43 protein-coding genes and 2 pseudogenes are annotated in these 56,048 nt (G+C 65.0%); 18 read left to right on the forward strand and 27 right to left on the reverse strand.

Annotated features, from left to right (window positions below):
• Positions 1-34 precede the first annotated feature (34 nt).
• On the reverse strand, positions 35-556 hold the full coding sequence (locus N415_RS25655) for an FxsA family protein (RefSeq protein WP_068187788.1): 522 nt from the start codon (positions 554-556) through the stop codon (positions 35-37).
• A 73-nt stretch (positions 557-629) separates the two neighbouring features.
• Between N415_RS25655 and N415_RS25660 the strand changes: the two genes are divergently transcribed.
• Entirely contained in the window at positions 630-1,328 is a 699-nt protein-coding gene (locus tag N415_RS25660; protein WP_068187789.1) for a dienelactone hydrolase family protein, read from the forward strand.
• An 11-nt stretch (positions 1,329-1,339) separates the two neighbouring features.
• Here the strand turns inward: N415_RS25660 and N415_RS25665 are convergent, their stop codons facing one another.
• The 7 genes from N415_RS25665 to N415_RS25690 all read right to left on the reverse strand — a co-directional run bounded on the left by N415_RS25665 (position 1,340) and on the right by N415_RS25690 (position 10,202).
• Complete coding sequence (locus N415_RS25665) at positions 1,340-2,194, reverse strand: type 1 glutamine amidotransferase domain-containing protein (RefSeq protein WP_068187790.1); 855 nt, start codon at positions 2,192-2,194, stop codon at positions 1,340-1,342.
• Between the two features lie 5 nt (positions 2,195-2,199).
• Positions 2,200-2,595: a PPOX class F420-dependent oxidoreductase gene (locus tag N415_RS25670; protein WP_068131504.1), complete on the reverse strand. Its 396-nt coding sequence runs from the start codon at positions 2,593-2,595 to the stop codon at positions 2,200-2,202.
• Between the two features lie 108 nt (positions 2,596-2,703).
• A complete protein-coding gene (gene cobN / locus N415_RS25675) occupies positions 2,704-6,279 on the reverse strand; it encodes a cobaltochelatase subunit CobN (protein ID WP_068187791.1) in 3,576 nt (1,191 codons plus the stop codon).
• Positions 6,272-6,952, reverse strand: a complete 681-nt coding sequence (locus N415_RS25680) for an alpha/beta fold hydrolase (protein ID WP_068187793.1) — start codon at positions 6,950-6,952, stop codon at positions 6,272-6,274. Before N415_RS25680 ends, cobN begins: the two co-directional genes overlap by 8 nt.
• Before the next feature lie 440 nt (positions 6,953-7,392).
• Entirely contained in the window at positions 7,393-7,998 is a 606-nt protein-coding gene (locus tag N415_RS25685; RefSeq protein ID WP_068187795.1) for a TetR/AcrR family transcriptional regulator, read from the reverse strand.
• 150 nt (positions 7,999-8,148) lie between these two features.
• Positions 8,149-8,814, reverse strand: coding sequence for a CGNR zinc finger domain-containing protein (locus N415_RS31035; RefSeq protein WP_239645701.1), 666 nt, complete (start codon positions 8,812-8,814; stop codon positions 8,149-8,151).
• Between the two features lie 464 nt (positions 8,815-9,278).
• Positions 9,279-10,202 carry an alpha/beta hydrolase gene (locus tag N415_RS25690; RefSeq protein ID WP_068187797.1) on the reverse strand — a complete coding sequence of 308 codons (924 nt, stop codon included), beginning with the start codon at positions 10,200-10,202 and terminating at the stop codon, positions 9,279-9,281.
• Between the two features lie 178 nt (positions 10,203-10,380).
• Between N415_RS25690 and N415_RS25695 the strand changes: the two genes are divergently transcribed.
• Positions 10,381-11,298, forward strand: a complete 918-nt coding sequence (locus N415_RS25695; RefSeq protein ID WP_255342547.1) for an alpha/beta hydrolase — start codon at positions 10,381-10,383, stop codon at positions 11,296-11,298.
• Positions 11,299-11,619: 321 nt separating this feature from the next.
• On the opposite strand, the gene N415_RS25700 is transcribed toward N415_RS25695, so the two are convergent.
• Entirely contained in the window at positions 11,620-12,516 is an 897-nt protein-coding gene (locus N415_RS25700; RefSeq protein WP_068187798.1) for a LysR family transcriptional regulator, read from the reverse strand.
• A gap of 70 nt (positions 12,517-12,586) precedes the next feature.
• On the opposite strand from N415_RS25700, the gene N415_RS25705 reads away from it, so the two are divergent.
• The 10 genes from N415_RS25705 (at position 12,587) to N415_RS25750 (ending at position 23,598) form a co-directional block, all read left to right on the forward strand.
• Entirely contained in the window at positions 12,587-13,303 is a 717-nt protein-coding gene (locus tag N415_RS25705; protein WP_068187802.1) for an SDR family oxidoreductase, read from the forward strand.
• A gap of 397 nt (positions 13,304-13,700) precedes the next feature.
• Positions 13,701-15,257 (forward strand): GMC family oxidoreductase N-terminal domain-containing protein, encoded by a 1,557-nt coding sequence (locus N415_RS25710; protein ID WP_068187853.1) that lies wholly within the window; start codon positions 13,701-13,703, stop codon positions 15,255-15,257.
• 227 nt (positions 15,258-15,484) lie between these two features.
• On the forward strand, positions 15,485-16,315 hold the full coding sequence (locus N415_RS31040) for a class I SAM-dependent methyltransferase (protein WP_161630352.1): 831 nt from the start codon (positions 15,485-15,487) through the stop codon (positions 16,313-16,315).
• A gap of 48 nt (positions 16,316-16,363) precedes the next feature.
• Positions 16,364-17,155 carry an alpha/beta fold hydrolase gene (locus tag N415_RS25725; RefSeq protein WP_068187806.1) on the forward strand — a complete coding sequence of 264 codons (792 nt, stop codon included), beginning with the start codon at positions 16,364-16,366 and terminating at the stop codon, positions 17,153-17,155.
• Positions 17,156-17,194: 39 nt separating this feature from the next.
• Positions 17,195-18,778, forward strand: coding sequence for an AMP-binding protein (locus tag N415_RS25730; RefSeq protein ID WP_068187808.1), 1,584 nt, complete (start codon positions 17,195-17,197; stop codon positions 18,776-18,778).
• Positions 18,779-19,155: 377 nt separating this feature from the next.
• Complete coding sequence (locus N415_RS32955) at positions 19,156-19,596, forward strand: hypothetical protein (RefSeq protein WP_239645703.1); 441 nt, start codon at positions 19,156-19,158, stop codon at positions 19,594-19,596.
• A 349-nt stretch (positions 19,597-19,945) separates the two neighbouring features.
• Positions 19,946-20,188, forward strand: coding sequence for an adenylate/guanylate cyclase domain-containing protein (locus tag N415_RS32960; RefSeq protein WP_239645704.1), 243 nt, complete (start codon positions 19,946-19,948; stop codon positions 20,186-20,188).
• 194 nt (positions 20,189-20,382) lie between these two features.
• Entirely contained in the window at positions 20,383-21,492 is a 1,110-nt protein-coding gene (gene cobG / locus N415_RS25740) for a precorrin-3B synthase (RefSeq protein ID WP_068187810.1), read from the forward strand.
• A gap of 4 nt (positions 21,493-21,496) precedes the next feature.
• On the forward strand, positions 21,497-22,123 hold the full coding sequence (locus N415_RS25745) for a precorrin-8X methylmutase (protein ID WP_068187812.1): 627 nt from the start codon (positions 21,497-21,499) through the stop codon (positions 22,121-22,123).
• Complete coding sequence (locus N415_RS25750; protein ID WP_068187813.1) at positions 22,120-23,598, forward strand: precorrin-2 C(20)-methyltransferase; 1,479 nt, start codon at positions 22,120-22,122, stop codon at positions 23,596-23,598. The genes N415_RS25745 and N415_RS25750 overlap by 4 nt, the downstream gene beginning before the upstream one ends.
• Positions 23,599-23,750: 152 nt before the next feature.
• On the opposite strand, the gene N415_RS25755 is transcribed toward N415_RS25750, so the two are convergent.
• The 6 genes from N415_RS25755 to N415_RS25780 form a co-directional block, all read right to left on the reverse strand.
• Positions 23,751-24,968, reverse strand: coding sequence for a class I SAM-dependent methyltransferase (locus N415_RS25755; RefSeq protein WP_068187814.1), 1,218 nt, complete (start codon positions 24,966-24,968; stop codon positions 23,751-23,753).
• Positions 24,969-25,495: 527 nt separating this feature from the next.
• Positions 25,496-27,484: a glycosyltransferase 61 family protein gene (locus tag N415_RS25760; RefSeq protein WP_068187816.1), complete on the reverse strand. Its 1,989-nt coding sequence runs from the start codon at positions 27,482-27,484 to the stop codon at positions 25,496-25,498.
• Positions 27,485-27,760: 276 nt separating this feature from the next.
• The gene (locus tag N415_RS25765) at positions 27,761-28,528 is read right to left on the reverse strand and encodes a TylF/MycF/NovP-related O-methyltransferase (protein WP_239645705.1); all 768 of its coding nucleotides are present in this window, start codon (positions 28,526-28,528) and stop codon (positions 27,761-27,763) included.
• Positions 28,529-28,561: 33 nt separating this feature from the next.
• Entirely contained in the window at positions 28,562-29,977 is a 1,416-nt protein-coding gene (locus tag N415_RS31045; protein WP_081665515.1) for a glycosyltransferase, read from the reverse strand.
• Between the two features lie 33 nt (positions 29,978-30,010).
• The gene (locus tag N415_RS25775) at positions 30,011-31,720 is read right to left on the reverse strand and encodes a hypothetical protein (RefSeq protein ID WP_152531574.1); all 1,710 of its coding nucleotides are present in this window, start codon (positions 31,718-31,720) and stop codon (positions 30,011-30,013) included.
• 439 nt (positions 31,721-32,159) lie between these two features.
• Positions 32,160-33,011 carry a sulfotransferase gene (locus N415_RS25780; protein WP_081665516.1) on the reverse strand — a complete coding sequence of 284 codons (852 nt, stop codon included), beginning with the start codon at positions 33,009-33,011 and terminating at the stop codon, positions 32,160-32,162.
• A gap of 85 nt (positions 33,012-33,096) precedes the next feature.
• On the opposite strand from N415_RS25780, the gene N415_RS25785 reads away from it, so the two are divergent.
• The 3 genes from N415_RS25785 to N415_RS25795 are packed head-to-tail and all read left to right on the forward strand — an operon-like array spanning position 33,097 to position 35,564.
• A complete protein-coding gene (locus tag N415_RS25785; protein ID WP_239645706.1) occupies positions 33,097-33,447 on the forward strand; it encodes an NAD-dependent epimerase/dehydratase family protein in 351 nt (116 codons plus the stop codon).
• 53 nt (positions 33,448-33,500) lie between these two features.
• Complete coding sequence (locus tag N415_RS25790; RefSeq protein ID WP_068187824.1) at positions 33,501-34,745, forward strand: GSCFA domain-containing protein; 1,245 nt, start codon at positions 33,501-33,503, stop codon at positions 34,743-34,745.
• A gap of 48 nt (positions 34,746-34,793) precedes the next feature.
• A complete protein-coding gene (locus tag N415_RS25795; RefSeq protein ID WP_152531575.1) occupies positions 34,794-35,564 on the forward strand; it encodes a hypothetical protein in 771 nt (256 codons plus the stop codon).
• A 373-nt stretch (positions 35,565-35,937) separates the two neighbouring features.
• On the opposite strand, the gene N415_RS25800 is transcribed toward N415_RS25795, so the two are convergent.
• The 4 genes and pseudogenes from N415_RS25800 to N415_RS25815 form a co-directional block, all read right to left on the reverse strand.
• Positions 35,938-38,007 carry a hypothetical protein gene (locus N415_RS25800; protein WP_152531576.1) on the reverse strand — a complete coding sequence of 690 codons (2,070 nt, stop codon included), beginning with the start codon at positions 38,005-38,007 and terminating at the stop codon, positions 35,938-35,940.
• A 238-nt stretch (positions 38,008-38,245) separates the two neighbouring features.
• Positions 38,246-40,477, reverse strand: coding sequence for a glycosyltransferase (locus N415_RS25805; RefSeq protein ID WP_239645707.1), 2,232 nt, complete (start codon positions 40,475-40,477; stop codon positions 38,246-38,248).
• A 402-nt stretch (positions 40,478-40,879) separates the two neighbouring features.
• Positions 40,880-41,851 (reverse strand): annotated as a pseudogene (locus N415_RS31050) (PE family protein); the annotation flags it as partial.
• A gap of 461 nt (positions 41,852-42,312) precedes the next feature.
• Entirely contained in the window at positions 42,313-43,827 is a 1,515-nt protein-coding gene (locus N415_RS25815; protein ID WP_068187833.1) for a PPE domain-containing protein, read from the reverse strand.
• Between the two features lie 157 nt (positions 43,828-43,984).
• On the opposite strand from N415_RS25815, the pseudogene N415_RS32965 reads away from it, so the two are divergent.
• Positions 43,985-44,602, forward strand: a pseudogene (locus N415_RS32965) (DUF2275 domain-containing protein); the annotation flags it as partial.
• 165 nt (positions 44,603-44,767) lie between these two features.
• Positions 44,768-45,322: an RNA polymerase sigma factor SigC gene (gene sigC, locus N415_RS32970; RefSeq protein WP_239645708.1), complete on the forward strand. Its 555-nt coding sequence runs from the start codon at positions 44,768-44,770 to the stop codon at positions 45,320-45,322.
• On the opposite strand, the gene N415_RS25825 is transcribed toward sigC, so the two are convergent.
• The 4 genes from N415_RS25825 to N415_RS25840 are packed head-to-tail and all read right to left on the reverse strand — an operon-like array spanning position 45,319 to position 48,708.
• Positions 45,319-46,044: a cobalt-precorrin-6A reductase gene (locus N415_RS25825; protein WP_068187834.1), complete on the reverse strand. Its 726-nt coding sequence runs from the start codon at positions 46,042-46,044 to the stop codon at positions 45,319-45,321. The two genes, sigC and N415_RS25825, sit on opposite strands and share 4 nt — an antisense overlap.
• The gene (gene cobM, locus N415_RS25830; protein ID WP_068187862.1) at positions 46,044-46,799 is read right to left on the reverse strand and encodes a precorrin-4 C(11)-methyltransferase; all 756 of its coding nucleotides are present in this window, start codon (positions 46,797-46,799) and stop codon (positions 46,044-46,046) included. Before cobM ends, N415_RS25825 begins: the two co-directional genes overlap by 1 nt.
• Complete coding sequence (locus N415_RS25835) at positions 46,796-47,962, reverse strand: bifunctional cobalt-precorrin-7 (C(5))-methyltransferase/cobalt-precorrin-6B (C(15))-methyltransferase (RefSeq protein WP_068187864.1); 1,167 nt, start codon at positions 47,960-47,962, stop codon at positions 46,796-46,798. Before N415_RS25835 ends, cobM begins: the two co-directional genes overlap by 4 nt.
• Positions 47,959-48,708, reverse strand: a complete 750-nt coding sequence (locus N415_RS25840) for an SDR family NAD(P)-dependent oxidoreductase (RefSeq protein WP_068187836.1) — start codon at positions 48,706-48,708, stop codon at positions 47,959-47,961. Before N415_RS25840 ends, N415_RS25835 begins: the two co-directional genes overlap by 4 nt.
• Before the next feature lie 35 nt (positions 48,709-48,743).
• Here N415_RS25840 and N415_RS25845 point away from each other — a divergent pair, with 35 nt between their 5' ends.
• A complete protein-coding gene (locus N415_RS25845; protein ID WP_066913250.1) occupies positions 48,744-49,154 on the forward strand; it encodes a F420-dependent biliverdin reductase in 411 nt (136 codons plus the stop codon).
• A gap of 10 nt (positions 49,155-49,164) precedes the next feature.
• Here the strand turns inward: N415_RS25845 and N415_RS31695 are convergent, their stop codons facing one another.
• From N415_RS31695 to N415_RS25870, 4 genes are all read right to left on the reverse strand, one after another.
• Entirely contained in the window at positions 49,165-49,740 is a 576-nt protein-coding gene (locus N415_RS31695; RefSeq protein ID WP_152531577.1) for a hypothetical protein, read from the reverse strand.
• Positions 49,741-49,768: 28 nt separating this feature from the next.
• Complete coding sequence (locus N415_RS31055; protein ID WP_081665518.1) at positions 49,769-52,642, reverse strand: TNT domain-containing protein; 2,874 nt, start codon at positions 52,640-52,642, stop codon at positions 49,769-49,771.
• Positions 52,643-52,705: 63 nt separating this feature from the next.
• On the reverse strand, positions 52,706-54,952 hold the full coding sequence (locus tag N415_RS25865) for an alpha/beta hydrolase-fold protein (protein WP_068187865.1): 2,247 nt from the start codon (positions 54,950-54,952) through the stop codon (positions 52,706-52,708).
• A 35-nt stretch (positions 54,953-54,987) separates the two neighbouring features.
• The coding region (locus N415_RS25870) for a Xaa-Pro peptidase family protein (protein WP_068187848.1) at positions 54,988-56,048 on the reverse strand (1,061 nt) is incomplete at its 5' end.

Here is a 56,048-nt window from a genome sequence, read left to right on the forward strand (position 1 = left end):
CGCCGCGCAGCGGCGGGCTGAGGAGCCGGGCAAATTAATCCCACGCGGGGTTTCCGGGATATCCACCGCGCGTCTCGCTGGGCAGGGCCGGCGCGCGGAAGTCCCGCACGTCAACGACCTCGCCGTCGATGTAGTCGCGTTGGGTATCGCGGGCGTCGGTTCCGAAAAGCGTCGCGTCGGTGATCAGCGGCACCGTCCGCCGCAGGCGACGCATGCCCAGCGCGGTCAGTCCCGGCCCGGCGACCTTCCGTATCGGCGGCACCAGCAACAGCAGGCCGACGGCGGTGGTGACCAGGCCGGGGACCAGGACCAAGGCGATGGCCAGCGTGACCAGCGCCCCGTCGCTCGCCGCGGTGCGCGGCTCGGTCAGCCCGCGCCGCAATTGCCCGATTTGGCGGATGAGCTGTGATCCCGCCATCGGGGCCAGCACGACCCACCCGAGCATGAACGTGCCCAGCAGCGCCAGCAGCGTCCAGCCCCACCCGACCGACGAGACCAGCGCGATGACCGCCGCGAGCTCGACGACGGCGTAGATCAGAAACAGCCGCGACATCATGTGAGGCCAACGTCCACGGCCCACCGGGGAGTTCCCCTGGTGGCGCCCGACACGGCTGCAGTTAGATGACGCTATGGCAACGATTCAGATCGACACCCCGGACGGATCGATTGATGCGCTGTTGAACCTTCCCCCGGGCGACGGCCCGTGGCCAGGGGTGGTGGTGATCCACGACGCCTTCGGCTACGGCCGGGACAAGCAGGCGACCAACGAGCGCATCGCCCAGGCCGGCTACCTGGCCCTGACGCCGAACCTGTACTCACGGGGCGGCCGCGTCCGCTGCATCACCAGGGTCATGCGGGACCTGCAGACGAAGCGGGGTCGGGCCGTCGACGACATCCTGGCGGCCCGCGATCATCTCAAGGCGATGCCCGAGTGTTCCGGGCCCGTCGGCATCGCGGGCTTCTGCATGGGCGGGCAATTCGCGATCGTCATGTCGCCCAAGGGTTTTGGCGCCTCCGCACCGTTCTACGGCACTCCCCTACGCCGCGACCTCGACAAGACCCTCGACGGGGCCTGCCCGATCGTGGCGAGTTTCGGCAGCCGTGACCCGCTGGGCCGGGGCGCCGCGGACAAGTTCCGCGAGGTGACCGCCGCGAAGCAGATAACCACCGATATCAAAGACTATCCCGGCGTCGGGCACAGCTTTGCGAACACGCTGCCCGCCCAGCCGCTGCTTCGCATCGCGGGTTTCGGCTACGACCAGGCTGCCACCGACGACGCGTGGAGCCGCGTCTTCGCCTTCTTCGGCGAGCACCTGAAGGCGGGCTGAAACACGTTGGGTCACTTCAGCTTCTGCGACAGCATAGTCGCGAACGTGTGCGTGTCCCCGGGCCAGCGCGCCGACACGTAGCGGCCGTCGTCGACGACGAACGCGGCCCGCGGATCGGTGGCGGTGTCACGCACCACGCCCGATGACTTCAGCCACCGGTGCGGCGTTCCGCTGCCGACGTCTTGGAAGTCCGACGGATCCTCAAGCGCGCGAGTGACTTCCGACTGCACGGACATGTACCCGACGGGCTGACCGGGCTCCTCGGTGTAGGTCCGGTAGTAGTCGCGATCCGACAATCGAGTCAGCCGAGTGAGCCGCCAGGCCAGGCCTTCCATCGCCCACGTCAGCGCGGTGGTCTTGCGTCCGTAGAGCACCGAGCGCCCCGTGGCGGGATCGATGCTGCGGGCGGCGAGCAGGACGCCGTGACAGATCGCGGCGACGATCAGCCCTCGCGCGAACGCGTTCACGACGAGCCGCTGCAAGATGTCGCTGTCGATGTAACTACGCATTCCCCGGGCGCGATGGCCGCCGGGCAGCAGCAGCGCGTCGATGCCGTCGAGGCCCGCTTGTGACCAGGTGACCGGACGCTGGAATTCCGCCGAGCGCAGCATGTCCCGGTACGCCTCGCGGCCGTCCTTGTTGGCCCGCAGCATCAGCCCGACGACCGGGAGGCTGCCCAGTACCGGCAGCGCGGACCAGATGTCCAACCCGCGGCCGGTGACCATAATGTCGTCGGCGACGCCGGGCGCGCCGCTTTCGGTGGCGAACACCACCCGGTGGCCGTTGTCGGTGAGGACCCGCCAGCTGACGGCGACCTCGGTGGGGTCGAAGTCGCGGTCCGGGATCGGGATGAGGACGGTCCCCATTTGCCTTAGCTCGGCGCCACTTTCAGCTCGAGGCCGACGTTGTTGTCCATGCCGCCGCGCAGCTTGCTGAAGAAGTTGAAGACCTTGCCGACGATGCCGTACCGCTTGCCGATGGCGTCGTAGACCGCGGCGGTCTGCGACTTGTCGAGGATCGCCGCAGTGCCCTCGACCGCCTCGCTGGTCGGCCGGCCCTGCATGGTGCAGGTGGCCAGCGTGACCCGCGGGGTGTTGCGGATCCGCTTGACCTTCCACGACTTTTCCTGGGTGATGACCAGCAGCCGGTCGCCGCGCTGCTCGTCCAAAGCCGCCCAGATCGGCACCGGCTTCGGTCGACCGTCCTTGGTGAAGGTGGTCAGCAGGAGGTATTGCGCCTTGGCGAGATCGGCGAAAGTGGGCGTCACGGGTGTCAACTTACCGCGCGAGCAGACGCAGAGTCGCACGCGAACAGCGCTTTTTGTGCGATTCTGCGTCTGGTGGCCGGGCAGGGCCCGGCGAACACCGCTGGAGGATCAGCCCTCCAGGTCGCCCTCGGTTTCCAGCAGCGCCTGGCGCAGCCCGTCGAGGGTTTCCGGCTGTGGCTGCGCCCACATGCCGCGGCCTGCGGCCTCGAGCAGCCGCTCGGCCATGCCGTGCAGCGCCCACGGGTTGGATTCGGCCATGAACTTGCGGTTCTCGGGGTCCAGCACGTAGCGCTCGGTCAGTTGCTCGTACATCCAGTCGGCCATGACGCCCGCGGTGGCGTCGTAGCCGAACAAGTAGTCCACCGTCGCCGCCATCTCGAACGCGCCCTTATAACCGTGCCGGCGCATCGCCGCCATCCAGCGCGGATTGACCACGCGGGCGCGGAAGACCCGGGTGGTCTCCTCCGACAGGGTCCGGGTGCGGATCGCGTCGGGCCGGGTGTTGTCGCCGATGTAGGCGGCGGGCGCCTGCCCGGTCAGCGCGCGCACCGTGGCGACCATGCCGCCGTGGTACTGGAAGTAGTCGTCGGAGTCGGCGATGTCGTGCTCGCGGGTATCGGTGTTCTTGGCGGCCACCGCGATGCGCCGGTACTGGCGGTTCATGTCGTCGGTTGCGGGGCGACCATCGAGGCCGCGCCCGTAGGCGAACCCGCCCCACGCGGTGTACACCTGCGCGAGGTCGGCGTCGTCGCGCCAGTTGCGGCTGTCGATCAGCTGGAGCAGCCCGGCGCCGTAGGTTCCCGGCTTGGAGCCGAAAATCCTTGTGGTGGAGCGGCGTTGGTCACCGTGCTGTGCGAGGTCGGCCTGGGCGTGGGCGCGCACGTAGTTGTCCGCGGCGGGCTCGTCGAGCTCGGCGACCAATTGCACCGCGTCGTCGAGCATGGTGACGACGTGCGGGAAGGCGTCCCGGAAGAACCCCGAGATCCGCACGGTCACGTCGATGCGGGGTCGGCCCAGCTCGGTTAGCGGAATCGGGGTCAGGCCCACGACGCGCCGCGACGCGTCGTCCCACACCGGTCGAACGCCAAGCAGCGCAAGGACTTCGGCGATGTCGTCGCCGGCGGTGCGCATCGCCGACGTGCCCCACACCGACAGGCCGACGGATTGGGGCCATTGCCCGTGGTCGGTCCGGTACCGGGCCAGCAGCGAATCCGCCAGCGCCACGCCAGCTTCCCACGCCAGCCGGGAAGGCACCGCTTTCGGGTCGACCGAGTAAAAGTTGCGTCCGGTCGGCAGCACGTTGACGAGGCCGCGCAGCGGCGACCCCGACGGGCCGGAGGGAATGAACCTGCCGTCCAACGCCCTGAGCACCTGGTCGATTTCGGATGACGTGCCGGCCAGCCGGGGCACCACCTCGGTGGCCGCGAACCGTAGCACCGCCGCGACGTCGGCGTCGTCGGTCAGGCGCTCGGCGGCGGCTGGATCCCAGCCGCTGGCCTGCAGCGCCGCGACCAATTCCCGCGCGGCGGCCTCGGTTCGGTCGACCGTGACGCGCTCGTCCGTGCCGTCCTCGGCCAGGCCGAGCGCCTGCCGCAAGCCGGGAATGGCATGCTCGCCGCCGAACAGCTGGCGCGCCCGCAGGATGGCCAGCACCAGGTCGAGTTCGGGCTCCCCCGTCGGCTTTTGGCCCAGCACGTGCAGCCCGTCGCGGATCTGGACATCTTTGATCTCGCACAGCCAGCCGTCGATGTGCAGGATCATTTCATCGAACGAGTCCTCTTCCGGTCGCTCGGTCAATCCCAGATCATGATCCATCTTGGCGGCCCGGATCAGCGTCCAGATCTGCTGGCGGATGGCGGGCAGCTTGCCGGGATCCAGGGCCGCGACGTTGGCGTGCTCGTCGAGCAGCTGCTCCAAACGCGCTATGTCGCCGTAGGTTTCGGCGCGCGCCATCGGCGGGATGAGGTGGTCGACGAGCACGGCGTGCGCCCGCCGTTTGGCCTGGGTGCCCTCGCCGGGGTCGTTGACGAGGAACGGGTAGATCAGCGGCAGGTTGCCCAGCGCGGCGTCGGATCCGCAGGCCGCCGACATGCCGAGGGTCTTGCCCGGCAGCCACTCCAGGTTGCCGTGCTTGCCCAGGTGGACTATCGCGTCGGCGTGAAATCCGGTGTCCAGCCAGCGGTACGCGGCCAGGTAGTGGTGGCTGGGCGGCAGGTCCGGGTCGTGGTAGATGGCGACCGGGTTTTCGCCAAAGCCGCGGGGCGGCTGGACCATCAGGACGAGGTTGTCCGCTTGGATGGCGGCGATGACGATCTCGCCGTCGGGGTCTGCTGTGCGGTCGACGAAGAGGTCGCCGGGCGGTGGGCCCCAGTGCTCGACCACGGCGTCTGCGAGCTCGGCGGGCAGCGTCGCGAACCACGCGCCATAGTCCTTGGCGGACACCCGAATCGGGTTGCCGGCGAGCTGCCCTTCGGTGAGCCAGTCGGGGTCCTGTCCCCCGCGTTCGATCAGCGCGTGGATCAGGGCGTCGCCGTCGTTGGCCTCGACCCCGGGCAGCTCGCCCACCTGATACCCGCGTTCGCGCATCGCGCGCAGCAGCGCGACCGCGCTGGCCGGGGTGTCGAGCCCGACCGCGTTGCCGATGCGGGCATGCTTGGTCGGGTACGCCGAAAACACCAGGGCCACCCGCTTATCGGCCACCGGGACGTGCCGCAGCCGCGCGTGCCGGATGGCCAGGCCCGCGACGCGCGCGCATCGTTCCGGATCGGCGACGTACGAGATCAGCCCGTCGTCGTCGATCTCCTTGAACGAGAAGGGGACGGTGATGATGCGCCCGTCGAACTCGGGCACCGCAACCTGGCTGGCGACGTCGAGCGGGCTCAGGCCGTCGTCATTGTCGCGCCATTGGTCGCGCGGACTGGTCAGGCACAAGCCCTGCAGGATCGGGATGTCCAGCGCGGCAAGGTGTTCGACGTTCCAGCTGTCATCGGAACCACCAGCCGCCGCCTCGGCGGGCCTCAGCCCCCCAGCCGCCAGCACGGTGACCACCATTGCGTCGGCGTCGCCCAGCCGTTGCAGCAGTTCGGGTTCGGCGGTGCGCAGCGAGGCGCAGTAGACGGGCAGCGCCCGGCCGCCGGCCTCTTCGATGGCCCGGCACAGCGATTCGATGTAGGCGGTGTTACCGGCCAGCTGCTGCGCGCGATAGTAGAGCACCGCGATGGTGGGGCCGTCGCCGTTGGCGGCGTCCGGGCGCGGCAGCTCTCCCCACGTCGGCGTCACCACCGGCGGGGTGAACCCGAAGCCGGTCATCAGCACCGTGTCGGAGAGGAAGGCATGTAACTGGCGCAGGTTCTCCACGCCGCCGTGGGCCAAATAGATGTGCGCCTGCACCGCGATGCCGGCCGCCAACGTGGACAGGCCAGTCAGCTCGGCGTCGGCGGCCTGCTCGCCGCTGACCAACACCGTCGGCACACCGCTGGCGATCACCGCATCGATGCCGCTCTGCCAGGCGCGGTAGCCGCCGAGGATGCGGACCACCGTGATCGCGGCGCCGGAGAGCAGGTCGGGCAGCTCCGCTTCATCCAGGCGGGACGGGTTGGCCCATCGATAGTTTTTCCCGCTGGCGCGCGCGCTGATCAGGTCCGTGTCGGACGTCGAGAGCAGCAGGATGGTCGGCTCAGCCACCCCTCATTCGTACCGGGAACGTCGCCGCGATCCTGGCGGCGACCTCCTCGGCGACCCCTCGCGCCGCTTCGCTCTTGCCCGGCTCGTAGCGATCCGCGTCGGCGTCGTAGTCGGCGCCGGCGATCGTTCCGTGGTCGGCAACCAGCTCCACCAGGTCCACCGGCCATCCGACTGCTCGCAGGCTGGCGGCGAACTCCCTGCTGGCGGTCACCGGAACGACGTCGTCGGCCAAACCGTGCAGCAACGTGAACGGCGTGCCCGCGCGGGCCGTCGAGAGTTCTTCGGTCGGGCGCCGGCCGAAAATCGGGTCGGGGACCATGAAAGCGCCCGCCAGGCAGACGGTATGCGCCAATGGGACCTCGCCGCTGACGGTCACCGCCGCCGCCGCGACACCACCCATCGACCACCCGACGAGCACGATGCCGTCGGGATCGGCGGCACGGCTGCGGGTGAAGTCGAGCGAGCCCAACAGGTCCGCGCGGCCGCCGTCCTCGGCGTGGGAATTCCAGTCAGGCGCCACCACTGCGGCGCCGTGGCCGGCGAGCATGCCGGCTAGCGGCCGGACAGCGGCGCGCGCGTCCGTCTGCATGCCGTGCCATAGCAGAACAGTCGGTTGCGTCGGGTCGCCGAAGACATCGGCCGAACGTCCCGGGGCGTACTCCACGGTCTCCATCGCAGGGGTGTGCCCACGTTACGGAGAATCCATGCGCGCCGAGGGTGTACCGAGCGCGAAAAATGCCGCAAACCGGCAGTGAATGCGCGTTCGGCGCGAGGCGCCGTTGCCGTGAACGGTGCTCAAGCGATCACCCAGGCTCGAGATCCTCTGCACAGCCTGGACACTGTGGTGCTGACGCGCCAGTTGTTGGACGATGCCGGCATGCTGCGACCGCCGGGTCTGCTCGGCCTCGACGCGATTCGGCGGCCGCGCAGCGAGCGGGTGACACGTTGCGCGCGGTGGCCGCTTATGACCGCCGGATGCTTTCTGCGGCAGCGAATTTGGGACTGGTCACGGCATCGCCGCGCTAAGGGCGCTCACGGCGCCATGGAAATCGCGGTGTCGTGTTCGGGCGCAAGGCGCGCTCGCTGTGATCGAATTACTGCATTACCCGGCGATCAGCCGGTCGCCCCCGCTCGCGCGCGGCGCTTGCCAGGTGAGATGATCCTGTCCGCGGTCTCGCTCGCAGCGTTGAGCACCTCTGCCTGCGCTGCGGGGTCGGCCATCGCGCGCGAGATCGACACCGCCCCCACCATCAGCGCGACGACGCTCCACGCCCGGCGCTCCCGATCGGTGCCATCGAGCACGTCGGCCACCCGCCTCGCCAACGCGCTGATCTTGCGTTCGTATACCTCCCGAGTGGACCCCGCCGCCCGCGCCACGTCGGCGCTTAACGTTGGCATCACACATCCGTCGCCCGGGTTCTCCACGTGGTAGGCACTGAGGTACTCGGTAAGAAAGCTCTTCAGCTTCGACCGGCGCTCGGTCTTGCTGCCGGACTCCGTGTCGGAAACGAATGGCTCACCGACGGCGGCCTCGATGATCGCTTCGAGCATCGCCTCCTTATTGGCGAAGTTCGAATAGAACGCTCCTGACGTCACGTCCGCCGCGGCGGCGAGCCCGTCCACCCCGATCCCGTTGAAGCCAGCGACCTTCATCGTCCGGGTGCCAGCCCGCAGCAGCTCGGCGCGGGCCTTGACCTTCTGGTCTGCGGGGTATCTCATGACCAGAACACCATAACATAACTATCGATATATTACGGTCCTGGTGGCGGGGTCATCACGCGCTCACCGAAGGTTTTCCAGGTCGATGTCATATCCCACAATTCGGCCCTCCGCGACGCCGGCGCCTAATTTCTTGTTATTCGCGCTTCGTCACGCCCAAGTCATTTCGTCCGGTGGTCTTTGTGGCGCCGCGCGCTGACGTTCGCGGCGCCGCGCCCGAGATGCTCGCAGGTTTGCCGCGTTCCCACACGTCTTCACGTTGCACCACCTCCCGCTGTTGTTCTTCGAGCGGTCGTAGAACGTCCTCCGGCAGAGGGGTTCTCGGCATTGCTTAATCCGTTTCCACCGATCGTCTCGCTGACTGAGGTAGATCTCGCTGAAGAGGGCAGATGCCAGCCAACGCCAGCCGCTTCCGGTTGGGTCGATGCGCAGCACACCCGAATCGGACAACGCGAACGCTCCGTCAACAGAGCTGACACACCGCACCTGTCGCCTATCCGGTGAACTTTTGTTGACCAGTTTCGCGATCGCGTCGCGCAAGTCTCGCAGTTGCGCCAGATCCGCTGCATTCAGTGACGGCGGCTGAGCGTCGGCATCTCGCGGCTTCACCCACTTGGACACCGCATCGGCGCACCATTCTGCTGCCAGGTCGACGTCGGTCAACAGATCGGTGCAGTACCCAGGGACGGCGGCGGTGTTGAGGAATTCCTGAACCAACAGCAGGCCGCCGGGCGCGACCCCGAATCCGCCCTGGGGCTCAAACCGTTGTGAAGGCATCGTTGCCGGCCGCAACGCCGCTGGGGTAACCCCGCTCATATTCGCTGCCAAGGTTCGATGGCCACTGACTTACGTCGATCGCGCTGGGGAAGTCATCGCTGCCGCCGGCCTCCGCGATGACGTTGTGAACGTACGGCTCCAACTCTATATCCATGAGGCTCTCCTGATCATCGTTCGGGCATCTGATCGATATCTACGAGATGCGCCGAAGATTCTGCAGATCAACATAATTCAAGGACATTGCGGTCACTCCTCATCGCTGACGAACGCTCCATATCGATGCCGTTCCAGCCGCGGCGCGAGGCCACGAATCGTGGATGACCGCAACGTTTCTACGGGTACCTCCGATGCCTGACGGAAACTAGGGGCACTACTCACCATTCCCGCCTCGCCTCGGGATGCGTTGTCGCCACTTCCGTGCCATCACTTCTTCGGTTGATCGGCACCTGGATGCGGCCGCACACCCGGCGGCCGTGGCTGCTCAGCCGAGCGCAGGCATGCTGCTAGGCCACCGCCGTTTCAAGGCCTAGCGTCAAGCGCAGCCAGCGGCCCATTTCGGCGATTGCCCGGTCCACCTCGTCAACGCGACCGGCTCCCATGATGAAAGAATGCTGGCCCTGCTCGATCCGGCGGACAATGACATCGTTCCCCGCCTCCCTTGCCTTTTGGGCGAAAGCGACGGCGTCCGAGGCGAGGAGTTCGTACTCACCGTAATACACCGCGGTGGGAGGCAATCCGGACAGGTCGGCTCCCAGCAGGTGTACCCGCGGGTCGGTGAAATTGACGTCGGTTCCGTCCAGCCAGCACGACCGGAACAGCTCGAGCAATCCCCGCGTGAGCAGCTTGTCCCGCTCCGAGTTAATTTTGATGGAATCCCCAGACAGCGTGACGTCAGTCCACGGTGAGATGGCCAAAACGGCGCCGGGCAGTGCCTCGCCGCGATCTCGCAGACGCAGGGCAAGTTCGACTGCTAGATAGCCGCCGATCGAATGGCCGACGCTGGCTATCTTGTCGGGGCGGTAGCCTTGGTCGAGCAGCCAGCGGTAGGCGCTTTGCACGTCGTCGACTTGCGCTGGGTACTTGTATTCCGGAGAACGCCGGTAATTCAGTACCAGCGAGCGCGCGCCGGCCGCCTTCGCGAGGTGCCCCGCTGCCTTGCGGTCGGAATGCATCGACATCAGCACGCTGCCACCCATATGCGAGTGCAGCAGCACCGATTCGGAGTCAGCGTCCACGGGGATGCACCACAAGGCCTCAACCCCTCCGGCGTCCGCCTCGGCATAAGTCACCCCTTCGGGTTCCTTCGTTGCCGCATGGATGTTTTCGGTGACATCGCGGATCGTTTCAAGCTCAAAGTTGGCGTTCGAAGATCTCCTCCCGATCTCCGCCAAGAACTCTGCGAAATCGACCGCCTGCTCGCTTGCCATCCCACTGCCTTTCGTCGCGGATCATAGAATCACGATCACTATATAACGATCGCTATCCGATGGCCAGCTTGTCGGCCATACCCGCGAGGTATGGTCGATTGCCAGATTCGGTATTGGACGGCATCCGACACATCGTGAAACGCTTTGGCTGCAAGCCATTTCGAGGGGTGGTGTAGAAGTGCTGCGTGAGGACGTCACGATCGATGCCGAAGGAGCCACTCTCCACGCGTGGTGGTACCCCGGGCGGCGAGACCGCCGAGCGGGCACAGCAAATCCTTGTGTGGTCATGGCGCACGGATGGACATCAACAAAGAAGATGCACCTCGACAAGTTCGCCGAGGTGTTCGCGGCGGCCGGGCTGGGCGTGCTGGTCTTCGACCATCGGGGCTGGGGCGATTCGGGGACGGCGCCCGGCAAGCCACGTCACGAAGTCGACGCCTGGGAGCAGATCCGCGATTACCAGCATGCGATCACTTTTGCGCAGAACCTCTCCGAGGTCGATCCCGACCGTATCGGCGTCTGGGGAACGAGCTTCTCGGCGGCACACGCGTTCGTTGTCGCCGCGATCGACCGGCGAGTGCAAGCCGTTTGCGGCCAGGCGCCGTTCATCAGCGGCCGGACTACCTATGCCAACCTGGTCCGAGTGAACAATCAGGTGGTGGGCCCGGAGCGGTTCACCGTGGACCGGCGTGCTCGCGCTCGCGGCGGTCCGCCGCAAATGGTGGCAGTCATCGGGACGGATCCGAACACGCTGGTGGGCCTGCCCACCTCGGACGCCTACGCGTTTTTCACCGAGGCGCGCGCGACGCTGGATCCGCAATGGCCCAACGAGGTCTCGTTGCGTAGCCTTGACAACTTCTACGGGTACGAACCGGCGCGGTATCTGCCCGACATCGCACCAACCCCGCTGCTCATGATCGTCGCGCGCGAGGACGGCTTGACGGGCGGGAAACTGGCGGCGGCCGCATATCAGACCGCGGCCGAACCGAAAAAGATTGTCTTCGTGCCGGGGGGCCACTTCGCGGCATACACCGGCGACGGGTTCGCGCTGGCGGCCGGGGCCGCGCGGGACTGGTTCGCCACGCACCTCGGCTAGGGAAGTCGCCTCAAACAGCCCAATGTCGTTCAGAGGCGCTGCGATCCCGAGCTCTTGTCATTCCGATGGCGAATACGTTGATGACCTCCGGGTCGACCGGCCCGTCATTGTTATCACTGGCTCCTGGCCGAGGGCGACTCCTTCAGGGGCTGTGCGCAACCCATACGGCCAGTGCGCCGGCAAGCCCGGTGAACTTCGCCGATGCCGGTTGCACGGCCCGACTCCACGCTCGGCAATCCCAGCCCGCGCGCCACCTCCGGTCATTTGCGTCGCTTGCCGGGCGAAATAAGCCTGTCTGCGGTCTTATTCACCCACGATCCCTTACGCTTGCGAGGTCGGATCGATCGTCTGTCTGGCACAGGCGAGCGCGGCTGTGATGAAATCGTCGCGCGCCGCATCCGTGACTGTGGCGTCCCACGCCAGCACCACCCGGCTAGGAGCGAGGCCGTCGGCTGGCACCACCCGAAGGTCAGGCCGCACGTAGGACATGGCCGTCGACCGGGGCAGCACTGCGAAACCGGCACCGGTGGCAACTAATTCGAGCTTCTGCGCGACTCCGGTGACCGACGACTGCACTGCCGCGCGGCGCAATTCCGGGCTGGCGATGGCATACCACTCCGGCACCGACGCCGGATTCTGCAGCAACCGCCGCGGCGCCAGGTCGTGCAGCGATACCGACCGCCGCTCAGCCAGCGGGTCACTGGCGGGCAGCACTACGTCGCGCGGCTCTTCAAGGAGCGGCGCTGTCGCCAGGCCAGACAGGTCGAATGGCGAGCGGGCGTAGACCACCTGCACGTCGCCGCGGCGGATCACCTCGGCCTGCTCGTTCCAGTTCACGGGCACGATTACCGTGCGCCGGAGCGGATCGCCCGCCTCGAACGCCCTCGCGGCGGCGGTAGCCAACAGCCCGGGTAGTACGCCGACCGTGACCACGACGGCAGGGGCTTCGGCTTGCGCCAGCCGCTGCCGCAGCGCCTGCACTTCCGCGAGCAAGAAGCGGCCGTCGTCGAGGAGGCGCAACCCAGCGGGGGTCAGCGTAGTCCCGCGGGTGCCCCGATTGAGCAGCGTGGTTCCCAGCTCGTGCTCGAGCGCGCGAATTTGACGGGACAGCACGGGTTGGGCAATGTGCAGGCGTGCCGCGGCGCGGCCGAAGTTGAGTTCCTCCGCCACGGCGACGAAGTAGCGGAGCTTGCGCATGTCCAAATCCAATGTGGCCATACCTAAAGGGTATCGCTGCCGGACCAAATGGGTGTTGGACGAGCGAAGCCCCGGCCCCGACCCTGTATGTATGAGTCTCTGCAACCAACGTGTCCTGATCATCGGGGGAACGTCCGGCATCGGCCTGGCCGTGGCTGCGGCGGTCGCCGAGCGCGGCGCCACGCCCGTCGTCGCCTCGCGCCGGATGTCGAGCGTCGACCGCGCGCTGGGCGCGCTGCCCGCTGGCGCGGTCGGCGCCACGGTTGACCTCGGCGACCCAGCGTCCATTGAGCGGCTTGCCGAACTGGCGGGCCCGGTCAACCATCTGGTCTACACGGCGGGCGAGCCGCTAGAGATGGTGTCACTGGCCGCACTGACACCTGACGTTATCGCCGGCTTCTACCAAACTCGCTTCATCGGCGCGTGCAACGCGGTTCGGGTGATCGGTCCGCTCCTGCCCGCGGACGGCTCGATTACGTTGACCAGCGGATCGGCCGCCGAGCAGCCGGAATTCGGCGCTTTGCCGGTAAGTCTGTGCGGCGCGATGAATGCGCTAACCGCCGCTCTGGCGGTCGAGCTGGCGCCGGTGCGGGTGAATGCTGTGGCCCCGGGCGTGGTTCGCTCACCGCTGTGGGACACCATGGGCGAGGAGGACCGCGACGCGCTGTTCGCCGCTGCGGCAGAACGGATCCCGCTGAGCAGGATCGCCGAGGCTGACGAGGTGGCACGGGCCTACCTGTACTGCATCGAGCAGACGTACTCCACCGGAGCGATCCTCAAGGTCGACGGCGGCAGCGTCCTCGTCTAGTCGTCGTCGTCCAACCACCCGCAAATGTGAAAGCGACGAACCAAACGGGCCGGCTGCGAGACCAAGCAGGTTTTGTAGCGCGTCGTTGACCGCTTGTTACAACGGGATTGAGCTCGCGCCAGGCCCGAAAACAGCCCCGGGACGATGTCGTCGCCGCAGCAGGCGCAGACAGCCCGGTGCGCGGCCGCGTGTCCACATCTTGCCTGCCATGGAAATTCGGCGTCGACACCAACAATGTGGAGCATAGCGGCGGGTGCTTCCCGGAATGCATCAGCGCGGCTTCGGCCACGACCACTGGTTGTCCTGTCGTGTTTCTGTGAGTTTGGTTCCAGTTGAACCCTTTTCGTGGCCGGCGCGTTAATGTATAGCGATCGTTATTTCAATTGAGGAGGTTGTGGTGGCAGGCGTGTTGGAGCAGCGGTACGACTTTGTCGTGTGTGGTGCCGGGACGTCGGGGTCGGTGGTTGCGCGTCGACTCGCCGAGATTCCGCATGTGTCGGTGTTGCTGCTGGAGGCCGGCGGTACCGATGAGGTTGACAGTGTGAGGCAGGCCGACCAGTGGCCGCTCAACCTGGGCAGTGAACGTGATTGGGGATTCGCTGCCGAGCCTGACGACCGGCTCCATGGGCGGGTGCTGCCGTTTTCGATGGGCAAGGGGCTGGGCGGGGGGTCGAGCATCAACTTGATGATTTGGGCGCGTGGACACCGCAGCGACTGGGATTATTTTGCCGCAGAATCCGGGGAGAGGTCATGGGGCTACGAGCGGGTGCTCGATCTGTACCGGAGTATTGAAGACTGGCACGGGACCGGGGAATCATCTCACCGTGGCCGTGACGGTCTTGTCTTCATTCAACCGGTTGCCGATGTGCACCCGTTGGCCCCGGCGGTTTTAGAGGCCGCCAAGCTGCTCGGAATTCCGACCTACCAGAGTCCCAACGGGCGACTGATGGAAGAGTTCCGTGGCGCCGCGATCACTGACATGGGTATCCGCGGCGGACAGCGTGTCTCGATCTTCCGCAGCTATGTTGGACCCTACCTAGACAAGCCCAACCTGACGGTGCTGACCGGTGCCTTGGTGAAACGCGTGATGTTTGAGGGCACTCGGGCGACCGGTGTGGAAATCGACTACGCCGGGTCGACACATCGGGTGGCTGCTGGCGCCGAAGTCGTGCTGTCGCTGGGCGCCATTCACACACCGAAGGTGTTGATGCAGTCCGGTATCGGCGACACGACCGAACTGCGTCGCATCGGCATCCCCATCGTCCAGCACCTACCCGGGGTCGGCCGAAACTTCCAAGACCACTTCGGATTCGACTGCGTATGGGAGCTCCCCGAAGCCATCCCCGGTGACACTCAAGTGCAAGCCGCCCTGTTCTGGGACTCCGGACTAACCGCAGACATAAACGGACCCGATTTGTTCGCCTGCCTGGGCCCATTCCCCAAAGCCACTCCCGAAAACGCCGCCAAACACGGCCTGCCCGAGAATGCATGGACACTGTTCGGAGCACCAACGCACCCCAGGAGCCGCGGTCAGCTGCGGCTCACGGGACCCCGCCCAACCGACCCGATCCAGATCCACGCCAACGCCCTAGCTGACCCCGAGGACCTCAAAATCGCCATCGCCTGCGTGGAAACGCTGCGCGAAATCGGCAACAGCGCCAAACTACGCCCCTTCGTCACCCGAGAAGCCATGCCCGGCAACAGCTCAGCGGACGAACTGGAAACCTATCTGCGCGACGCCGTCATCACCTACTGGCACCCATCAGGCACAGCCAAAATGGGTCGCGACGCCATGTCGGTAGTCGACGGCCAACTCAAAGTCTACGGCGTAAGCAACCTGCGCATCGCCGACGCGTCCATCATGCCGCGCATTACCACCGCCAACACCATGGCGCCCTGCGTCATCATCGGCGAACAAGCAGCTCACTTCATCCGCAACCAACACGAAATCTAACAACAATCACTCCAACCAACGCCGTATCGGTACTAGCTTGAAAGCTTTGCGAGGCAACGATTTCTCGCTATGGATGGGTCCACACTTTGTGAGTCCAGTGACGCTTCACTTGCGGACGTAAGTGCGAATGTTTGTGAAATGACGATCGATCTTCGATCAACGGCGTGTTGAACAGCCGTACGAGCGCGGAGGCAGTGGAGCCCCGCATGCCCAGAAAGGAACCCTCGATGACCAGTGAGCCGGCACCAGAGCGGGACTACATACTAGGACACTCCCGTCCCGAAATCGACCGTCTGATAACGCAAGCCGAGATGTTGCGACCCATCACCGAACGTCTGCTGATGCGCGCAGGTATCGAGCCAGGTATGCGCGTGCTTGACATCGGTTGTGGGCCAGGCGATGTCTCGCAGCTGACCGCTGATCTGGTGGGCCCAACCGGATATGTGATCGGTATCGATCGCAGTGAAGATGCAATCGATACCGCACGGGAGCGGTTCCGCGCTCGGCGCCACACCAATGCTGAGTTCATCCAATCCGACATCCAATCTTATAACAGCCCAGCGGGCTTCGACGCTGCTGTATGTCGGTACGTTTTGATTCATCAAAAGGAACCCAGTGATTTCCTGCGAATGGCTCGTAGGCTCATCCGGACCGGCGGTGTCATAGCGCTTCACGAGATGGACGCATCGCGCGGCGTTCGATCCAATCCACGGCTCCCCGCACTGCATGAGGTTTACGACGCGGTGCACCACACGCTCACACGGGGGGGCGCGCCGTTTGACGTCGGCGGACGGTTGGTACGCGTCTTCCGCGAGGCGGGGCTACCTGCGCCATCGATGTTCACGGAGACACTCGTCGAGAGCGCGGTGGACTCACAGCTGCTGCCGTGGATTGTGGGCCTGGCGCGCGAAGTGCTTCCGCACATGGTGGCGGCGGGCGTGATGACCGCTGAGCAACTCGCGATCGACACATTGCTGGATCGCTTGCGGTACCAGGCGGACTCGTCAGATTGTCAGCTCGAGTTCGTTCCCCAGATGTGTGCCTGGGTTCGAGTGTGACGACTCTCTTCCATAGCGACCGCACGACGCGAAGAGATCAGGAAGAAGATGCTGGAATTGCTTGACACCGGAAGGCGTAGTCAAAAGCGCCCGCACTCAGTCGTATTCGTACACGGAGCTTGGCATGCCGGCTGGTGCTGGCAGGACAATTTCGTTGCCTTCTTTGTCGACCGGGGGTTTCGCGTGTTGGCGCCCAGCCTGCGCGGGCACGGCCAGAGCCCGTCGAGCAAGTCGCTGCGCTGGTGCTCGATCGCCGACTACGTCAACGATGTTCGCCAGGTCGTCGGCGCGCTCCCAGAGCCACCCATCCTCGTCGGACACTCCATCGGCGGCTTTGTCGTGCAGAAGTATCTCGAAAAGCACGACGCAGCAGCTGCCGTACTGATGGCTTCAACCCCACCGCGGGGCGGACAGCTGGGTTCCGTAATGCGAATGATACGTCGCCACCCCTGGCGCTCAACGAAGTTCGCCCTGACGGCCAACCCGCTGGACCTAGTAGGGACTTCCGCTGGCGCGCGGGAATTGTTTTTCGGGGAGGGCGCGCCAGATAGCCTTATCGACAGCTTTACGCGGCGCATCCAACCCGACAGCACACGGGCAATGATGTTCGACACGGTGGTTGGCAGTCTTGTCAAAACCAAGAATGTCCGCTCGCCGATGTTGGTCGTCGGCGGAGAGCACGACCAATTCTATCGGCCCAAACACGTGCGTCGTACCGCCGCGGCCTACGGAACCAAACCCGTCCTCATTCCCGGCGTGGGACACGAAATGATGCTCGAGCCTCAGTGGAGGGCGGTCGCCGGAATTATTGAAGCCTGGCTGACACGTATAGGGCTCTAAGAAACCGAACTCAAGTAACCGCAACCAGATTGGAGTACAGTGAGCTTCGCCAGCCCCTTCCCAGATGTCCGTATTCCCAACGTCCCCGTCTTCGACTACTTATTCGATGGCATCACCGACGCCGACCGGGCGCGCGTCGCGCTCGTCGAGGCGACGACCGGTGCCACGGCACACTACGGGGAGCTGGTCGATCAAATCCAAGCATTCGCCGCGAATCTCGTCGCCCGCGGAGTTGGCGTCGGTGACGTCGTTGGCTTACTTTCGCCCAACAGCACAGCGTTCGCGGTCGCGTTTCACGGCATCCTGCGAGCAGGCGCGACCGCAACCACGTTCAACGTTTTGTCGACGGTGGATGAAGTTGCCCGGCAGCTGCGCGATTCACATGCTCGGATGATGCTGACCGTCGCCGAGCACCGCGAGAAGGCCGAAACCGCAGCCGAGCAAATAGGACTCGCACGGAGCGATGTGCTGATACTCGGAGACGCAGACATCAGATCCCAACCGGCAGCTCACTGCGCCGGCACCAGGAGCTTCGATCCGGCCGACCACTTGGCGGTCCTCCCCTACAGCTCCGGCACTACCGGTCTGCCAAAGGGGGTGATGCTGACGCACCGCAACCTGGTAGCCAATGCCGCCCAGGTTCAACCCCTCAACATCGTCGGTCCCGACGACGTCGTTCTGGCCGTGCTGCCGTTCTTTCATATCTATGGCTTGTCGGTGCTGCTGACGGCTTCACTGGTGCCGCGCGCCAAGCTGGTCGTTATGCCTTCGTTCGACCTGGCCGCGTTCTTGGGCGCCATTCAGGATCACCGGTGCACCAAGGCATTCATCGTGCCACCGGTGGCCGTCGCGCTGGCTAAACACCCAATGGTGGATTCCTACGACCTGTCTTCGCTGGAAGTCATCATGTGTGGTGCCGCGCCGCTCGACGCGGAACTCGCGCGCGCGGTAGGCGCGCGACTCGGTGTAGCGGTGTGGCAGGGCTTCGGAATGACGGAACTGAGCGGCGTCGGCCACAGCATGCCGGTCGACGGAGGCCGAGACTCGATAGGCGTTGTCGCGCCGTTGCACTCCTGCGGGTGGACTCTCCCGAACGCGGTCAGCAAGCTCGTTGCGCCGCAGACCGGTGTCGAGATCGTGATCCCCGACCAGGGCGTCAGCGCAACCGGCGAGCTGTGGTTCAAAGGCCCGAATGTGATGCTCGGCTACCTCGGCAACGATGGGGCGACTGCCAACACCATCGACGACGACGGATTTCTGCATACAGGGGACCTAGCTTGCGTCGACGCCGCCGGGTGTGTCTATATCGTCGACCGCCTCAAGGAACTCATCAAATACAAGGGCTACCAGGTGGCACCCGCTGAACTCGAGGCACTGTTGCTGACCCACCCCGAGATAGCGGATGCCGCGGTGGTTCCCGCCATCGAACCCGAGTCCGGCGAGGAGATCCCCAAAGCCTTTGTCGTCACCCAACCCTCCGCTTTGTTGACCGCCGCCGAGGTGATGGAGTTCGTGGCTAGCAGCGTCGCGCCATACAAAAAGATTCGTGCGGTCGAATTCACCACCCTCATCCCGAAATCGGCATCCGGAAAGATTCTCCGCAAGAATCTGAGGGACCGCTGACGTCCCGCTCACGTATCAGCCCGCATCCCGCCACCCGCTGGTGATGCCCATCCGGAAGCGACATGCAGACATGACACGAAAGCCCGAGACTGCCTACGCCCGAAGTGGTGATCTGCACGTCGCCTACCAGATTGTCGGCGACCGCGGGCCTGATCTGCTCTTCATCCCCACGGCGGCCTATCCGATTGACCTGCTCTGGGACGAGCCTTCGGTAGCTGCGTACCTTCGCCGGTTGGCTTCGTTCAGCCGGTTGATCATCACCGATCTTCTGGGGGTCCGCAGTTCCGATGCCATGCCGACCACAGACCTGCCCGCTGCACTCCTGGACCGACGGTCTCATCGCGGTCCTCGATGCGGCCGAAAGTCACAGCACATCCGTGTTCGCGACCGCCGAATCCGCCCTTCCTGCAATGCTGTTGGCCGCAAACCATCCGAGGAGAATCCGCTCGTTGATCCTGTGGAGCCCCTTCGCCCGTTTCAGCCGGGCAGGTGATTATCCGTGCGGTATGCCCGAGTCCACCCTTGGCAAGTACGTCAGCGCTGCTGCCGCGGCTTTTGGGACCGGTGCCCTCGCAGATGTGTTAGCGCCAACATGGATTGACGACGGGCCGAGGCGTCGATGGTGGTCACGAAGCGAGCGACTTGCCGGTGGGCCGGGTTACTTCAGCCGCATCTATGAACTCTACATGCGGAGCGACATACGACCGGAACTCGAAGGAATTCAACCAAAACGCTTGTGCTGCATCGCAAAGGCGATCGCCACGTTCGGATCGATCATGGACGGTATCTCGCTGAGCGAATCGCCAATGCGCATCTGACGGTCCTGGACGGGGACGACCATATATGGTTCGCAGGCGATACCGACGCTGCGCTCGCAGAAATCGAAGCATTCGTCACCGCGAATAAGACGGTGCTCATCAGCGATAGCGTACTGCTAACAGTGCTGTTCACCGACATCGTCGACTCGACGACGTTGCAGCAGAACCCGGCAACGAAGCATGGAGCGCGGTACTGCGCGAACACAACCGCATCATCGAGACTCATGTCAAAATTGCCAGGGCATCAGTCATCAACTTGACGGGCGACGGCGTTTTCGCAACATTCGACGCGCCGGCACGGGCGATCTCGTGTGTCCGAGCACTTCGAGAAGCGCTGCGAGAAGTTCGATTGACCATACGCGCCGGCCTGCATACCGGTGAGGCGGCGATGGCGGGACTCGATGTGCATGGCATCGCGGTGCACATCGCGGCGCGGATCATGGCGCTCGCCGAACCGGGAGAGATCTTGGTTTCCGAGGCCATCCCGCCCCTGGTGCTTGGCTCGGGCATCAAATTCAATGACCACGGGCGTCACAAACTGAAAGGCATTCCCGGCTGGTGGAAGGTACTTGCTGTGCACGACGGCCGCTGACCGCGCATCGACGCTGGCCACCCTTCCCCAGTCGGTTCCCTGAGCGGCGAACCAACCGACGAGCAGGCCGACCAGCTTGTCGGGTTATGCGTCGGTGAAAATGGCGCGTCCCTGTGTTGCCCTTGTCTGAGATTGCTTCGTGACGTACGTCGAACCGCATCACATCGGCCCCTACCGCGCCGTACCGTAGGCGAATGGTCCGCGCACGTGAAACCGACGCCTGCCCGGGTGCGCTGCAGGTGCATCAGGCGGCCGACGGCGCGCTGGTGCGGGTGCGCTTGCCCGGTGGCCGGATCAGCGCCGAGCAGTTGGCGACGCTGGCGGACCTCGCGGGTCGGCGCGGTTCGGGAACGCTCGAGCTGACCGCAAGGGGCAACGTGCAGCTGCGCGCGGTCAGCGACGTGGCGGCCGTCGCCGAGGCGCTCGCGCAAGCCGGCTTGCTGCCGTCGCCGACGCATGAGCGGGCGCGCAACATCGTCGCGTCGCCACTGACCGGCCGGGTGGGCGGGCTCGCCGACGTCAGTGGGTGGGTGAGCGAGCTGGACGCGGCGATCTGCGCCGAGCCCGGGCTCGCCGAGCTGGGCGGCCGGTTCTGGTTCAGCGTCGATGACGGCCGCGGCGACGTGTCCGGGCTGGGCGCTGACGCCGGCGTGCATGCCCTCGACGACGGCGTCGCGCTTGTGTTGGCGGGGCGGGATACCGGCGTCCGGCTGGCCGTCGCCGAAGTGGCGCAGTCACTGGTCGCGCTCGCGGTGCGGTTCCTTGAGTTACGCGGGAAGGCTTGGCGCGTCGGCGAATTGGCTGACGTTGCGGGGCTATGGCCCGGCGCCGAACTCGGTGCGGCGTTTCCGGCCGTCACCAAACCTCAGGTGGGCTGGATCGGCCAGGATGATGGCCGGGTGGCGCTGGGCGCCGCGGTGCCGCTGGGCGTGCTGCCCGCCCGGGTCGCGGAGTACCTGGCCGCCATCGAGGCCCCGCTGGTGGTCACGCCGTGGCGATCGGTGCTGGTGTGCGATCTCAAAGAGGAGGTGGCCGACGTCGCGCTGCGCGTGCTGGCGCCGCTGGGCCTGGTCTTCGACGAACACTCCCCCTGGCTGACCGTCAGCGCCTGCACCGGCAGTCCCGGCTGCCAGCACTCGGCGGCCGACGTGCGGGCCGACGCGGCGATGTCGTTGGAGCCGGATTCCCCGGTGCACCGGCACTTCGTCGGGTGCGAACGCGCGTGCGGCAGCCCGCCCGTCGGGCAGGTTCTGGTCGCGAGCGGACAGGGCTATCGGCTGCTGCGCGACCAGCACTTAAGGTGAGCGGGTGCTCGACTACATCCGCGACGCGGCCGAGATCTATCGCCAGTCGTTCGCGGCCATCCGCGCCGAAGCCGACCTGACGCGGTTCCCCGACGACGTCGCGCGGGTGGTGGTCCGGTTGATTCACACCTGCGGCCAGATCGATGTCGCCGATCACGTCGCCTATACCGACGACGTGGTCGCGCGGGCGGACGAAGCGCTGCGCGGCGGCGCGCCGGTGTTGTGCGATTCGTCGATGGTGGCAGCGGGGATCACTGCCGCGCGGCTGCCCGCGGGCAACGAAGTCGTGTCGCTGGTGGCCGATCCGCGCGCCCCCGAGCTGGCCGCGCGCCGGCAGACCACCCGTTCGGCGGCCGCCGTCGAACTGTGGGCGGGTCGCCTGGCCGGCGCGGTGCTCGCGATCGGTAACGCCCCCACCGCGCTGTTCCGGCTGCTGGAGCTGATCGACGAGGGCGCCTCCGCGCCGGCTGCGGTGCTCGGCGGGCCGGTCGGATTCGTCGGTTCCGCGCAGTCCAAGCAGGAGCTCATCGAGCGGCCGCGGGGCATGTCGTATCTGGTGGTTCAGGGACGTCGCGGGGGCAGCGCGATGGCCGCGGCCGCCGTCAACGCGATCGCGAGCGACATCGAATGAGCGCGCGCGGCACCCTGTGGGGAGTCGGGTTGGGGCCCGGCGATCCGGAGTTGGTGACGGTGAAGGCCGCCCGGGTGATCGGCGAGGCGGACGTGGTGGCCTACCACAGCGCCCGGCACGGCCGCAGCATCGCCCGCGGAATCGCCGAGCCGTATCTGCGGCCCGGGCAGATCGAGGAGCACCTGGTCTACCCGGTGACCACCGAGGCGACCGACCATCCCGGCGGCTACGCCGGTGCGATCGAAGACTTCTACGCGGACTCGACGCGGCGCATCGCCGCGCACCTGGACGCCGGTCGCGACGTGGCGTTGCTCGCCGAGGGCGACCCGCTGTTCTACAGCTCCTACATGCATTTGCACACCCGGCTGACGCAGCGGTTCGACGCCGTCATCGTGCCGGGTGTGACGTCGGTGAGCGCCGCCTCGGCGGCCATCGCGACCCCGCTGGTGGCCGGCGACGAGGTGCTGTCGGTGCTGCCCGGCACCCTGCCGGTGGCCGAGCTGACCCGGCGCCTCGCCGACGCCGACGCCGCGGTGGTGCTCAAGCTGGGTCGTTCGTATCACGCTGTGCGGGAAGCACTTTCGGCGTCCGGACAGCTTGACGACGCGTTCTACGTCGAGCGGGCCAGCACGTCGGGACAGCGGATCCTGCCCGCGGCGGAGGTCGACGAGGCCGGCGTGCCCTACTTTTCGTTGGCGATGCTGCCCGGTGGCCGCCGCGCTCAGCAGCCGTCGCGGGAAGGCAGCGTCGCGGTCGTAGGCCTGGGACCCGGTGACCTCGACTGGATGACGCCGCAGAGCCGCCGCGAATTGGCCGCTGCCACCGATTTGATCGGCTATGCCGGCTATCTGGACCGCGTGCCGGTCCGCGACGGCCAGCGGCGCCATCCCAGCGACAACACCGACGAACCGGCGCGGGCGCGGCTGGCCTGCGCGCTGGCCGAGCAGGGGCACGCCGTCGCCGTGGTGTCGTCGGGCGACCCGGGCGTGTTCGCGATGGCGACGGCGGTGCTGGAGGAAGCCAAACAGTGGCCGGGAGTGCGGATCCGGGTCATTCCGGCGATGACGGCGGCGCAGGCCGTCGCCAGCCGGGTCGGCGCTCCGTTGGGTCATGACTACGCGGTGATCTCGTTGTCCGACCGGCTCAAACCCTGGGAGGTGATTGCCGACCGGCTGGCCGCGGCCGCGGCCGCCGATCTGGTGCTGGCCATCTACAACCCGGCGTCGAAGGCGCGCACCTGGCAGGTCGGCGCGATGCGCGACGTGCTGATGACCCACCGCGAACCCGGCACTCCGGTGGTCATCGGCCGCAACGTGTCGGGGCCCGACGAAGATGTCCGCGTGGTGCGACTGGCCGATCTCGATCCCGCCGACGTCGACATGCGCTGCCTGCTGATCGTCGGCTCTTCGCAAACCCAGTGGCATTCAGACGATTTTGGCGACCGGGTGTTCACCCCTCGGCGTTACCCCGCCTGAACCCGGATCCGGGCCGGCTGGCCATCAGCTCAGCGGCAGCGACGGACTACCGCTGGGCGCTGGCCAATGTGGAGTGCGGTGACCTCACCGGATAGCACCGACCAGAATCGGCAAGCGAATAGCCGTCAGTCAAATCCATTGGCATGCAACGATTATGCGGACGGATTCGCCTTCAGCATCATCGCAGTAAAGTCCAGACGCCACAGCGACTCGAACAGGCTGCGACCGAACTCCTCCAGGTCACGCTTGCTCGCGCCGGGCGACTCCCCGCTCTTGGCGACCCGATCAGCGATCTGACGAATCGTGCGCCGGCCATCGACCTGCCGCAGGAAACGCATCTGAGCCGGCGTGACACTCGTGCGCCAATTCGGTCGGAAGATCTCCTCCCCCTCGATACCGCAGCGCATCCGCATCCGTGGAACGTACTCGAGGCATTCGGGAGTGGAAAAACTGATTTCGTAGCTCTTCTTAGGCCGGTCAGAACGGCAAGCCATGAAGAAATGAGCGCCGTTCATCACGTGGAGACGCTCTACTACGGACCAGAGCTTAGCGTCGGGCAACGCGCTCACCGCCTGATGAAGTGCCGTTCCGGGTCTGAACCAATCATGCGGGTAGTACGGCGCCTTGATGAACCATCCCTGAAATGCCAACCCAGCCGACGTCACAAGATCGATGCAGTCATCGACGCTGTAATTGCGCTCAGGGCCATGCAGGAAGGTGTCCGCCAGGGCGGCATCGGACTGGGCAGAAACCGGCGCCATCTTGAAGTAATTGTGGACCGGGTGTTCTAGCGGGAGCGCCGAGATCACTTCTTTGACCATCTGGACCGATGCGTCGTCGTGACCCATGCCCAAGTCGCGGAAGGCCGATTGCAGCATTTCGACGCCCAGTCGACCGGACTTTGCATAAAGCATCACGCCCAGGGCGCCATCTCGCCGCAGACAACCCCTGAGCGCCTTCATGCCCGCCACTGGGTCTGGCAAGAGATGTAAGACGCCAGTTGACACAATCAGGTCGAAGTTGCGCTTAAGCGATGGCAGCTCCTCTATCGGGACCCGATGCAGTTCCAGGTTCGACAGCGCGTACTTGTCTTTCAGATATTGCGCATGGTCGAGCGACGGTTGGCTGATATCGACCGCCACCACCTTCGCGGAACGGTTGGTGTACGCAAATACCGCGGCCTGGTTGGTACCGCAGCCAGCGATCAAAATATCGAGATCGGGCTTATAGTCGCGGTCGGGCCACAAAGTCGAGTGGGCGTGGGAAGGGTCGAACCACTCCCAATTGCTGTCGGTCCATGCCTCGAGGTCTTGTATGGGTTCCGGGTACGTCTCGTAACGGCGCGAGACGATATCTGTGTTCGGCTTCATTGCGGAGGTAGGCCCTTCCGGTCGACTCTTGATCGAGGATCCCGGATCCGTGGCCAGCTGGGAGCTGTATCACGAGGCGGGCCCCCATCGTGGGGATTATCGGTTACCGCCTCTTCTGCCCGCAAGGAAACGGTGTATTCAACGGACCGCATTTGGCGGACAGGAAGAGTGGTTTGTGGAACGAGGCCCTAGCGTGGTCAGGTAGCGAGAAGCCGGCAGGCTGGGCGGTGAGTCTTGGCCCGAACCCCGGTCTGCCGCAGCACGCCATTAAGACGTGGACCGGCCCGCCGGTTTTTGCCCTGAGGCCATCGCTGACGCCGAGACCTGCGTCACCGCCGAGATCATGAGCCAGCTGCTGCCCCGACGGCGTCCTCGCGACAACTCGCGCGTCGTCAAACGCAGAATGTCTGGCTGTCAGCTCAAACACGCCCATCGCAACGTCCCACAATTCATAGCCACCCGATCATCACCGCTTAAGTAAACGGTATTGCGGTAGCCCCACCTGATCACCGAAATCGCGAAAATAGTCAAAGAATCTCGCGAATTGCGGCGCAGGCGCGCTCCACATCGATGGTCCACCGTTTGTGGATTGGCGCCGGATCGGCGAGATCTTGCTGCCCAAAAATAATGCCGAAGCGGTGTCCCGTTGAACTGAGCATCATCGCGTGCCCGCGGACAAAGTGATCACTCGATTCGATCGTCACTACGGTTGTGCCGGGCGGGCAGAAACGAACGCTAAAGAGTGCCGCTCCACCCAAGGCGACAACGCATTTGGCTCGTGCAAATATCCCAATCTGCTCTTTAAGTGGTAGCTGCTCTGGTTGAACCGTCTTGAAACCCAACTTGCCCAGCGCCGCGATAAGCTCGCATTCGTTTTGCAGTACGCGGTAGTGCGGATACTTCGCCGAAATGGAGAGACGTGACACGAAGATTCGCTCGCCAAAAATGTCTGCGGAATCTCGCCGGCGGGCATCGGCCAAGTCGGCGTAGACCTCTTTCTCAGCGTCACTAACCGACAGGTCTGCCACCGAATATTCGACGGTTTGGATGTCGCGGCAAAAGTATGTTTTGCCCGGATCGTGCTCCAACACGTGAGCCGCATCGATGCCCATCAGCTGCAAGAGGTCACGCTGCCAGGGATGCGCAGCCCAGCAAAAGAATTTTCTTCCATTCCCGAATTTCTTGAACTGAACGCATTTGGGGAGCACAGTTGCGAGCCATCTACCCCAATTGTCGGGTTCGAGAGGAGTGGCGAGGAACACTGGTTCGATGATTGAATGAACATTGTCCTGGCTTAGCGTGGTGCAATCGAGAACAATCTCATCGCCCTCGAATTCGATGTGGGGCTTAACGCCTGGGTGGATGTGCGAAAACCCAGCAGCCGTGACAAATTCCATGAACTGTCGCTTGAACGTCCGCGTTTCGCACGACCAGTGTCCGGATTGACTCACCAGGTGATTGGGCCCAAATAGAATCACGTCGGGTCGCGAAACCAAGTAGCTTCCATGGATTTCGGCGCGCGTACTGAAACAGTCGGGTATCTCCTTGCCGGAGAGGTTGCAAATAAACTCAGCCGGCCTCAATTGCTCTACCTTCGGCGCTTCGATGACGGTCAGCGTGCCATCCGATGGCGGCCAGTCCCGGAGCGGAAATCTGCCTCGGGGCAACGAATCCGGTCCGGGCTCCGAGGACGCGCGAACTATGAATTCTTCGTTCTGCGTCTCTTTGATTTCATTACTCACTGATGCCATTCGGGAACGCGGCGCGTAAAGGGTGAACAGCTCGGTCAGGCGGTCGGGTTCCGCGCAAAGTGGTCGCGAAGCGGTTAGTTCGAGTTTGTCCCAGAACGACCTTAGCCGGTCCTCGTCGAGAACGGATCCGGCGTGCTGATCGACGACCTCGTAATAACGATCGGCAAGAACACTCGATGCAGGGTCCAGCCGGGTGATCGCGACCAGGGCGGTAGGCGGACAGTCCAGTATGTGTAGCCGCAGGTCCGGGCGGTACTCACGCAGAATCGGCAGCAGCTTCCACACGTCGCCGGTCCACCAGCCAGCGGTGTCTCCTTCGGAGGAATCACCGGGCTGGAACTGTCGCAGGGCCATCCGCGTGTTCGACGGCACGCAATCATGTAGCAGGATCAGTGAGCGGGGATGGCAGGCGGCCTCGGTGCCAATGAAATCGCGCAGCAGGTATTCGAACCGGTGCATGCCGTCGAGGAAGGCCATATCCACCGGCCGTCCCAACAACGCGGGTGCATTTTCTGTCGCGAAAAAATCGTCTGACGTCATCTGAAAGAAGAACGTGCGTTTCCGGTTGCCTGTGGCGCCGGCATTTACATCGAACCGCGGATCCACCGCGATCGTGTCGCAGCCAGCAACCGCCAGCGAAGCCCCAGTCGCAGTCCCAACCTCTAGATAGCTGCGCGGTGTGAGGTGGGTGTGCAGTGCTTTGAGGAATTCGACGTAGAAGACGCCGGACAAGCGAAACGTTGCAGTCGCGTTATTTTCGTCCATCGGGGCGGCCCTCTCGTCGTACTAATAGGTCCGTCAAGCAGCGAGCGCCGCACTGACCCAATACTGCAGCAGTAGATCTGGATCGTTGAGGCTGAGGTGTCTGCGAGGTCAGGGCGGTGGCCGCCGCACTGTTCGGAGTTTGTGAGCACTTCTGGATCTGGCGTCGACCAAGGAATGCACACCTGATCGGGGAGCACACGGGAGGAGTCGGGCAGGCCTTCGGCCCTACGACTTTCCGCCTCAATACGGACGCACGGTGGCGATCGGCGCGCAATATTATCGTATCGGGTCGTGGTCGACACGCCAGTAGATACCCATTCCGTCGATCGGCAGTATGGGCGATCCGATTGCGTAGCGTTTACGGAAATCGTGGACGGCCAGCGCGCATCCGCCATGCTCTAGGCCAAAATCGTCCACAATCACGAAGCCGCCATACGACACCTTGTGATAAAGCGCACCCAATGCCTCCATTGTTGAGTCGTATCTATCACCGTCAAGCCGCAATACAGCCAATTGATCGATCGGAGCGTCTGGCAACGTGTCCTTGAACCAACCCTCAAGGAAGACGACCCGCTCGTCGAGTAATCCGAAACGACGGAAATTGCGCTCGACCTGCGCGCGAGGTACCACGAGCTTGTCATAAAATTCAGGCTGGGATCCCGGATCCTCCGGGAAATTCCCGTCAAAGATGTCGGCCAGGAAGACACACCGCGTGTCGTCGCCATAGGCCTCCAAAATGCCCTTCATCATGATGCAGGCGCCGCCTCGCCAAACGCCGGTTTCAATGAAGTCACCGGGGACGCCATCCAGCATTACGGTCTCGCATGCGTAGCGCAAATTTCGCATGCGAACGCCGCCGATCATTGAGCAGGCGAGTGACGGCCAGTCCCCTCCCAAAAGGCGCAGGTGCGGATTGAACTCGATGCCCGGCGGCCGCCAATCGTCCGGTGCATCTTCGATAAGCATGCCGGTCAGCGCTGCCTCGAGCAGATTGAGGTATCGCTGGACCACTGTGCCGCGGCCGCATCCTTGGTACACCGTCACCTGTCTGGCACCACCTTGATCATCGATCGGTCGTTATCTCGAATTCGATACCCGTGCCGGACGGCGGGATGGTCTTTGCGCTTTCATTGGTGCATCAGTTGTTTTTGCAACCTTTTCCCGGCCGACCGGTCGCCGTACTAATGAGCCGTTTGGCTTTTGTTTGAGGCCGTAAACGTCGAGGAACCCCGCTATCATTCCCGCCAGAGATGGCGGTTCAGGAATCGCGCCGGAAAGGCGTTCCCAAAGGCCTTTTTCCGTAGAGGCTCTCAGAATGACTGCGGCGAGGGCGTCGGGGTCGCCTCGAGTAAAATGGATGCCATCGACGTCATCGGTCACGTGCTCGGCCATCGCCCCAATATCGGAACAGATGACCGGGCGGCGGAACGCCGCCGCCTCCAATAGCACGACCGGAAAACCCTCTTCCCAGAGGGAAGGCACAATGGTCCAGTCAACGCGTGCCATTCGGCTAGCCAGTTGATCTATTGGATAGGCACCATTATTGTGGACGATTCGCTCCGCAAAGGGCCGCTCATTCTCTTCGGCGAAGAAATCTTCGATTTCCTTTGCGAGCGCCGACGTTCCATAGCGGAGGTTGTCGCCGTTCAACTCAACCTTGAAGTCTGTGAAGCCCTGCTCCCGAAGGATTGCCACCGCACGGAGGATTATTTGAATACCCTTGACGTCGACCATCTGTCCAAAGAAGCCGAAGCGGTTCTTTGGACTGTCAGAAGCGGGAAGCTTTGAACCGCGGGCGCAGGCAGGTTGACCTATCGACTGACCGTTCGGTACGTGACGGATCTTTCTCGCATCGATTCCCCACGCTACATAGCGGTCCACCATGGATCTGCGCGGACAAGTAAAAACGTCCACATCCTGCAGGTGGCGCATGAACCACATCTTCCGTAACGAAAAGTGTTCGGGCGGAAGGTGGGGGAAGCACTGATGGCAACGAACGGAGCTCGCTTGTGAGCACAGCGCTTGATCGCTCAGTCGCACCATGTGTCCATTCGCGTTGCAGATGGCGATAAATTCGTGAAATGTGAAGACAATGCGCGCATTGGGAAGAACGCGCCGGGTCAAGGTGAGGATATCGATGCCAAAACTCAGAAAATGATGAAAATGAACGATATCAGGTCGAATGGTGTCAAGAAATTCGCAGTAGGCATCGATCAGACGGACCGAGGATGTCCGATACCAGGTAAAGTCGTATTCAGCCGATAGGAACAAGAATTCGTTCGGCCGCTGGTCGAAGCCAGTGATACAGGCTCCGGCTTTATACAAAGCCGGATACGCGCTATCGGTTGAAGCCAGAAGCACCGGTTCGATGCCTGGTTCGTGCTGCAACCCCTGGAATATTTCATACGCGATCCGCTGCGAACCGCCCCGGTTCAATTCGGGATGCAGGTGGCTGACAATGAGAACTTTGGCGTTGCCCTCCGTCTTGGTCATTCCCTCCTCCTCTTGTTCCAGGTGAGTGAGTGCTCAGCGGTGAGCCGGAGTCGAGAAAGCTTGTGACGTAGGACCGTGGAGGCTCTTTTTCACGGTTTCCCCCCAGAGTTTGGTGAAATGCCATCGATTCACCAGACGTCCGCTTACGTGAACTGGACGGTACACAGACCCCTTGCCCTCGAAATGCACGAACGGCAGGTAATGCATCCAAGCCGGCTTCCCAGCGCTGAAGCTCTTGAGGCAGAGGTCGGCATCCTCGAATTGTGTGAACATGTATTCCGGCGAAAAACCCCCCAACGACTCGAACCATTCGCGTTCGACAGACATGAAGGCCCCGGTCACGCCTGGAACCGGGCGTGAGACAAGAAAAGGGTTCGTGTGCGGCGGCGCTCCCTTGCCGTAGTGTTCCACTCTGAGCATCTCGCAGCGCGTAGCTTGGTTATCCCGAAAAGAAAATTCGACGTCCACTTCAAAATACATACCTCCATGCATCAACGAGCCGTCGTCGTAATACAGGGGTGCGCCAAACAGCGCAACTTGCTCTGGGGGCAGATCGTTCACGATCCGGCTATGCTGCAGCGGCCATTCCGGATCCATCGGAAAAATGTCTGGGTTCACTATCAGAAGGCGAGCACTGCGCGCGGCGTTGGCCGCAGTGTTATAGGCGACGCCAAATCCCGCGTTGCCCGGCATAAGAATTAGGGTGATAGGCATTCCATAGATCCGGTTCGCGATAGTAGCGTTCTTGATCAGCAGGTCTGCCATCTCGGGACTATTCGAGACATAGATAAATTCGTAGTTTTCGATGCCACGGCACTCGGAGAAGAGCGCACACTGAATCGTAAGCAATTCCGGCTTGCCGAACAGACATACGATGATTGATGCTTTCGGTCGAACCGGCGCCGCGCCAATCTGAACCGTCTGTGCGCCCAGGGCGATCCGCCTCGAAATCTTGAGACTCAACGCGATCAGGGAACTTCCTAATCCGCTGTCCAGGTAACGAAAGGTCTCCACGGGAGCGTGCCCGACAGTTTGAGTCATGGCCAGATGGTCGAGAGCAAGTTCTCTGAAGCGTTCCTCGTCCACCGGGCAGATTTGACACTCGAATGTTCTGCGTTCGGCTCCTACCGAGAGGGTCACTTCGGCCGGTACCCTCATGGTTTCGGGCCTTTCGATCACTACAATCGCCCAGAACGCGAGCCTTCGGTGCTCCGGCAGTTTCAGATACCTTGTGACGTCCTCGCGGATGTACCGGTAGAAAACCGTCGTTGAAGCACGCAAACCTAGGGCGTTCCGCAGCATCAGTTTGCCGAGTTGGCCGACGGGTTCCTGTTCGTCGTCGTTTACCCAGCCCAAGACCAGGCATTGCCCGTCTTTGCAACCGAAGATTTTATCCACGTTCCCTGCGGGAAATCCGGCGGTGTCGGCGCGAACGGCTGCCTCATAACGAGGATCCGTAAGACGGCTCTCATGCATACCAAAAGTTTCATAGTGGCGTAATGCCGAAGGAAACTGTCCCTCCTTGATGGATCTTGCGACGTCCGGAAACGCTGAGAGATAGGCTGACTCATCAAAATCTTCCGAGGCAGCATGGGAGGAAACCGGCCAAGACGTTCGCAACTGGGGCGGCCCGAGTGTCGCGCTAACTGGCTCAGCTCGCTTCGAAGGCGACGTTGCCGCGCGTACCTTCGGCGGACTTTGGCCTGTCGGAGCTTTCTTGCCGGCGCCCTTGACAATGGTCATAAGGTAACCTCCGTCGGCGCCGTGAGTGACCTAGACAGAGTGGAATACTCAAGGACATTCGGGCGTCGCATCGTCCTCGGCGTAAGCACGCGATCCGCCCCCTTCCTGCTGAAGCAGTCGTTCGGCCAACACCGTATAGCGTCAGCTGGGTTCCGGTGGCTATTTGGACATATCCCCCAACTTGGTGATTTCGGTGACCCCAGCTGCCTTTATGCTGCCTTTATGGGTGACGCCACTGGGCTCGATCGCCATGTATCAGCGTTGGCGGTGTTGAGCATCTCGACCCCTCAGGGACCCGCGCGTCGACCGTCGGCGATTCGGCACCCCATCACCGCCCAATCAGGTTGCAGGCGTTGTCCGGCCACCTGCAGATCCAGCTCGTCAAAGGGGCAAAACGTGGTCAGATCAGGGAAAGCGTCGGGAGACCTCGACGCGACGCCTACCCTGGCGGCGACGTGGCTGCGTCTACGCCCTCGTCTGGGAAGAGCCTGTAATGCTCATCCATGGTGTAGCCCCATTCCCTCATTTCGCTCTCGCAATATTTGAGAAACGTCTTCGTCTGTTCTACGGTCCAGCCCGATTCAGCGAGCGACAATGTCTTGTAGGCGCTTCCTTTTTCGCTCTCCTGGGAGCCAGGAGTACTCATAACTTTGCAAGCGACGTCACGCCAGAACGTCGCAATCCGCTTGGCGGGAACCGTGCTCTCGTTCCCCTCCAGAAATGCACACAAACTTCGAGTGGTGAGCGCCGGTCGCTGAATCATGTCTCGCTGCTCGACCTCAATGAAACATCCCGGCGGTAACTGCTGCCGAATCCTCCGCCACGTGGCCATGCTTCCGGCCCAACCGGCACAGTGGTTTTCGAACGACTCACCGGGAAACTTTTTCACGCGCGAGATTACGTTTTCAATGCCGCGCCGCTTGACGAAAACAAAAACCGAGTCCGGCCAAAGTTCCCGGACCATCGGGCTCGCCTCAATCATCCCCGGGTCCGGTGTTTTATCGAACCACGGATTTTTCGGATTTGGATAATTCAGCTCGTTCACCAACGTCCGAAAAATCTCGAAGAGCCTGCGCTTCAGATCGCGATTGTCGATGTTTCCCAGCATCGTCTCTGGGTCGGGAGGGTGTGCAAACCTCACAAAGTGTTGATCGACTGCGATTTCGGTGTAGTGGATTAAGGAGAGAAAGTGCCCCTCTCCCCAGCCTTCGTAGCCGATATGCCGCAGCACGTCGGCAATCGCGCTCGTGCCGGAGCGCACGGACCCGAGAATAAATACTGGGGAGCGCATTGATTCATCATATTCGTTTTCAAGCGCTAGTCCGCATGTTCCGCGGAGTCGACGTGGTGGCCTGATTGGATCCTAGGTGTTGCCGGTGACGGTGGTGCGCTCCTTCAATGTGTATGGGCCACGCCAGAATCCGATCTTCGTGATCTCCCAAAGCATTCTTCGGATCCTCAACAGCATCCAGCTGTTGCTGTACGACTGGGGTAACCAAACAGGGTGCTTCACCTACGTCGACGACGCCATCGCCGGCACGCTGTTCGCGGCCGACAGCGACGCGGCGACCGGCGAGGCATTCAACGTCGGCGGCATGACCGAGACGCCCGTGCGTGATGCCGTCGATAGGCCGAGGCGCAAACAACCGCATTTGTGTTTTTCCTGTCGTACGCTCTGGATGCTGGTCGAGCGCTGGATTACGAATATTTCGGGCGCCCGCGCCTGAGATCGTCGGCGAGGTCTTGATCGATCTGTCCGATCCGGTCGTGGAGGAATATCATGCATCCGTACCAGAACGCGCCGGACCGCTCCTTCTGGAGCCGATCCGTATCTTCGGGTTTCGACGTCTGCCAACTCGCGGATCATGATGGGCCGCTGATCCGACCGGGTGAATCTGTTGCGTCGGCCGGAAGTTGTTTCGCCTCCAACCTGGTGCCGTTCCTTGAGCGTGCGGGGTTCGAATACCTTCGGACCGAGAGGCGTAACCCCGCATTCTCATATGTTCCGCCGGAGAACCTCGGCTACGAGAACTTCAGCGCAGCGTACGGCAATATCTACACGCCGCGGCAGTTACTTCAGCTCCTGCGCCGCTGCGTCGGATCCTTCAGACCGGCGGAAGACCGCTGGTACACGGATGCCGGCGTGATCGACCCCTTCCGTCCCGGACTTCGCTATCACGCGCTCACCGACCGCGAGTTCGACCTGCTCGGTGCCCAGCATCTGCGCGCGGTTCGGCGGGTGTTCGAGGAGGCCAAGGTCTTCATCTTCACGCTCGGCCTGACCGAAGCGTGGGTCTCGCGGCTCGACGGGGCAGTTTTTCCCGCGTGTCCCGGGACGGTTGCCGGCACGTTCGACGAGACGCTCCATGCGTTCGTCAACTTTTCAGTGGACGAGGTCACCTCGGATCTCGACGCATTCGTCACCGAGCTTTGCGCGTTGAATCGCGGGGTTCGCATAATTCTCACGGTCTCGCCGGTGCCGTTGGTGGCCACCGCAACTGGGAAGCACGTGCTCCCGTCGTCCACCTACAGTAAGGCCGTCCTGCGGGCGTCCGCGGACGAAATCGTGAGACGCCACGCCTTCGTCTCCTACTTTCCAGCCTTCGAGATCGTCACAGGGCCACAAGCCCCGGATGCTTACTTGGAGGCCGATCGGCGCACCGTCACACAGGAGGCCATCGCCACCGTAATGACTGCATTCCTTGCGGCATGCGAAGCCCCGGACGAGGCCACACGCGTGGTGAACGCGCCGCGCGAAGAGGGAGACGCCGCGCGCCGGCTCTCACGGATGCTGAGCCAGGTGGAATGCGAGGAGTCGATGGCCGACATCCCGACCGAGCCGGCCGGCGACGTCGCGGAAGAGACTATCCGGACGCTTTATTCTGAGCTGCTGGCGCGCTCACCTGGGGAAAGCGAGCTGGAGGTCTGGACCGGTGCCGCACGCGGCATGTCGGTGATCGACCTCGTCAAGCTGTTTGTCTCGTCGGACGAGTTCAAGGGGCGCCTGAAGGACATTTCGGCATGAGCATCCGCGGACAAAAGGGGATGAATCAGTTGTTCCAGCGGAGCCAGCATGGGTGATGCGCCGAGAACGCCGCGCAGTGTGCAGTTGCTGATCGTCGGCCATTCCCACAGCTGGTGCTACGGCGGGCAATTCAACCACCCACCCGACGACTACGAGATGAAACCCATCGACGAAGGCCGGGGATTCATGGTGATCGGGGGCAGCCCGGAGAATCTGGGTTACTGGGACGCGGTCGTCGGGCTGGCCAAGACTTTCCGCGTAGCTGTCTGCTGGCAGGGCAATCAGCACGCACATTTCATGTTTCTCGAGAAGCCGTTCGATTTTGCTTTGGCGTCGCACCCCGGGCTGGTCATGGACGAGGGGGTCGATCTCGTCCCCGAGCTGCAGGTCCGCGAAGTGTTTCAGCCTTCGATGCCCCCTCTCGAGGTACTCCTGACACGGATGCTGGATACCGGCGGGCCGCGGCCGATCGTCCTGGGTACTCCACCCCCGAAAGCGGACAACGAAGCCATCCGGCGCGGCATGCAGGTCCATGCCGAATTCTTCGCCAAGCTGGCCTCGGACCGCGGCTTGCATCCCGATAAGGCGCAGCTCGCGCCCGCATACCTCCGCCTGAAGCTGTGGTGGTTGGTCCAGCAGATGATGCGCGAGACCGCCGAGCGCCACGCGGTCGAATTCTGGCCGGTGAGCGCATCGGCGATGACCGAAGAGGGGTACCTGCGGCCCGAGTATTGGGCCGAGGATGCGACACATGCGAACGCCGCGTATGGCGCATTGATGTTGGACGAATACGAAAAGCGCCTGCTCGCGCGACACTAGTGCCCGGCCGGCGGGACTACCGCCGCCGCCCTGGGTCCACAGCCCGACCGTAGTGAACAGGACCATCATCACGAGCATCGGCAGCTGGGACAGCGCCGACTCCCGTCCGCTGCCGAACACCCGAAGCGCCTCCTAGTGCGCGGACACCACGCTGATGATGCGCCCGAACGACCGTTATGGGCGTGGCGGCGAGGTGCCCGTCGACCTTACGGGCGGCCGACGGAGCGCCGATTTCGCAGCGCATCGAACGCAGCGCCGCCAACACGTCGCGCTCGACTCATCATCAGCCACGCGCCACCTGATCGGATTGATCTTAACAATATCGTTGACTCTCAACATGACTCGTCGGGTTGGGGCGAAGCCCCGGGTAGATCTAGAGGTAAAGACCTGAGATGCAGAGCACTTCGTCGAGACTGGCGGTGCGCCGCCCGGCGTCGGCGGCCAGCCGTCCACGCGGGGCGGGCGGATCGGTGTCGCTGTTTTGCACACCGACGGCTCGATCCAGGCGAGTGGTGTCGAACATCGCCGGGCCACTGGCCATCGCCTCGGTGAGCACGTAGCGGCCGGCGTCGGGCGCTCGGCGCACCGTCCGCTCGGCGGCGCTGGCGCCGATCAGCTTGACCGCATCTTCGAAGTTGATGCCCACCTGAAACACCTGTGGTTCGGCGTCGAGCACCGCCCTCAGGCGAGTGATGTAGTTCTCGCGGGCGAAAAACCGCCAGCCCCCGCCCAGATGCAGCCAGAACCGTCCGTCTATCTGAGCGCGCAACTGCGCCAGATGGGCGGCGGGCTTGTCGCCGGATCTGCGACGGGCGAACTTGAGAAATTCGTATCGTTTCCGCAGCTTCGCGCGGTCGGCGGCGGACAGGCCGGCATCGAGCACCAGGAAGTGCTCGACGCGTGACACATCGAGGCAGCAGTTCAGAAACGAGTTGATGGTCTGCTCGGTGGTCTCTCGGTCTGGTCCGGCGATCAGGCTGACGGTGACCTCGGCTCCCTCGGCGGGACCTGCGGCCAGGGACTGCACCACGGCGTCGGGATACGCTGCGGCCGCCTCGAGCATGGCCGGCACCGAAAAATCGCGGTTGGCCGCAATCCGTTGCCGATCAGGCTCGGGCAGGTCGGGGCGGGCCAGCAGGCGCCGACACAGCGTAAACGCCTCATCGCGCTTACCGATCCAGGATGCGCACACCGCCTGCTCATCGGTGGCGCGCCACGCGTAAACGTCCGCGTATCTGGGGACAAAGAGGTCCTCTCCGGGAAAGGGAATTTCGGCGGCGCGCTGGGCATACAGGTACGCGGACTTGTAGCACTGCTCGACGCGATACCGAAAGGCGATGGCATGCAACGCCTCAGCCCGGGTCGGTCGAAACTCCCATGCCTTGAGATAGGCCTCCTCAACATCCGGCCACGGCTCACCGAGGTTCGACATCGACTCCGCGAGCCGATACATCGCCCAGTAGACCTCCTCGTCGCAGCCGCCCATCTCGATCCGCCGCTCACACCACCGGCGCGAGTTGTCGAAATCCTCCATACGCGAGTAGGTCTCGGCGAGGAAAAAGACCGACCGCGCATCCTCGGGATCACGTTTGACCTTGGCCAGCAACCAATCACGCTCCTGCGCAGCCTTATGCATGAACAGGCTGTGGGTGAACAGTTGGCGGTCGCGGAGCTGATCATCTGCGGTGCGGTCTTTGCCTTCGTGGCGCGCAGTGATCCGCGGGGCGTCCCGCGCGGCGGTCCGGTGGTTGCCACCCTCGAGGCCTGCTGACAGCGCACGGTCCACGATGGCGGCCTGGTCGCGAGCGGAGAAAGCCTGGTAGCCCCGCTCGGCGAGGTCGCATCGCGCGCGCTCGTCCCCGACGAGCTCCACACAGCGATCGACCAGTTCGTCGTAGTTGGCGAACGCGACGCCCGACTCCAGATCGCGCTCCACCGTGGGATCGGCACCACGCTCGGAGACCACCGCGCGTCTATTGGCGAGCAGATACGAAACACGCGTGATTTCAAAGATTTTCGCTTCCCAATAGTGGATGTTGAGGACGATCTTCGAGCGTGCGATCCAGGCATCGCGGCTCGCGCCGTAGACCGCCGACAGCCATTTGACGCGAAGACCGCGGTCGTGCAGATCCCTGAGAACGGCGTATCGGCGTCCGTTGAGCGCGCCGTAGAACAGGACGTCGATGTCCTCGGCGGCTGGGGTGATCCGTGTCAGCTCGGGCACGTATCCGATCGGAACGTAGGTTGGTCGGGGCAGCCCCAGGGCAGCGAGGTACTCGATGTTGGCTTGGCTGTAGTCCCACGCCGGGTAGCGCCGGAAAAGGTCGACGAATTCAGGCATCGTCATCCACGGCAAGTCGTCACCCAGTTGCTCGAGGTTGTAGAAGATGGGTTTTTTTGGTGGCGCTAATGCGTACTGGACGAGGAGGTTTCCGCCGAGCACGATGGTGCAGCGCTCGTCGAGGTCCAGACAGTTGGTCAGCACCGAGTCATGGCCAAGCGCCAAAAGACCGTGGTGCAATGCCTCGGCGACCTCGTTGAAAGCTCCGCCGCTGATGTCTTGGTGGGAGGGCGGTGACACGATCGCGACCGCGACACGCATGGGTGCAAAGTACAGCACGAGGATTGCGCTCGACCCCGTTTAGTCAATAGCTATCGAACATCGCCGAGCCTCGATCCGCTCACCGAGAAGGTGTTTTCGCCCGACGTCCCTTCGCGGCCCGGGCCGGAGCTTTGGGCTGCTGCACCGGTCGGGCCGCGGCCTTCTTCGCCACCCGCCCCGGAGCCTTGGGCTGCTGCACCGGACGCGCCGCGGCCTTCTTCGCCACCCGCGCCGGAGCCTTGGGCTGCTGCACCGGACGCGCCGCGGCCTTCTTCGCCACCCGCCCCGGAGCCTTGGGCTGCCGTGCCGGAGCCTTGGGCTGCCGCGCCGGACGCGCCGCGGCCTTTTTGGCCACCCGTGCCGGAGCCTTGGGCTGCTGCACCGGTCGGGCCGCGACCTTCTTCGCCACCCGCCCTGGGGCCTTGGGCTGCTGCACCGGACGCGCCGCGACCTTCCTCGCCACCCGGGCCGGGGCCTTGGCTTGCCGCGCGGGCCGGACTGCGGCCTTCTTCGCCACCCGGGCCGGAGCCTTGGGCTGCTGCCGGGGTGGGACTGCGGCGATGCAGAGAACCTCGTCGAGGCTGGCGGTCTGTAGCCCGAAAGCGGCCGCCCGCCAACCGAGTTCGGCGATGGGATCTGGGTCGCTGCCCCCAATGCTGCCGGCCCGATCCAGGCGTGCCGTGTGGAACATCGCCGGGCCGCTTGCCACCGCATCGGTGAGGACGTAGCGGCCGCCATAGCTTTCCCGGCGGACCGCTGCCTCGGCCGCGCAGACGCCGGTCAGCTTGTCCGCATCGGCGAAGTTGATTCCCACCTGGAATACCTGCGGTTCGGATTCGAGCACCGCGATCAGGCGGGTGATGAGATTCTCGGGCGCAAAGAACCGCCAGCCCTGGCCCAGGTGCAGCCAGAACCGTCCCTGGGCCTGAGCGCGAAGCCGCGCGAGCTGTGTGGCGGGCGCGTCGCCGGGGCTGCAATCAACAAACTCGAGGAACCCATAGCGCTCACGCAGCAACGCACGGTCGAGGGCTGAGAGGCCAGCGTCGACCACCAGAAAGCGCCCGAACCACAGTGGCAGATCGAGGCAGCAGTTCAGAAACGAGTTGATGGCCTGCTCGGTGGTCGCGCGGTCTGGCCCGGCGACCAGGCTAACGACCACCTTGGCCTCGCCCGGAGCGGCGGCCAGACGCTGCACCTGCGCATCGGGATACGGTGACGCGGCCTCGAGCATGAACGGCACGCTGACGTCGCGGTTGACCGCCATCCGTTGCCGCTCAACGTCGGGGACGGCGGATAGGGCCAGCAGGCGCCGACACAGCATGAACGCCTCCGCATGCTTACCGAGCTGGGCGGCACACACCGCCTGCTCGTCGATCGCACGCCAGGCATAGACGTCTGCGCCGATGAACAAGAGGTCGTTCTCGGGAAATGGGATTTGGGCGGCGCGCTGGGCGAACAAGTGGCCGGGTAGGTAGCGCTCATCTTCGCGATACCGCCGAGCGATGGCATACAGCGCCTCGGCGCGAGTGGGTCTAAATTCCCACGCTTGGAGGTAGATGTCCTGGACGACCTGCCACGGCCATTCGAGTCTCGTCACCGACTCCGCGAGCCGGAGCATCGAGTAATAGACCTCCTCCTCCCGGCCCTCCATCTCGATCCGCCGCTCATACCACTTGCGCGCGTTGACGAAATCTTCCAGATCGAAGTAGGTCTGCGCCAGATAGAACACCGCCCGCGCATCCTCGGGGTTGCGTTCGACCTCGGCCAGCAACAGGTCACGGTCACGCGCATACTTCTGCGCATCCTGACTGCGGGCACCGAGGCGCCGAGATTCGACGTAGTAGTCGCCCTCGAGGCGCCCAACGACGCAGTCAGACTTCCATACGGCCGTTTCGTGGACGACGCCTTCGTAGCGGACGCGCACCCCGTCGCGGAACAGCTGCGGGCGCCAGTAGATGAAGGAGGCGTCTCCGAGGCGCATGCGGTAGATGTCGGCGCTTAGTTGCGCGAAGTCGGGTGTGCCCACGACAATGTCGTCGGCGTCGATGACCCAGATGTAGTCGCCATGGCCTTGGGCGAGGATTAGTGCCTCGGTGCGGTTGTGGCCGAAATTGCGCCATGGTCGTTTGTGGAGCTCGCCTGGAATGCCCAGGCGTGCCATGTGTTTGCGGATCACGTCCTGGGTTCCGTCGGTGGAGCCGGTGTCGACGATCACCCACGAGCTGATGTAGGGAGCGACCGAATCAAGCGTCTCCGTGACGATGTCGGCCTCGTTTTTCACGATCATGTTCAGGCAGATCGTGGCGTGCACAGTCACTGGTCTGGACACCGCTCAGAGTTTACAGAGCAATCGCGTGTCGCGGATCGGGTTGCACGCGAAATAGCAGCGGCTGTGGATCGTTGGTCGTGCTGTTGGGCGAACAGCACACCTGGTCGAGGCCCAAGTGTGACACGATGCCGAGCGAGCGAAAGTGCCTTTCCTGCAACGGGTACGCGACTGCGCAAGGTCTGCCATGGGTGAAACCGTTGCACGGCAGGCGGATCTCGTCGGGGAGCTAGCTGCACGATCCGAGCGGCGTGCCGCCGGACCAAGGCGGCAAGCTGATTGCAGGACGGACGCGGAACGGCGCACACCGCAGCAAGATTCGTAAACCATCATGTCGCAGCTGCACCGGGTGAATGGCTACCCGGTCGCGCCGTGAGCGCCCTGAGCACCCTGTGCGCCCTGAGCACCCTGGACACCCAAGACGCCGCCGGGACCGCCGGGGCCGCCTTGACCGCCGATGCCGCCCGTACCGCCGGGAGCGTTAAGACCGCCAGGACCACCGGCGCCGCCCTGCCCGCCGGTACCGCCGTCACCGCCAGTGCCAGCGAAGAGCCCGCCGGCACCACCGGCACCGCCGGCACCACCCGAGCCACCGGGACTCCCGGCAACACCCGGACCAGTGCCGGCAGCACCCGCGGCACCCGCCCCACCGGGACCACCGGGACCGCCATGGCCCATGAAGAACCCGCCGGCACCGCCCATACCACCGGCACCACCAGTCGCACCAGCGAGAATGGCCGATCCGCCGGCACCGCCGGCACCGCCGACACCGAACAACCACCCACCGCGGCCGCCGGCACCACCGGCACCGCCGGGACCGCCGAGGCCGCCGGCCCCGCCGTTACCGATCAGCCCCGCCGCCCCACCGGCACCGCCAGCGTTGCCCGCTCCCGTGCTATTACCGCCGGCACCGCCATTGCCCAACAACCACCCGCCGGCACCGCCGGCCGTCCCCTGCACCCCCGAGGTCCCATTCGCGCCGTTACCGATGAGCGGACGCCCGGTCGCCGCCGTGCTCATCGCATTGATCGCAGCACCCGGCGCGCGGATCGCAGCTTCCACCATCTGCGCCGCGTTGGCAGCCTCAGTACCCGAATACGCAGCCCCGGCGGCGGCCATCGTGCGTGTGAACTGGTCATGGAAGGCCGCTGCCTTCGCGGCCAGCGCCTGATACTCGTCACCAACCTCGCCGAACACTGACGCGATCGCCGCCGACACCTCGTCAGCCGCCGGGCCCGTCACCCCGGTCGTCGGGATTGCAGCCGCCGCATTGGCGCTGGCCAAGTTCGCGCCGATGTTGTCAAGATTTGCAGTCACCCACTGGACGACGGCGGGGTCAATGTAAAAAGGAGAGCTCATGGCATTCCACCCTCATTTTCATCGCCAGCCCTGCGGAAAGGCATAATGCGTGATCGCATTCGAGCAACCGAGTCGAAACGCTACCGCAGCCGGTCGGTCATCGAAATAGATTCCGTAACACTGGAAATGGTCGGGTTTATGAACTGGATTGGGTCGGAATAATGACTGGATTTGGTCCGAATTGTGACTGGATTTGGTCCGAATTATGACTGGATCCGATCGGGTTTATAAACTGGATTTGGTCGGAATTATTAACTGGATTCGGTCGAGTCTATAAACTGGACTCGGTCGCATTTGACGTTGTCACAGAGTCATTCGTCGGCGTTGAGTTGTGGAATTAGGCACGCACCAGCCAAGCTGGCACCGCCGCGGTCGGATCGCAGTCCCGACTCGTCAACGAAATGGTCCGCTGCATGGCACGAAAAACGTTGTCGCGCTGCGCTATTCGGTCGCGCTGTCGTCTAACTGTTGGGCAGCAGCGGGATGGCCGGGGAACCGCCGGATCCGTCGTCCGCCAGTGTCATCAGCCCGGCCGGACGGGCCGCGGCGGGCGTCACGGTGGCACGGACGAATCCGAGTGGCCCGCCCCCTTGGCCCGAAGCCTCCGGATGCGGGCCTCCGTCGTCGTCGAGGTCCATGAACTCGTGGCGATGGGCGCGATCCTCGATCCTCGCGGCCCGACGGCGGCGCCTCGGCGCTCGGTCGTGCACCGTGGCGGCGGCCGCCGGCTCGTCGGCTCCCTCCGCCGCCGATTCCTCCGAGGGACGACGAGTGCGACTGGTGGCGCTGCCGCGCGCGGACAACCCGGAAAGGCCGACGGCGTATAGGACATCGGACAGACTTGCGCCGATGCCCGTCGTCGCCGACGGACCGAATCCCACCCCCGGCCCGCTACCGGCCGGTCCCCCGCCGATGGCGGAGGTTGGGCTCGGCGCCGTGGGACCGGACACCGTGGCGGCGCTGCTCGCGCTGGCCGGGGCGGCGGCGGTCGCCGGGGCAGGCATAGAACCGGGCGCCGGCGCTGCCGCGGCGGTCGGCACGGAGGCGGCAACCGACACCGGGACCGCGATGCCGGTTGCCACCGCGGCTCCCGCCGCCACACCCGCGGCGCCGGCGGCCGGAACGACGGCGGCCAGCGCCGGGGCAAGCGATATGGCCAGCTGGATCGCCTGCTGCCCGAAGGGCCAGAAGATCATCAACGTGTGGAAGGTGGCCCACGCCAAGGCGCTGGCGAGGGCCGGGGACATTCCGGGGATCTGCATCAGCGCCGAGGTGAGGCCGTTGGCAAATGGGACGGCGGGAATGGGCCATCCCGCGGGGTTGAGATCCTTGGACACCGGCCACGCGAAGTTTTTGGTGTATTGCTGGATCAGCGCCGCGAGCTGATCCTGCCAAGAGACGCTGGCAGATCGCGCCGCCGCCGCGCTGGCCTCTCCGCCCGTCGCGACGATCTGCGGCGCCGGCGTGGCCGTCGGGATCGCCGCCAGGGCCGAGTCGGTGACGGTTTGGTAGGTGGCCATGGTTTCGGCGGCCTGCAGCCACATGCGGGCGTAGTCGGCTTCGTTGACCGCGATGGGGATGGTGTTGATGCCGAAGAAATTGGTCGCCAGCAGAGCCGCGTGAGTGGCGTGGTTTGCGGCGAGCTCGGCGAGCGTCGGCATGGTGGCCAGCGCGGTGGTGTAGGCGGCCGCGGCCGTTCGGTGCGATGACGCGGCGAGCGCGCTGCGGGCCGCGCTCTCGAGTAACCAGCTCAGATACGGCGCGTGGGCGGTGACGTAGCGTTCGGCGCTGGGACCGTCCCACGCGCCCTGGACCGCGCCCAGCAGTTCGAGGAGTTCGTCTGCGGCTGCGGCGTATTCGGCGCTCAGTGATGACGACGCCTCCGCGGCGGTGAGCAGCGGCCCGGAACCCGGACCGCTGCTGAGCAATGTGGAGTGCACCTCGGGCGGAAAGGACATCCAGATGGGAGCGGTCATCGTCGGGGGCCTTCGGGCAGGAACACGAATACCTCTTCGGTCGGCGTAGCGAGGGGAGCGCTTGTCTTTCAGTGGTCGGTTTGCCGGACCGTTTGGTTCCCGTCCCCCGCTAGTGGACGCCTTTGCGCACGAACCGAGCATGCGCAACGATGCAGGGATGCGGTGTGACGTTGCGCGTGAGGCGCTTTCTGCGCGACTGGACGGCGAGCGTCCGCAGGTGCTCGCGCAACAGGTCGATGCCCATCTTGAGTCGTGCCGCGGTTGCCGCACCTGGCTGATCGGCGCGGCGGTCCAGTCGCGCCGGCTGTCCTCCATTGCGCCGGGCGAGGGACCGGACCTGGTCGGCAAGATCATGGCCAGCCTCGATCAGCAGGCACCCGCGTATCACCGCTCGATGCGCTGGTTGCGCTCGCGCTACCGGCGCTGGGGGCTGATCGGCGTCGGCCTGTTCCAGGTCGCGATCGCGGCCGCCCAGATCAGCGGCATCAACTTCGGCATGGTGTCGAGCCACATGCACGGCGCCATGTCGGGTGAGCACCTGATGCACGAGTCCACCGCATGGTTGCTGGCGTTGGGTCTGGCCATGATCGCCGCGGGGGTTTGGCCCGCCACCGCGATTGGCGTGGCGGCGATTACCGGCGTGTATTCCGTCGCGCTATTGAGTTACGTGGTCGTCGACGCCTTCGCCGGCGAGGTCACCGCGACACGCATCGCAAGCCACATGCCCCTGCTGCTCGGGCTCGTGTTCGCGTTGCTGGTGGCGCGCGAATATGTGCGGACCCGGCGGCCGCACTCCTCCGGCAAGGACGCCGACGACCCTGACTCGCCGTCGGAGGCGCCAGCGGGTCGGCGGCACCGGCATCTCTGGCCGATCAACCGCTCGGCCTCTACGACGACCCGTCGTAGACCGATCGCACCCGTCCAACTAAGGTGGTTGGCTATGACCGCGTCAAGCGACGACGAGGCCGTCACCGACCTCGCGTTGGCAGCCGCACGCGGGAACGAGCGAGCGCTCGAGGCTTTCATCAAAGCGACCCAGCAAGACGTTTGGCGTTTCGTCGCCTATCTTTCCGACGCGAACACCGCGGACGACCTGACGCAGGAGACCTTCCTGCGAGCGATCGGCGCTATCGAGCGGTTCTCCGGACGATCCAGTGCCCGAACCTGGCTGCTGGCTATCGCGCGCCGCGTCGTGGCTGATCACATCCGTTACGCCCAGTCGCGGCCCCGCACCGCATCCGCCGCCGATCCCGCCCAATTCCACAGCGGCGATCGCAATCACCGAGGGTTCGAAGACCTGGTCGAGGTGACCACGATGATCGCGAACCTCACTACGGAGCAGCGGGAGGCGCTGTTGCTCACGCAGTTGCTCGGGCTGCCCTACGCCGACGCCGCGGCGGTCTGCGGGTGCCCCGTCGGCACCATCCGGTCCCGCGTTGCCCGGGCCCGCGATGCGCTGCTGGCCGACGCGGAGCGCGAAGACCTCACCGGCTAACCCAGCCGCGCAACCCATTCGGCGGCCTCTTCGGTGGTGCCGACGGCGGCGACGCCGGCCGGAAGTTTCGGTCTCGCGACCATTACCACCGGAATCGACAGCGCGGCCGCCGCGTCCAGCTTGCCGCGGGTCATGTCACCGCCGCTGTTCTTGGTAACCAGTGCGTCGATGCGGTGTTCACGCAGCAGCGTCAATTCGTCGTCGTAGTGATACGGGCCGCGCGACAACAGCAGCTGGTGGTGACGTGGCAGCGACGCGGGGTCCGGCGTGGTGACCGCGCGGATCAGAAACCACGCGTCGCTGTCGGCGAAGGCGTTGACACCCGAACGTCCGGTGGTGAGAAAAACGCGTGAGTAGCCTTGCTTGGCAACGGTTTTCGCCGCCTCCACGTCTGATGGGACGACGATAGCGTCGCCGGGTGTCCACGCGGGGCGCGCCAACACCAAGTGCGGTATCCGCAGTGCGGCGCATGCTTCGGCGGCGTGCGCGGTCATGGTCGCGGCGAACGGGTGGGTGGCGTCGACGACGGCGTCGATGTGTTCCTCTTGCAACCAGCGTTTGAGTCCGTCCACACCGCCAAAGCCGCCGATACGTACCGGACCAACCGGGAGGGCCGGATCCGGTACCCGGCCTGCCAGCGAGCTGACGATGTCGACGCGCGGGTGCAGGGCCTTGGCCAGTTCGCGAGCCTCGCCGGTGCCGCCGAGCAACAGGACGCGCATCAGTGCCGGCTCCCCCGGATCCGCTCGGTGGAATATAGGTAGCTGTCGGTGAATCCCTCGGCGGCCAGGACATCGCCGACGATGATCACGGCGGTCTTGGTGATGTTGGCGTCGTGCATCTGATCGGCGATGTCGGTCAGCGTGCCGCGCAGCAGCACCTGTTGCGGCCAACTAGCGAAAGCCACGACCGCAGCAGGTGTTTCGGGCCGGTAGCCGCCTTCGAGCAGCTGTGGGACGATGGCGTCGATCTGCGCGGCCGCTAGATGCAGTACAAGAGTGCCGCCGGTTTTGGCGAGGGTTTGTAGCTCTTCACCGGGCGGCATGGGTGTCGAGAGGGTGGCCACGCGGGTCAGCGTCACCGTCTGCGCCACCCCGGGGACGGTGAGCTCGCGCTTCAACGCGGCCGCGGCAGCGGCGAAAGCTGTTACCCCCGGCACGATTTCGTAGTCGATGGCCAGCGCGTCGAGTCGCCGGCACTGTTCGGCCAGCGCACTGTACAGCGACGGATCACCGGAGTGTAGCCGTGCCACGTCATGGCCCGCCGCGTCGGCGTCGGCCATTTCGGTGACAATCTGTTCGAGCGTAAGCGGTCCGGTGTCAATGATTTTCGCGTCTTCGGGGCAGAGCGCCAGCAGGTCTGCGGGCATGATAGAGCCGGCATATAGGCACGTTGGGCAGCTTTCGAGGAGCCTCTGGCCGCGGACCGTGATGAGGTCGGCGGCGCCGGGTCCCGCACCGATGAAGTACACAGTCACCTGGTCACCGCCCATTGCGTGACCGGCATTTGGGGGCGCCAACCAGTGAAGCCACCCAGCGGCTCGCCCTGGTAGTGCTGAAGGCGTCGCAATTGGCCGCCATAGCGCGAATATGACTGCGCAAGAAGCGATTCTGACTCAGCTGTGACCGCGTTGGCCACCAGCCGTCCGTCTCGGGATAAGTGGTGGAGGCACGCGTCGATCAGGCCGTGCTGGGTCAGGCCGCCGCCGATGAAGATGGCCGCGGGCGCTACGGCGCCGTCGAACGCCTCCGGCGCCTCGCCGAGGACGTCGATGCAGACGCCGAAGGACGCGGCGTTGGCCGCGATGTTGCGGCGGCGCCGTTCGTCGCGCTCGAACGCCACTGCGCTGCAACCCGGCCAGCTCAGGCACCACTCGACACTGATGCTGCCCGAGCCCGCGCCGATGTCCCACAGCCGCTCCCCCGGCCGCGGCGCGAGCGCGGCCAGCGTCGCCGCCCGGACCCCAAGTTTGGTGATCTGACCGTCGTGGACGAACGCGTCGTCCGGATACGGCGACATACGTTCGTCGGGCAGGTAGCGGACGGCGACCAGATTGAGGTCGTCGACGTGTTGCGGTGGGTCCTCGGCCCAGTGGCGCGCGCTGCCGTCGCGGCGACGTTCGGTTGGGGCGCCGAGGTTTTCGAGCACAGTGAACTCGGAGTCGCCACGCCCATGCGCGGTCAGCAGTGCAGCCAATTCCTTGGGTGTGGCCGCGCTTTTCGACAGCACGATCGCCTGGCCGCCGCGGCGCACGGCGGTGTGTTCCGGCGCAGTCACCAGGCTGATGACCTCGGTGTCGTGAGCAGTCCAACCCATCCGCGCGCATGCCAACGTCACCGAGGACACGTGCGGCAGCACCCTGACTTTTTGGGGACCGTACAACCGGATCAGAGTGCCGCCGATCCCGTGCAGCAGCGGGTCTCCACTGGCGACGATGTGGATTTCGTCGTCTACGGGAAGTGCTTGCAGGGCGGGCAGCATCGGTGACGGCCACTCCCGGCGGGGCGCGGCCACCGTTTCGTCGAGCAGGTCGAGCTGCCTTCGGGATCCGTAAATGACCGTGGCCCTGTGTAGTTCGGCGCGTGACGATTCCGCGAGGCCGGCCATGCCGTCGGCGCCGATACCGACAACGATGATCATCGCGGCATCCTGCGCCAAATGAACTGCGGCAGCAGCCGCATCACGAAGAACATCGGCCGCAGCGACCACGGGATCCACACGGTGCGTCGGCCCTTGGCCAGGGCCCGTGCGGTTGCGGCGGCCACTTGCTCCGGGGTGCTCGACAGCGGTGCGGGCCGCATGCCCTCGGTCATGCGTCCGATGACGAAGCCCGGGCGCGCGATGAGCAACCGCACGCCTGTCCCGTGCAGCGCGTCGGCCAGGCCGCTGGCGAATCCGTCCAGGCCGGCCTTCGCCGAGCCGTAGACGTAGTTCGCGCGGCGCACGCGCACCCCGGCGACCGAGGAGAACACCACCAGCGAGCCGCGGCCGGCGGTCCGCATGGCCGCGGCCAGGTGGGTAAGCATGCTGACTTCGGCGACGTAGTCGGTGTGGACGATGGCGACCGCGTGGGCGGCGTCGGTCTCGGCGCGTGCTTGGTTGCCGAGGATCCCGAAGGCCAGGACCGCGGTGCCGATGGGCCCATGCTCGGCGACGATCAAGGCGACCAGCGGTCCGTGCGACGCCAGGTCGTCGGCGTCGAACTCCACGGTGTGCACCGCTTCGGCGCCGGCGGCTTTGAGGGTGGCGATCTGGTCGTCGAGCTGATCGGATCTGCGCGCGGCAAGCACCACCGTCGCTCCGGCGGCCAGGCGCCGCGCGAGCTCGATGCCGATCTCGCTGCGGCCGCCCAGGATTAGTACCGGACCTGCGCCCGTGTCGTCCACGGCTGCGATTATGACCTGCGCTAGCGTGGGCGGTGATGGCGAATACCACTACGCGGCTGACCGACGATGCGCTGGCTTTCCTGTCAGAACGTCACCTGGCCATGCTGACCACGCTGCGAGCCGACAATTCCCCGCATGTGGTCGCCGTCGGTTTCACCTTCGATCCCAAGACTCACATCGCGCGGGTGATCACGACCGGCGGCTCGCAGAAGGCCGTCAACGCCGACCGCGCCGGGGTGGCTGTGCTCAGCCAGGTCGACGGCGCGCGGTGGCTGTCGCTGGAGGGCCGGTCGAAGGTGAACAGCGACGCCGACGCCGTCCGCGACGCCGAGCTGCGCTACGCCCAGCGCTACCGGACTCCCAGACCAAACCCGCGGCGGGTGGTCATCGAGGTGCAGGTCGAGCGGGTACTGGGGTCGTCGGATTTGCTGGACCGGGGCGAGTAACTCAGCCAGATCAACGCGAACCCGTGCTTATCCGCGACGTGACGCTCTCGGGAAAGCCTTCGAGAAGTTCGGCGTTCAACTCATCATAAGTGATCGGAAGAATGTGACTGTAACGCATATCTCCGCGCGTCATAATGAAATACGCGCTTGGATCCCTTCGAAGCACATACTTTACCACTTTATCGCTTTGAATATCTGCCACTACTTGGGAATCAAGACCCGCGTCGTCCCATTTCCAACTCACCGGGTCGAGCCTGCAATCGATTCGCAGTGACTCAGCGACTCCGTAGATGATGAATTTTCCTGCATCCTTAATTCGCGAAAAGATTCCTTTAGAGGATTCTATAGGAGTATCACTTCGTTCAGTCGACGCTCGTAGGACACGATAATTGTCATCGACAGTGTCCTCGAGTATGTAAGCCCACCAGTCAGGATGTGGGTAGCCGAAGCGAAAATTTAAGCGACCATCTTCCCAAACCGCTTCGTCGGGAGGCGGTTTCCCCGCGAAGGCGTATATTTTTCGCCAGTAGTTGTACTGCATCACCAGTTCTGCGATGTCTGGATCGTCCTCTTTCAAGACCATCACCTAACTCCTTTAAATTGAATACATTCTATCATTCCGGCGGAGTGATGTCCCTTAGAAGTCGCTCGACAATTAGCTCTTCGACAGGAACAGGTTTGTTTGTTCCTTTATCGAGTACAATCCACTGATCCCCACCACCGGGCTGACCGAATGCCTCTTTCGCTGGACCATGTTGAACAATCCAATCTTTGCCGGGAGGGACTTCTCGGCCTGTGCCTTCGAACAGATGGTATTGCGTGGCAAGACCGGGCGGAGTTGCGCGCTCTGCTAATGGAACTCCCTCAGGCGACAAGAACCCACCCGCATTTGAACCCAGGCGATCGAGGCGGAGATTGGGCGGAATATGACTGGATTCCTCGGGTTCTCCAGCGAACCCATTTCTGGGAGCTTGAGCATCCCAATCCCACGAGACTTTGCCGTTTGAGCCCTCAATCGTGAACTCTCGTCTGAACTCCTCCACGGTCCTTCCAGCCAACGGGTCGTACCCATCGAGGATGCTGTGCGGAACGCCTCCATCCATCAATCGCTTGAGCTCAGCCTCAGGATGCTCTACTACACGCAGTGCATCCTCGGCCGGCAGGGAGTAATCGACACCCGGCACTTTTTTCGGAACTGGTGGCTCCTGAATACCGGCCGCTGCCGCATCTTGGACTTCGCCGCCGGGGACATCATTCGGGTGCGAGTTATCTTGCTTGCCCGCAGAACCGTCATCTGGTCCATGTTGGATCGGTCGATCATCAGCGGGGTGGCGGGGACCACCGTCGCGTGACGGACCGGCATCTCCTTGCCAGTGTGCACCGCTCCCTTGCGGCGGCCGTCCGTGCGGACCAACGTCTGGTGGCGCACCGTCACTATGCCCGTGCCAGCCACCCCCCGGCGGTTCACTTGGTCGACCTCCCGGAAACGTGGAGTGCGGCGCCGCAGACGATGGCGGCGTTGCCGATGAGTGCACTGCGGCCGGTGCGGGTTCACCGACTGCCTCGCTGGGCGACGCCGACACTGGAGTCGGCGAATGATGCACCAATTGCGGAAAAGTCGAAGGCGCCCGCTCAGCCGCTCCAGCGGGAACGGATGGCGCATGCGATGCGGGCGCAGTTGCCGGCACCGGCTCACGCGGACTACCCGCGGGCACCGAAGCCGGCTCATGCGGACCGCCCGCCGGCGCTGATACCGGTTCGCGCGGACCACCCGCCGGCGCTGGCACCGGTTCATGCGGTTGACCACCCACGGGATCGTGCGGACCACCCGGCGAAGCATGCGCCGGTGCTGGCGCGGTACCGGCCGGATTGCGCGGACCACCCGAAGGCGTCGGCCCTGGCGCGGCAGCCGGCCCGTGCGGCGCACCCGGGGCCACATCAGGCGCACGAGGCGCCGGACCGACCGGCGCGTCAATCGGCTTCGGAGGCAACGCAACGGGCTGGCCACCGACCGGAGGCTCGATCTTGGGCAGCTCTCCGGTCACGCCTTCGAGGTCTTTGGTCAGGCTGCTGCCCTTCCCAGCGATATCGGCCAGTGCGCCACGGGGACCAACGACACCCGCGAGCCCGTCGGCCGCTCTGCCGGCGGCACGCTCCGCCTGCACAGCCGCCTCGGCGCCGCGCGCGGCCGCCCCCGCACCATCGGCCGCGGCGGCCGCTTCCCCGCCTCCCGGAATGAACAGCGTCGCGACGTCGAAAGCGTTTTCCCCGAGCCCCAATCCTGGGCGAGCGGTACTCCAATCATCAAGGTGCAGAACGCCTTTCAGCTGCTGCAATTGAGCTTCGCCGGCCTCCTGCGGGTTAATCAGGGCGTTGAAGATGCTTCCCTTCCAGAGGCCTTTGCCAAGCCCCGCCCAGGTCGACGCGGCGCCCTGGGGATCTATGAGGAACCAGCGCGGGTCGAGGTCCGCCATGGACGTCGCCATCCCGACGGCGCCCTTCAGAACTCCCTCGTTGGCGTTGGCAAAGACATCGAAAACTGTTGCCACCTGGTTTCCGACCGCGTCTCCCAGAAAGTCTTTGAGCTCGCGGCGCACATACTTCTCCAGCTTGACAACCAGGCCGTCGACGACCCCCAAACCCAGCTTGATCGCCTGTTCGGACGCCCGGGCTTCCCGCCCCAAGTTGTGCAGCACGTCGTTGACGTCCTTGGCGATCTTCTTGATCTCGTCGAGGGCGTCCCCTTTCACGATCAACATCAGGTCGTGGCCCAGGTCGGTCAGTGAGCCCAACCGGTTCAGCAGGTCGCGGATCGCGTTCTGTGCCTGCCCCACCTCCTTGGCAAAATTGTCGAGCGCGGTCGCAATCTTCGAGGAAGCCTCGAAGATTTGCCCCATCCCGGTGGCGATGTGCGACAACGCCTCGTCGATCTTGCCGCCCTCGGGTATCTGCTGCGCAGCCAGCAGCGACTTCGATGCGTTGAGTGCACCCTGCATCCCGATGACCGACGTGGCGAAGCCCCGCCAACTCGCCGCAGCCGCGTGCATCCCGGCCACGTCGCCGTCCGGCCACACAGAGTCGACGAACGACTGGACCACCGCCCACAGCAGCGGCGGCGGTTCCCCTTTCCCCCAGGTGCCCGGCGGGCCGGGCGCCGAGATCTTGGCCGGTTCTGCCGGGGCCTGCAGCACGCCGTCACCGCCACCCAGCGTGGACGCCGCTTCGGCCTTCGAATAGTTCGACGCGCCCTGCTGTATCAGGGCCCCGCTCTGCCGGCAGGCGTTGACCGCAGCAGCCGCGGCCTTCAACAGCGACCCGGCCGCGTCCTGGTACCCGAGGCCGAACACCTCGCCGGCGGCATCTATGCCGGTGTGGGCCGCAAAACCGGCCGTCAACACGGTCAGATTCGCGGCCAGACCGTCACCTGCGGCAGCCACGGCGCTGCCGGCGGCGAACAGCGCCTCAGGATCAACCGCCAACGGGCCCACGCGCGAAATTCTCGCGGACGGCCCTGCGCGACGCTATTCACCCAGGTCGCAGGGCCAGAAGACTCACCTAGCGACACGCAACGTGATGCGGTGCCGCCCCGCCGGCACAGCGACGGTCGCCCCGGCCGGCTCACCGTCGAGCTGCACCGATGCGCCGTCGGGCAGCCCGCCGAGCGTGATCCGCGCGGCCTTGTCGGTGGTGACCGTGATCGTCGACGACGGCAACGCGGCCAGCCCGGCGCGCGCAACGTCGACCGTGAGGCCGGCGACCCCGCTGAGGCGCAGCGTCAGATACGGCAGCGCGCCGACGGGCCGTCCCACCTGCCAGTCCAGCTCGCTGTACAAGCCGGGCGTCGGCTCGAAGTTCAAAAGCACGCCGCGGTGGTGTCGAACCGTGTGCGTCGGGTCCGGTCGGGCATACGAGCGCGCGTCGACCTCGGCGACGGCCCCGCGCCGCGCGGTTACCGAGGGATCGGCGGTCAGCTCCGAGAGCCACCACACCTGGTGCGGCCCGATACCCAGATCCGCGCGCACCAATTGCGGATACCACGCGAACGTGATGTGTCCCGGATCCGCTTGGCGCAGACCGGTTCCCATGTGGGCGATCGGGTCCTCGAACTTGTCCTGCAGCACCCAGGCGAGGTGATCCTCGAGCGGATAGACGGTGAACCGATGGCGGTAACCCAGCCGGTCGAGTTCGAGCACCTGCTCGGCCGCCGACGCGAACGGCACCAGTTCGTCGACCAGGCCGTGGGCGATGACGTACGGCAGCCAGCGCGCGTTCACCAGCAACTTCCAGCTGTCACCCTCCCGGGCGCAGGGCGAGTCCAGGTCGAGGTCGGCCGGGATGTCGACATTGGGAAGCAGCCGCACCCCGCACGCCGGCGGCCCGGCCAGGACCACCGCCTGCGAGAAGACCTGCGGATAGCTCAGCCCGAGCTTGTAGGCCGCATACCCGCCCATCGAATAGCCGGATATGACAGTGCGATTGGGGTCGGTGCCCAGCTGTTCGGCGACCCGGGCCCACACCTCCCACACGTCGAGCTCCCCGGTGTCGAAGTACCAGGTCGACGGTCCCCGGGCCAGCGGGGTGACCACCACCGAGTCGCGGCCCTCGCACACCTCGTGCAGCAGCCGCGGGTCAATCGCCGCGAACTGGCTCTGGCCCAGAGCAAGCGAGTGCAGCAAGAGTGTCAGCGGCAGCGCACGACCCGGGGTGAAAGTGGACGGCAGGCAGACCGAATACGGCTGCACGCGCCCGAGGAATTGCGGCTTGGTGCTCAAGATGTCGTCGCCCGACAAGCCCTGACCGAGTTCCACCGAGGACGCGTACCAGCGGGTCGACGGGCCGGTGACCACCGGCTCGGGCTCGGTTTCGCGGGCCGCAAGCCGGGCCCACGGCACCGTCACCGCGAACGCCGACACGTCGCCATGCGTCAAAGCCGCCGCCTGGGCCGAGTCCGACCAGAAGTTCAGGTGCGGCGGCTCATGCTCGTTGGTGCGAAACGCGACGTTGTAGACGTTGGGCTGCCCGGGCAGCGCACCGTGTTCGGCGGGCACGTCGGCGAATCCGTCCCCCGCCGGGTTGGCCAGCCCGGCGGCCAGCCGGACCGTCCAGCTCCCTTCGGGCTCCAACAGCGACCGCGGGACCTGCGCAATAAACGACCGCGACTGCATATCCACGCTGTGCTCGACCGGCGTCGTCGCCTGGGTGGTCAGGTCGATCAACGTGGCGCCCCGCCCCGACAGCAGCAGCGCCATGTCGATGCCCGCCGAGCGCACGCCCGCCCCGGCCGGCCACTCGGCGGCGGCCGCGCGGGCGGGGCCGGTGTCAAAGGTGAACAGCGCGACGGGCACCGAGGCGTCCAGCAGGGTGTTCCAGTCGACCCGCCACCAGGTGTGGGTGTCGGTGAGCCCGACGGCGACGCGGAAGATGTCGGCGCCGTTGCGGGCGGCGGGCCCGTCGGGGTAGACGTAGGTGCCGCGCGGCGGCGCCTGGATTTTCAGGTCCCCGACCGGGATGCCCGTCGCGCCGTGGTCGTCGTAGAGGAAGTCCGTCCAGAACAGGGCACCGCCGGCCAGCCGGCTCGCACCGCAGGTGCGCGGAAACTCCTCTCCGAACGGCCAATTCGACGGCACGGGCAGCCGCGGCTCGGGACGGCGGGCGGCCGGCGGCACGCCTTCGGGCATCCCGTCGGCGACGACGAGCTCGCCGGGCGGCGCCGGCGCGGGCGCCACCGGGTGCAGCACCGCATCGGCGACATGGCGCGCGATGCGCAGCGGAAGCAGCGTGAGGTCCAGGATCGACACGTCGCCCAACCTACGCGGCGCCACCGTCATGCCAGCTAGGACGCGGGCACCACGATCAACTCGTGCGGCCGGTTGTTGACGGCCAGGGCGCCGTCCTCAGTAACGACGACGATGTCCTCGATCCGGGCGCCCCACCGGCCGGGAAAGTAGATGCCGGGTTCGACGGAGAAGGCCATGCCCGCCGTCAACGGCAGGTCGTTGCCGGCGACGATGTACGGCTCCTCGTGCACCGACAGCCCGATGCCGTGCCCGGTGCGGTGCACGAAGAACTCCGCGAGCCCGGCCTCGGCCAGCACATCGCGGGCGGCGGCGTCGACCTGTTCGGCGGTGACGCCGGGACGGACCGCGTCAAGCGCGGCACGCTGGGCGCGTTGCAGCACCGAATACTGTTGCGCCACATCGGGTCTCGGCTCGCCGATGCTGTAGGTGCGGGTCGAGTCGGAGTTGTAGCCCGGCTCGTAGGCTCCGCCGATGTCGACGACGACGACGTCGCCCACCTGCAATTCCCGATCCGAATAGCCGTGATGCGGGTCGGCCGCGTGCGGGCCCGAGCCGACGATGATGAACGCCACCTCCGAATGTCCTTCGGCGACAATCGCTTCGGCGATATCCGCGGCGACGTCGGCCTCGGTGCGGCCCGGCCGCAGGAACTCCGGCACGCGGGCGTGCACCCGGTCGATGGCCGCACCGGCCTTGCGCAGCGCGTCGACCTCGCATTCCTCCTTGACCATCCGCAACTCGCGCAGCAGGTCGGTGGCCAGCACCGGCAGCACGCCCAGGACCTCGGCCAGCGGCAACAGGTGCAGCGCTGGCATGGAATCGGTGACGGCGGTCGCGGCGGGTCCGCCGCCTAACGCCTCGCTCACCAGCCGGTAGGGGTCCTCGCCGTCGACCCAATCCCGTACCGCCAGGCCCAGTTCCGCGACGGCGGACTCCTTGAGGGAGGCCAGCTCCAGTCGGGGCACCACGATCGTCGCGTCGCCGGTCGCCGGCAGGACCAGCGCAGTGAGCCGCTCGAGGGTCTGCGCCCGCGAGCCGACGAGGTAACGCAGGTCGTAGCCCGGGGTGATCACCAGGCCGGCGAGCCCGGCGTCGG

The sequence above is a fragment of the Mycobacterium sp. UM_CSW genome (genome assembly GCF_000455205.1).
GTDB lineage: Bacteria > Actinomycetota > Actinomycetes > Mycobacteriales > Mycobacteriaceae > Mycobacterium.

Bases quoted from the DNA above. Each gene is read 5' to 3' on its own strand.
- N415_RS25825 (WP_068187834.1), bottom strand. From the start codon at position 46,044: ATGCGCGTCCTGTTGCTCGGCGGCACCGGCGAGGCTCGCGAACTGGCC.
- N415_RS25700 (WP_068187798.1), bottom strand. From the start codon at position 12,516: ATGGCCACATTGGATTTGGACATGCGCAAGCTCCGCTACTTCGTCGCC.
- N415_RS31040 (WP_161630352.1), top strand. From the start codon at position 15,485: ATGACCAGTGAGCCGGCACCAGAGCGGGACTACATACTAGGACACTCC.
- N415_RS25750 (WP_068187813.1), top strand. From the start codon at position 22,120: ATGAGCGCGCGCGGCACCCTGTGGGGAGTCGGGTTGGGGCCCGGCGAT.
- N415_RS25835 (WP_068187864.1), bottom strand. From the start codon at position 47,962: ATGATCATCGTTGTCGGTATCGGCGCCGACGGCATGGCCGGCCTCGCG.
- N415_RS31035 (WP_239645701.1), bottom strand. From the start codon at position 8,814: ATGAGCGGGGTTACCCCAGCGGCGTTGCGGCCGGCAACGATGCCTTCA.
- N415_RS25780 (WP_081665516.1), bottom strand. From the start codon at position 33,011: ATGCGCTCCCCAGTATTTATTCTCGGGTCCGTGCGCTCCGGCACGAGC.
- N415_RS25655 (WP_068187788.1), bottom strand. From the start codon at position 556: ATGATGTCGCGGCTGTTTCTGATCTACGCCGTCGTCGAGCTCGCGGCG.
- N415_RS25685 (WP_068187795.1), bottom strand. From the start codon at position 7,998: ATGAGATACCCCGCAGACCAGAAGGTCAAGGCCCGCGCCGAGCTGCTG.
- N415_RS31045 (WP_081665515.1), bottom strand. From the start codon at position 29,977: ATGACCAAGACGGAGGGCAACGCCAAAGTTCTCATTGTCAGCCACCTG.
- N415_RS25795 (WP_152531575.1), top strand. From the start codon at position 34,794: ATGGGTGATGCGCCGAGAACGCCGCGCAGTGTGCAGTTGCTGATCGTC.
- cobG (WP_068187810.1), top strand. From the start codon at position 20,383: ATGGTCCGCGCACGTGAAACCGACGCCTGCCCGGGTGCGCTGCAGGTG.
- N415_RS25705 (WP_068187802.1), top strand. From the start codon at position 12,587: ATGAGTCTCTGCAACCAACGTGTCCTGATCATCGGGGGAACGTCCGGC.
- N415_RS25725 (WP_068187806.1), top strand. From the start codon at position 16,364: ATGCTGGAATTGCTTGACACCGGAAGGCGTAGTCAAAAGCGCCCGCAC.
- N415_RS25665 (WP_068187790.1), bottom strand. From the start codon at position 2,194: ATGGGGACCGTCCTCATCCCGATCCCGGACCGCGACTTCGACCCCACC.
- N415_RS25680 (WP_068187793.1), bottom strand. From the start codon at position 6,952: ATGGAGACCGTGGAGTACGCCCCGGGACGTTCGGCCGATGTCTTCGGC.
- N415_RS25775 (WP_152531574.1), bottom strand. From the start codon at position 31,720: ATGACCATTGTCAAGGGCGCCGGCAAGAAAGCTCCGACAGGCCAAAGT.
- N415_RS25790 (WP_068187824.1), top strand. From the start codon at position 33,501: ATGCATCCGTACCAGAACGCGCCGGACCGCTCCTTCTGGAGCCGATCC.
- N415_RS25815 (WP_068187833.1), bottom strand. From the start codon at position 43,827: ATGACCGCTCCCATCTGGATGTCCTTTCCGCCCGAGGTGCACTCCACA.
- N415_RS25660 (WP_068187789.1), top strand. From the start codon at position 630: ATGGCAACGATTCAGATCGACACCCCGGACGGATCGATTGATGCGCTG.
- N415_RS25845 (WP_066913250.1), top strand. From the start codon at position 48,744: ATGGCGAATACCACTACGCGGCTGACCGACGATGCGCTGGCTTTCCTG.
- sigC (WP_239645708.1), top strand. From the start codon at position 44,768: ATGACCGCGTCAAGCGACGACGAGGCCGTCACCGACCTCGCGTTGGCA.
- N415_RS25755 (WP_068187814.1), bottom strand. From the start codon at position 24,968: ATGAAGCCGAACACAGATATCGTCTCGCGCCGTTACGAGACGTACCCG.
- N415_RS25760 (WP_068187816.1), bottom strand. From the start codon at position 27,484: ATGGACGAAAATAACGCGACTGCAACGTTTCGCTTGTCCGGCGTCTTC.
- N415_RS25690 (WP_068187797.1), bottom strand. From the start codon at position 10,202: ATGGCAAGCGAGCAGGCGGTCGATTTCGCAGAGTTCTTGGCGGAGATC.